Origin of the sequence: Legionella maceachernii (genome assembly GCF_900167045.1) — a bacterium.
Classification (GTDB): Bacteria; Pseudomonadota; Gammaproteobacteria; order Legionellales; family Legionellaceae; genus Tatlockia; species Tatlockia maceachernii.
Genome location: NZ_FUXJ01000010.1, coordinates 57,672 through 115,342, shown reverse-complemented (window position 1 = coordinate 115,342; position 57,671 = coordinate 57,672). Strand labels below are relative to the sequence as shown.

Sequence of the window (57,671 nt, the reverse complement as noted above, 5' to 3'; positions counted from 1 at the left end):
CGATTCGCGAGGCAATAGAGCTCTGGGAACATGACAAAGCTCTGGATTCGGCTACAGCGAATCTTGTGGCTCATTTAAAAAGAGAGTACGGTGAAGAGCCACTCGAGTCCAGAAGTGAACTTTCTCGCGAAGTTAAACAAAAACTCTATCAGCCGTTCCTGGATTATGTGCATTCAAGAACCAGCTGGTTGCAACAATTAATCACTTTTATATTTCGCAATCATGAGCTTTCTGAGCAAAAGCTTGCCTTTGCGCAAACAGTTGCAGAAGATGTCCAAGACTGTAGAGGCAGTTATGGGCAATTAATCGACCAGCTTAAGACTGATCAAGAGGCTCATGCAAAAATGAGCGAACATCATGAGAAAAAACATTATAACCTCAGAGAAAACAGGGGTTATATAGAGCTCCCGCCTCCAAGTACTTCGTCCGAGATGGGACATGAGCCCGATGCTCATTATTACTTTGGCCGTTTTCAAGCCCGCACACTTGATATTAAAGAAGGCGAAGACTCTAATCGCAGCGAGTTGGCAGATGCATTCCACAAGGCCATAGAAATGAGAATGTAATTACACCACCTTGCAAACACTATGAGGAAATTTCCTTTATCATCGCTTATCCTTTTCTTATACCTGCGGCTTATCCATGCGGAACAATAGAATAAGAAAAGAGATAAGTGATTCCATTTTGTTTAAGATAATGGCCTCATTGTGTTCTCTTTCTAAACTTGTGATTTACAAACCAATCGGACTCGAGTAGAGTAAAGCAGGTTTGACTATTTTTTACACGATTATTAAGGTTATCTTAAGTTTATCCCGTTACAATGAAGTTTCGGTAAGTTGAGCCTTGGCTCAACATTTTAATGATCATGTTTGGGCTAAGGCTCAACCTACTCCCTGTACTTAGAGGGACACAGGCAGTACTTGTAACAGCAGAGAAGGAATGCAATGAATTCTAACAAGCACGCATTGACCATTTTTAGCCTAACGATGATTACTGTCGGTTCGGTGGATAGTATTCGCAATTTGCCTGCCACCGCCTTGTTTGGTAGTCAGTTAATTTCCTTCTTCATTTTAGGGGCTTTGTTTTTCTTAATTCCCACCGCATTGGTTTCTGCAGAACTGGCTTCAGGTTGGCCAAAACAAGGTGGCATCTACATTTGGGTTAAAGAAGCCTTTGGTAAACAAACTGGATTTTTAGCCATATGGTTGCAGTGGATTGAAAACGTCATTTGGTACCCAACGATTTTATCTTTTGTCGCGGGAACGGTGGGATATCTTATTAATCCGTCTTTGGCATCTAACCCTTGGTTTCTCTGGGCAGTCATTGTCAGTGCTTTTTGGGGAGCTACCTTGGTCAATTTAAGGGGTATGCGCTCTTCAGCCTTGTTCAGTAATGTTTGCGCCTTGTCAGGTTTATTGTTGCCCATGGCTTTAATCATTGGCTTAGGGACTGCGTGGGTGCTCGGTGGTAATCCTTTACAGGTGCAATTTGACTCGCAAAGTATTAGTCCGCATTGGCAAGATAAATCACTCTGGGTTTCTCTTACCGCAATCATGATGTCTTTTTGTGGAATTGAAATTGCTACCGTACATGCCAATGATGTGGATAACCCGCAGCACGCTTTTCCCCGCGCGCTGGTCTATTCGGTGTTCATTATATTAAGCACGCTTGTTTTAGGTTCTCTTGCGATTGCAGTGGTATTGCCACAACAAGAAATTAATTTAGTTGCCGGGATTATGCAGGCCTTTGATGCTTTTTTCTCCAAATACCATTTAGTCTGGTTCATGCCAATCGTAGCTGTCATGTTGGTCATGGGAGGGCTCGGAGGCGTAAGTAATTGGATTATTGCCCCCACCAAAGGATTATTAGTGGCTGCTGAAGATGGCAATCTACCCGAATTATTTCAACGGGCTAATCGACATGGTGCACCTGTGGTGATGCTCATTTCGCAGGCCGTTATTGTGACTATTTTGTCGGCTCTTTTTCTGTTCATGCCTACAGTCAACGGTTCTTATTGGTTATTAACGGCTTTGGCTGCTCAGTTGTACATGTTAATGTATCTACTGATGTTTGCTGCTGCTATCAAATTACGTTTGAGCGCTCCTGAACAACCAAGGGCATTTCGTATTCCCGGAGGGTTATTGGGGATGCTGCTGGTTGGCGGTGTGGGGGTTATAGGTGCGTTAACCACGTTAGTTGTAAGCTTTATGCCTCCTGATGGTATTAATGTGGGTAGTATCGGCCGTTATGAAACAACGCTGATAGTGGGGCTTATTTTAATGTGCTTACCTCCTTTTATATGCTCTTGGCATCAAGCTCGAGTCCTGGCTTTGCAGCAGCAACAACAATTAGAAACTGAGCCTGCTTAAATCACAAGTGATGGATAATCAGACTTTATTGCAAGAATTGGCTTCCCGATTACCCGAGCTGGAATGGAAAATAAGCGCTCTCGGTACTGCTCTTTCTATGACCTCCCTGCCCAAAGGATTATTCCGGCCACGCCTAGAAATGACCGCTGCAACGTGTATTAACGAAATTAAAGAAGATATCCAAGCTTTAGCCGAGAAAAGAACCCCATTGAGTGCGTATTATCTGGCCCAGCGAATCCAACAAAAAATTACTGTCCTCGTCACACTGTGTCAATTACAAGCAAATAAACCAAAAGTGGAAGAAAGACCAAATTTCGGTATTAACAGCATAAGCACTCGTCAGCAATGGCTACAGTCTTTGGAGCAAGAGATTCATCGCCTAACAGCGCAGCGAGAAGCCATGGCTAGAACGCTGCAACAGCTGCAAAATAAAGGAAATATCGAAGCCGTCTTGCAACTCAAGGTTGAACTAGGCGAAGTGGAAAAACGCTTAACGTTGGCGCAAGAAACATTTGCCCGTGGGTAGGCTTTTTAATTTTCATGGTCGTATTGCAAATTGCTGCTCAGCAGTTTGGCAAAAGCTTTTGCACTCATGGGTTGTCCATATAAGAAGCCTTGACCCTCGTCGCAATCGCATTGCTTCAGGAAACGTAACTGTTCAACCGTTTCAATTCCCTCCGCAAGAACCTTAAGTTTTAAGCCATGCCCCATTGCAATAATGGCTTCAACCAGGGAAGTATCGCTCGTATCCTGGAGGCAGTTTTGCACAAAAGATTGATCAATTTTAAGTTTAGAAATTGGGAATGCACGTAAGTAATTTAAGCTTGAGTAGCCTGTACCAAAATCATCAATCGCTAAATGAATTCCCATGGCGGTTATCTGCTTAAGAGTGTGCAAATTTTGCTTTTTAGCATCCATGATGGTGCTTTCTGTTAATTCGACTTCCACGTATTGCGGATCAAGTTGTGATTCATCTAAGGCAAGTTCAATTTGGTCAACAAAGTTCTCTCGCGTCAATTGGACTCCTGATACATTAATTGCCACATAAACTGGCTTAAGTCCCATGTTTTGCCAAATCTTATTTTGTAAGCAAGCATTGCGAAAAACCCATTCGCCTAAAGGCACAATAATTCTCGATTCCTCAGCGATGGGAATGAATTGCAGAGGATGTATGACCCCTTTTCTAGGATGTTTCCAACGAATCAACGCCTCGACACCAATAATTTGTCCATTTTTTAAGTCAATTGTTGGTTGGTAAAGAAGGAAAAATTCATTATTGGCTAAGGCATTACGCAGCTCAATTTGCACCGCTAAGCTTTTTTCAGTGTGTCTTTTCATGGACTGATCATACAATTTGAAATTATTGCGACCTTGATTTTTAGCAAGATACATTGCAATGTCTGCATTTTTAAGCAAAGTAGCGGCGTCAGTACCATCTTTGGGATAAAGGCTTACACCAATGCTAGCAGTCACTACGATTTCCTGATGAGAAAGTTGCATTGGTGTTGTCACAGTAGCCAGCATTTTTTGGGTTAACTTAATGACATCGCTGTATTTATTCGTGATAAATAAAACGATGAATTCATCGCCACCAAAGCGAGCTACAGTATCGCTTTCACGGGTATTTTTGGTTAACCGTTTGGCGATCTCTTTTAGCAAAATATCCCCTATATTGTGGCCAAGATTATCATTGATTAATTTAAAATTATCGATATCAAGGAATAGCAAAAATAATTTGGTTTGGTATCGTTTAGCGTAAGCAATACCCTGATTGATACGATCGTAGAGTAAGGTTCTATTGGGTAATCCTGTCAAGAGGTCATGGTTGGCTTGAAAAGACAGTTGTTGTTCCATTTGTTTTCTTAACGTAATGTCCCGAAAACTCCAGGTTCTACCCACAATTAAATTGCGCATCCAATGGGGTTTGGCATACCATTCAAACACTCGACTTTCGTCAATAACAATTTCGTCAAAACTCTCATGTGACGGATGACTGGTATTTTCTTCTAATATCTTTAGGAATTCATTAGGATTGCTAATTTGTTTTAAGGCTTCATTAATAAATAATTGTAAATTGGGATTTGTAGTAAATAGATGAGGTATTTGCCACATGTCCAAAAATTTTTGATTGTAATATTCCACATGGCCTTTGAGATCAACGACTAAAATACCGTCTGCTGTGGATTCCAGGGTTGACTTGGTAATCGCGAGAGCTCTTTCTAATTCATTCGCACGTTTAGTAACGCGCTCCTCGAGCAATTGATTAAGCGTGTCCAAATTAATGTTTTTATAGCGCAGGGCTAGTGTATTAATTAAAAATTTATTCACATAGTAACAACAGGCAAAAATAGTGGGTACATAGATAAGTCCACACAACCCTAAAAGAATATATACCTCTCCTTGCATAAATAACCAAATAATAAAAGGGAGGATGGCTGGAAAAAGAAAAAGGGCATAAATGAGTGTAATTGGAGAAAAAAAAGGAATCGAACCCGCCGTTATTGCAAAGAGAATAATCAGCACAAAAGTTTGATGCAGAAGGTTGTTGACAGGAATCAGCACGGAACCGCTAATTCCCCATCCTATGCCCGCAAAAAATGCAAAAAATGCAAGAAGTAAGAACCAAGTGTACTTTGTCACTAAATTTTGATTCTGACGATAATAGTAAGTGGTTATATACCAAGCGGTATAGATAACAAACATATAAAATAACCAGGACAGAACAAGACGATGAGAAGTCACATTCCATAATGAAATGGCGAGAAAAATTGCTGCCAAAAAATGAATGATTATGCCAAAAGAGTTTTGCGTATAGAACAAACGAATTTGGTCCGCAAGAATCTTAGTAGTTAAAAGAGAGTTTCCATTTTTATGTTGAAAAAAGAAGGCTACTTTCTTTGGAGAATTTAGGTCCATTAATTCATTTGCCTCCAGATTAAAAATAGCGTTCTTTTACATACTACTAATTAGTATAGTCAAACCCTAAGTGCATAGTGAGAAATGTCAATCGCATCCTTGCTATAACAGAAGACGCCTTCTCCTCAATTAGACGAACAGACTCGAGAGCTATTTTATGGTCATCAAGGCTGCCAAAACATCAGGTTACACCAATGCAGGTACGGTTGAATTTATAGTGGATGAGGCTAGGCAGATTTATTTTTTAAATAAGAATAAAAAAAAGGACCTATAACAACTCATAGTTATCAATTAACCGAATGTCGCCGATTCGCACTGCAGCGAAGCGTCTTCCTTCATATTCTTCGACATACTCAACCGTGATATTGTGACTTTTCAGTTCTTCGATAAGGTGTTCGCAGGATTTTTTTTGATGAAAAATCTTAGCAAATTGTTCTGCTTCAACGCGTTGTGCAGTAGAAAGCCGATTGTTTCGAGAGCTGTAAGCAAGGCCACTTGCTTCACGGATAGTAGGGCAGGCTTTGATTTCAGTGTTCATAAAAAAAGCGGCTACCATGTCACGAATGAGGAGGTATTGTTGGTAATCTTTCTCGCCAAAATAAGCGCGATGTGGCCTAGCAAGATTAAGTAATTTCATGACGACAGTCAGAACGCCATTAAAATGGCCGGGCCTTTGCTTTCCTTCCATTCGTTGGCAAAGTTGGGTCTCTTGTAACTGATAGCGATAGCTGTCTGCGTACATGGCTTGTTCACTCGGTAAGATACAAAAATCCACGCCTGCCTGCTCAAGCAATTCTAGGTCGGCAGCTAGAGTCCGAGGGTAGTTGGTAAAGTCCTCTGGCTGATTAAATTGAGTTGGATTGATGAAGATACTGGCAATAGTATAATCATTTTCTTGCTTGGAAAAAGTCACTAATGAACGATGTCCCGCATGTAAATTACCCATGGTGGGAACAAAACCAATAGACATATGGGGTGATAAATCTTCGCGAACGCTTATCCATTCGTGAAGATCATGAAAAACTTGCATAAAAACTCCTGGTTGATCTCGAAAATTGAGCCAATTCATTGAAAAAGCTGCGTTCCAGGTGCAGGGGTACTCTAATTCACGGCAGAGAGGCTGTGCCTGCACCGGGCTCCTCACTTAAAAGGCTTGCTCTTCCGTTGGGAATTCTGCTTTATGCACCTCTTGTGCATAAGCATTGATCGCCGTCAGCACCATTTCTTTTGCTTGCGAATACTGCTTTACAAATTTTAGTTTGAACTCGGTTTGTAATCCTAAGAGATCATGCCAAACCAAAACTTGGCCATCCGTGTGGACTCCTGCACCAATACCAATGGTGGGAATAGCTAAAGAATCGGTGATTGTTTTTGCCAATTGCTGTGGTACGCATTCAATGACTAATGCAAAACACCCTGCAGCCTCCAAATTTCTGGCTTGTTGCAGCAAAAGCGCTGCTTGATCTTGCTCTCTCCCCTGCACTTTGTAGCCGCCCAATTGATGGATGGATTGAGGGGTTAAACCAATGTGTCCAATGATAGGAATACCCGCAGCAACAAGGTAAGCAATGGTTTGGCAAGTATCTGGATCACCGCCTTCGATTTTTACTGCCTGCGCTCCGGCTTGTAGAAGGCGTTTTACATTAGCAATCGTTTCAGCCAGTGATGCGCGGTGACCTAGGAAAGGGAGGTCAGAAATTAAAAAATGAGTGGTCAATCCGCGTGCGACTGCTTGCGTATGAAGCTCCATCATATCGATAGTGGCCATAATGGTTGTTGGATGACCGTGCACTGCCATAGCGACTGAATCGCCCACTAGAACGCAATCGATATTTGATTCAGCGATAATGCGAGCCGAAGGATAATCATAACAAGTCAACATACTGATTTTACTTTGCAGTTGCTTTTTTCTTTTAAAATCATGAAGTTTCATGCTGTCCTCCTCAAACTAGAAAATGACAGATGAAAGAGTGGAAGGTGTAAAAAAATAGGTACCTGTCTCATGGGATCAAGTCCTCCAAAAAGTAATTATTTAAAAGGTCACCGCTTATAAATAAGTCGATGCGCTACAATAACCAAATAAGCCGGCCATTGTTGATTGTGATCATAAAGGACGCGCATGAAAATGCAAGATGAGTTATGATTTCTGTTTTTTGAAAATGAGGCATTTTATGATCCTTATTGATAAATTACACACGCCAGGAGAGCATTCTTTCTTGTTTACGGGTTTAATTGGCCAGTTAGAAGCAGTATTAACCATGCCACCCAATGCAACGACCTACTGTATTGCCCTGCTTGGACATCCTCATTCATTACAGGGTGGCACGATGAATAATAAAGTGGTCACGACCATGGCGCGTGCTTGTAAAGAGTTAGCGATTCCCAGTTTGCGATTTAATTTTCGCGGGGTTGGTCAATCAGAGGGTGTATATGATGCAGGGGAAGGAGAAAGTGAAGACATGTTGGCCCTAATGCGTCTTTGCCAGGAAGAAATACCTACAGCACAATTTATCTTTGCTGGTTTTTCATTTGGCTCCTATGTGGCGTATCGCGCTGCAGCTCGTGCTGAGTCTAAATTATTAATTACCATTGCACCTCCGGTACACCACTACGACTATCGTGAATTGGCTACCCCTCACCCCTGGTTGATTTTGCAGGGAGATGAGGATGAAGTGGTGCCTTTATCCCTCGTGCTTGAGTTCGCAACCGCATTTTCTCCTCCCTTAGCTGTGCATCGTTTTGCAGAAACAAGCCATTTTTTTCATGGCAAGTTGATTGAACTTAAGGAGCAACTTGTTAAATCCATTTCAGCACAGGTTGCCCTACCATGATCTTAATAGAGCACTATGAAGCGGCCATCGCTCGTGGGGATATTGCTGATGATCCTGCACAGCGGCAGATCTTATTTTCCATGCAGCGGCTCGTAGATGAGTTAGCCAAACCTAAACCCTGGTTTCCTTGGCGAAAAGAAAAGATAAAAGGCATTTATTTACACGGCCCTGTCGGTGTAGGAAAAACCTATCTAATGGATTTATTTTACCAGTACGCCTGTGAACAACAGAAAGCCCGTTTTCATTTTCATCATTTCATGCAACAAATTGATGCGCAATTACGATTGCGGCAAGGGCAAAAAGATCCTTTGCGCCATATTGCAGCAGATATTGCCAAAAGTATTCGTTTGCTTTGTTTTGATGAGTTTCTTGTTCATGATGTGGCTTATGCGATGATTTTGGCCGAATTTTTACAGGCTTTATTGACGAACGGGGTTATTTTGGTGGTGACTGCGAATACCCGCCCTGAAGATTTATACCTTAACGGAGTTCAGCGTAAGCGGTTTTTACCCGCTATCAAGTTAATCCAAACGCGATGTGAAGTAATTAGTCTAAGTCATCCACGGGATTATCGTCTTGGTAGAGAGCCATTAATTGAAACCTATCTGTGCCCGTTAAACGACAATACTGATGCTGTTTTAGTAGCACAATTTGACCGATTAGCGCGCATGGTGCAAGAGAATGGCGTGTTGCAAATTCAAAATCGGGATATCCCTTTTATCAAATGTGGCCAACAAGAAATATGGTTCGACTTTAAAGTGATTTGCAATTTGCCGCGCAGTAACCTCGATTATTTAGAAATTGCCGAACGTTTTGATACGGTGTTTGTGAGCGGTATTCCCCAGCTGGGTGAAAAAGATACGGTGTTTGCTCTTTTATTAATTCATCTTGTTGATGTCCTTTACGATCGGGGAATACGATTAATTATTTCAGCAGCTGTCCCTTTAGAAAATTTATATGCTGAAGGTGAAGTAAAAGAGGAGTTTAAACGCACTTTAAGCCGATTACAGGAAATGCAAGCAGCCGATTATTTGCAGCGTCATCCTTGGCGACATGAGCACGATTTATCCGAGGTCCTCGCTTAGAGCCAAGATTATTGTAAATTTACCAAATAATGATAAGCTTAACTGTTCCTATGTTTCTATTACTTCACTGCATGGATTGCTATGTGGCTTGTTTGGGTTGCATTATCTAGACCGTACACGTTCATCGTGATGGCCTTAATGCTGTTAATTATTGGGCCATTAGCGATATTACGAACTCCAACTGATATTTTTCCTAATATTAATATCCCAGTTGTCAGTGTCTTGTGGACTTTTACTGGAATGCCCCCCCAAGATATGGCTGATCGATTAACAAGTGTTTTCGAACGGGCAGTGACAACAACCGTCAACGATATTGAGCATATTGAGTCCTCATCACTGCTGGGGGTTAGCGTAACAAAACTGTTTTTTCATCCTGGTGTAAAGATTGCTAACGCGCTTAGTGAGGTCACTGCAATTGGTCAGACGTTGCTAAAACAGATGCCCCCAGGCACCACGCCACCACAAATTTTAAGCTATAACGCTTCCTCTGTCCCTGTTTTGCAATTGGTGTTATCCAGTGACACCTTACCTGAGCAAGATTTAAATGATCTAGGAAATAATTTTATTCGTACTCAACTTGCCACGGTGCAGGGGGCTGCATTGCCTTTCCCCTATGGAGGTAAACTAAGGCAGGTGCAAGTGGATTTAAATCTTAAAAAAATGCAAACCTATGGCGTTTCTGCGCAAGAGGTTAATAATGCGATTAATACGCAAAACCTGATTCTGCCCGCAGGGACCGAAAAAATAGGATTGTACGAATATTACGTGACTTTGAACGCTAGCCCAAAATCAGTGGACGAGATGAATAATTTTCCGGTTAAAGCTATCCCGGGTGGCGTGCTCTATGTCCGTGATGTGGCACATGTCCGAGACGGTTTTCCGCCGCAAACGAATGTCGTGACGGTAAATGGGCAGCGTGCAGTCATGATGTCAGTGATTAAAACGGGTGAGGCATCCACTTTGGATATTGTGAATCGCGTCAAAGCACTCATTCCTTTGTTGCGTGACATGATGCCCCCTGCCTTAAAATTATCCGTACTCGGGGATCAATCTATTTTCGTCACTGCGGCTATTAAAGGTGTAATTAGAGAGGGTGTGATTGCAGCTTGCTTGACTGGTCTAATGATTCTCATCTTCCTTGGCAGTTGGCGCAGTACTTTTATTATTACCTTGTCTATTCCGTTATCCATTCTTGCTTCGCTTGCAGTCTTATCTGCGCTGGGTGAGACGATTAATATCATGACTCTTGGCGGATTGGCCCTTGCAGTCGGTATTTTGGTTGACGATGCTACAGTTGCGATTGAAAATATCAATTGGAATTTAGAGCAAGGCAAAGATGTGGATACCGCAATAATGGATGGAGCGAAACAAATCGCAATCCCTGCCTTGGTTTCCACTATCTCCATTTGTATTGTTTTTGTGCCGATGTTTTACCTCGGGGGCGTAGCCCAGTATTTATTCGCCCCCCTGGCAGAAGCAGTGATTTTCGCAATGCTTGCTTCATATGTTTTGTCACGCACTCTCGTTGCCACTTTAGCAAAATATTTGTTAAAACGTCATGAACCTGAAGCAACCCAAGGTAAAAATCGTAATCTCTTCGTACGTTTTCATGCGTCCTTTGAAGAACGGTTTGATCGCTTCCGTGAGGATTATCACAATCTGTTGAAAAAAGCTTTAGGCAACAGCAAGTTATTTGTATTGGCTTTTCTCGCGTTCATTTTAATATCCATTGCCCTTTTGGCACCCTGGCTTGGGTCTAATTTTTTTCCTGATGTGGATGCAGGGCAAATTAAGTTACACATGCAATCACCTACAGGTACACGTGTAGAAGAAGCTGCGCGTTTAACCGGAGAAATTGATGCATTAGTTCGTGAAGTCATTCCCCAAAATGAGTTAAGCAGTATTGTGGCAAACATAGGCTTGCCAACCAGTGGCATTAACTTGTCTTATAGTAATTCAGCCACCAATGCGGCAGGGGACGCTGATATTTTAATTTCGCTTAACGACAATCATAAACCCGTGGCCGATTATATTCGCGAACTGAGACCACGTTTACAGGAAAAATTTCCAGGCGTGGTTTTCTCTTTTTTGCCGGCTGATATCGTGAATCAAATTCTAAATTTTGGTTTACCTTCGGTCATCGACATTCAAGTCATCGGATGGAAGGAAAAAGAAAACCGCAAGCATGCAAGGATGTTATTGGATAAAGTGAAACATATTCCAGGTATTGTTGACGCCCATTTCCGTCAAGCATTCAATTATCCTAATATTTTAGTGGAGGCTAACCGAAGTCGAGCGCGTGAGTTGGGTTTTGATCAGTTTGATATTGCCAACAACTTGCTAATTACTCTCTCCGGCAGTTTCCAAACGACGCCTAATTTTTGGGTCAATCCCAAAAATCATGTTTCTTATCCGATTGCTACGCAGGCCCCCCAATATTATTTGGATTCTCTTCAAGCATTGAAAAATATCCCCATCACAAATCCGGTGACACGAGCGCCGTCCCAGATTTTAGGCGCTCTTAGCAAAAACGAACGCTTGGCGGCACCGGTTGTTGTCTCTCATTATAACGTGCAGCCTGTGATTGATATTTTTGCTTCTGTGCAAGGTACTGATTTGGGATCAGTGGCTAAAGCCATTAATAAAATTATTGATGAGACAAAGAAAGATGTTCCTCTTGGATCTTCTGTGGTTGTTCGAGGGCAAATCGACACGAAAGAACAAGCATTTACTGGATTATACATTGGGCTTATTTTTTCCATTGTTTTAGTTTATTTGCTAATAGTGATTAATTTTCAATCCTGGCTTGATCCGTTTATTATCATTACTGCCTTGCCTGCTGCACTTGCTGGTATCGTATGGATGTTATTTCTCACTCACACCACGCTAAGTGTGCCCGCCTTAACAGGAGCAATCATGTGCATGGGTGTGGCAACATCAAATAGTATTCTAGTCATTAGTTTTGCTAGGCAACACATGAGAGAGGGTAATGATCCTCTTAGCTCTGCACTTGAAGCAGGCAGAACACGCTTACGACCTGTGTTAATGACCGCTTTGGCAATGATTATCGGTATGTTGCCTATGGCGCTAGGCATGGGCGAAGGGGGCGAGCAAAATGCGCCTTTAGGACGAGCTGTGATAGGCGGTTTGTCGTTTGCCACCTTAGCGACTTTGTTTTTTGTTCCGACTATTTTTTACATTATTCATAATTACCTGCATAAAAAAGAGCGGAGGGAAAAGCATGACTGATGAAAATCACTTGCCAAAGAAATCGGGACTCTTGCGCAATATTCTCATCATCATTGGTTTAGCTTTATTATTGGCTTTATTTATTATTTTTTTTCGCATACAAGCGAATGCAAAATTACGGGTGGATACCAATCGCCAAGCGACATTGGTGGTGGCAACCCTGGTTACAAAACCTGGTCCTGCTTCTGAAAAAATCATTTTGCCAGCCACAGTCCAAGCTTGGCATGATGCAACCATCTATGCACGTACAAACGGCTACATAAAAAAATGGTACGTTGATATCGGTAGTCGGGTTAAAGAAGGGGATTTGCTTGCTGAGATAGAGGCGCCTGAAGTCAATGCCCAATTGCATCAGGCAGAAGCGGATTTAAATACGGCAATCGCGAATGAAAATATAGCAGCCATCACTGCGAAACGCTGGGTTAACTTACTGAAAACGGCCTCTGTATCCAAACAAGAAACCGATGAAAAAGTAAGTAGCCAACAAGCGACCGCTGCGTTGAAAATCGCTGCCCAAGCTAATCGAGATCGCTTACGAGATTTAGTCAGTTACGAACGAGTTATCGCGCCTTTTGATGGAGTAATCAGCCAACGTAACATCGATATTGGTTCATTGATTAATGCAGGAAGTGGAACAAACGTATTTCCCTTATTCCACATTGTTCAATCCCATCGTTTGCGTGCTTATGTGCAAATTCCACAAACTTATGTTGCGAATATCAAACCTGATATGGAGGTGTCTTTGCATTTCTCTGAGCACCCTGGAAAAAGCTTCCCTGCAAAGCTTTATAAAACAGCGGATGCAATAAATCCTGCCTCGCTTACGCTGCTCGCGCAGTTTTGGGCAGACAATCCCGACGGGGAACTATTGCCAGGCGGTTATACCGAAATGCATTTTAAGATGCCACTGTCGCAACAATTGATTCGTATTCCTGTCAATGCACTGCTTTTTCGATCGGACAATTTGCAAGTTGCTGTGGTTGATGGCAATAATACCGTAAAACTGCGCTCAATCACCGTCAGCCGGGATTTTGGTAATGAGGTGGAGGTAAACACGGGGCTTAAAGCCGGAGAGCGTATTGTGTTAAATCCACCGGATTCCCTTCTTGATGGCCAGAAAGTAAGGTTAGCGCCTGAGAATAATGAGGGACTCAAAGAACCAACGGCAAAATGAATAAAAAAAGCATTATAAAATGGATTCTCATCAGTTGTGTCGTCAATTTACTGGGTTGTTCGTTCGCCCCTAAGTATCAGCGCCCCCCTATGCCAATGCCTGTGCAATATAAGGAAACCAAAGACTGGAAACCGGGAATAGGATTGGCAGCGCTCAATAAAGTAGAGCATTGGTGGCAAGTTTTTGATGATCCGGTCTTAAATGAGCTGGAAAATAAAGTAACTTTTGCCAATCAAGATTTAAAGGTTGCTTTTGCCCGATTCCAAGAGGCTCGCGCAGCAGTTCAAGTGGCCCGCTCTGCCTTTGTGCCTAGTTTAACTGGATTTGCGAATGCCAACACCCAACAAACCTCCAAGCATGTCGCTAACCCTAATAAACATAGGCGCTACAGTGACCTATTAGTAGGGGGGGATTTAAGTTATGAACTGGATGTTTGGGGCCGGGTGCGCAACACCGTCGCTGCTAGTGAGCATACCGCAGAAGCAAGTGCTTCTGATCTTGCTGCAGTCACACTGAGTATGCATGCTGAATTGGCGATGGATTATTTTAAATTGAGGGGTGATGAGGCAGCACAGCGTGTTCTCGATGACACCGTAGTAGCTTATGAAAAAGCATTGTATTTAACACGAAAACGCTATTCGGGAGGAGCCGCTCCCATTGCCGATGTTGACGAAGCGCAAGCTCAACTTGAAAATGCTAAGACTTTAGCGAGCGACATGCGTTTAACTCGGGCCCAGCTCGAGCATGCGATTGCTGTTTTAGTGGGAGAAGTCCCTGCTAATTTCACCATGCCTCCAGCAGTCACGAAGATGAAGTTAGTTTCAGTGGATCCAGAGTTGCCGTCAACGCTTTTAGAGCGCAGACCCGATATCGCTGCAGCGGAACAGCGAGTGCAAGCAGCGAATGCTGAAATTGGTGTGGCTTGTGCAGCTTTCTTTCCTAGAATCATGTTGAATGCTGTGGGTGGTTTTGAAAGTCGTTCACTGGGTAATTTATTGAGTAAACCCAGTATATTTTGGTCTCTTGGCCCTCCAAACGCGCTATTCTCACAACCCCTTGCGGAAGTTTTGCTCTATGATGGCGGCTATTTACAAGGATTATTGAAATCGGCAAAAGCAAGTTACCATGAAACAGTGGCTCAATATCGGCAAACGGTACTTACCGCGTTTCAAGAAGTGGAAGATGGATTGGCAGCCATTCGTTGGCTTGATCAGGAGGAGCAAAGTCAAATCGCTGCTACGGCTGCTGCAAGTCGCTCCTTAACACAGGCAAAAGATCGCTATGTGGGAGGGATTACCAATTACCTTGATGTCATTGTGTATGAAAACATCGCGTTACAAGCGGAACTTGCTCTGGTGGATATCCGCACCCGTCGCCAGCTTGCGAGTGTACAGCTGATCAAGGCGTTGGGCGGTGGTTGGGATTGTCCTACAAAATGTGCAGTAAGTTGCCCGGTAAGAAAAGGTTGTGCTGCTTAATTTGCTTTTATTGCGGAAATTATTATTTAAGGAAAAATATAATGGCTAAAATACTCTGTGTTCTCTACGATGATCCAGTCGATGGCTATCCTAATGCTTATGCACGCGATGATTTACCCAAAATAGAACGTTATCCGGATGGCCAAACCCTTCCTACGCCTAAGACCATTGACTTTGAGCCGGGTACATTGTTAGGCAGCGTATCGGGCGAGCTGGGATTGCGTAAGTTTCTTGAGGAGAGAGGCCATTTTTTTGTCGTTACTTCAGACAAAGATGGGCCTAATTCCGTATTTGAAAAAGAATTGGTTGATGCTGATGTGGTAATTTCACAGCCTTTTTGGCCAGCTTATTTAACGGCTGAGCGTCTTGCAAAAGCGAAGAAATTAAAATTAGTTATTACTGCAGGAATTGGTTCAGATCATGTTGATCTACAAGCTGCTATGGATAAAACCATTACCGTTGCCGAGATCACTTATTCCAATAGTATCAGCGTTGCTGAACATGTGGTCATGATGATTTTAGCTTTAGTGAGAAATTATCTCCCTTCGTATCAATGGGTGGTTGATAAAGGATGGAATATTGCTGATTGTGTGAGTCGCTCTTACGATCTTGAAGGGATGACAGTGGGTACAGTTGCAGGGGGCCGAATTGCTTTGGCCGTATTAAGGCGCTTAAAACCCTTTGATGTCAAATTACATTACACGGATAAACATCGGTTATCTGAAGCGATTGAAAAGGAATTAGGCCTTATTTTCCATGACAATGTAGAATCTTTGGTGCGGGTTTGTGATGTGATCTCGATCCATTGCCCCCTTACTCCTGAAACCGACAATCTATTTGATCAGCAATTGATTAGCAAGATGAAACGCGGTGCCTATCTTATTAACACAGCACGTGGCAAAATCTGTAATCGTGAAGCAGTTGCCAAAGCGTGTGAAACCGGTCAGCTTGCAGGTTATGCAGGGGATGTTTGGTTTCCGCAGCCCGCTCCCAAAGATCACCCCTGGCGGACAATGCCACACCATGGGATGACTCCGCACATTTCAGGCACTTCACTGTCAGCCCAGGCTCGTTATGCAGCAGGCACGCGTGAAATATTGGAGTGTTGGCTTGATGAACGGCCGATTCGCGATGTTTACTTGATTGTTAATCAAGGAAAGCTTGCAGGAACTGGTGCTCATTCTTATACCGCAGGGAATACCACAGCGGGTTCAGAAGAGGCGATTAAATTTAAGGAAAAACGCTAAGATCAGTCTTTGTCATTTCGAGAGTACTGAGGAAAACTCTACGTAAGCGCAAAAAACCGCGGTACGTAGAGCAATTTAAAGCGGTAGGTAGAGAGATTAAATAATGCCATAATTGGCTTTATTACGTGACAAAAGATGCCCATATTTTTTCTAAATTGAGAATGATTATCGATATCATTTGTGTTAAACTTACTCTATCTGTATCTTGCGATGGGACATCATGCGAATTACTGAACTAGTTAAGGGTGATCGTGTACGATTAATTGATTTTGGTCAAACTGATTTACTCTACCGAAGACGATTATTATCCCTGGGGATTACACGCGGTGTGGAACTCTCAGTGGTAAGAGTAGCGCCTTTAGGTTGTCCTGTTCAAGTAGAAGTACGTGGCACTTCGTTGACGTTACGGAAAGAAGAGGCCAACTCTATCGAGTGGGAGAGGATATGACGCAGCTTTTATTAGTGGGTAATCCCAACTGCGGCAAAACCACTTTATTCAATGCACTTACTGGTTCAAACCAGCGGATAGGAAACTGGCCTGGAGTCACTGTTGAAAAGAAAACAGGCAGTTTTATTTTAGAGGGGCAAACAATACAGGTCACCGATCTTCCTGGCATTTATTCGCTAGCCTCTTCGGGAGGTACTTCAAGCCTTGATGAGCAAATCGCGGCTAAGGCAATTATTAGCCTCGAGGCCGATGTCATTATCAATGTGATTGACGCTTGTCATATCGAGCGGCACTTGTATTTGACAAGTCAACTTCTTGAATTAGGGAAGCCCATGATTGTTCTGCTGAATATGATGGATATTGCAGAGCAGCGTGGTATTAGGATTGATATTAAAGGCCTATCAGCCCAGTTAAATACTCCTGTCCTTGCGATCCAAGCTCACAAACAGGTTGGGTTTGTAGAGTTACGGCAAAAAATAATGAATCCTGCTCCAGGCGCGAAATCGCTTAATTTTAATCTTCCTGAATCAATCAAATCCTCCTTATCATCCTTGGAACAGCAACTCCTCATTCAAAATGTCGATCCGCACTATATTAGTTATTATGCACGACGTATCTTAGAGGGTGATGAGGCGTTACTCGCTAATCTTTTAGGTGAGGATTATGAAAGTGAAGCTACCGATCCTGATCTGGATGTTATTCTTGCGGATGCGCGATATCAAAAAATACATCAAATTGTAAGAAGTGTGCAGCAAAAGCAGAGCGATGCGAGTGAGCATTTTACGGCAAAATTGGATCGGATCGTTTTACATCGCTTTTGGGCCTTCCCCATCTTTTTTGCCATGATGTACCTCATGTTTTTGTTCGCCATTAATATTGGTGGTGCTTTTCAGGATTTTTTTGACCTCAGTACCGATGCTATTTTTGTTCAAGGAAGTGCTAAACTATTAGCTTATGTTCATACTCCTGATTGGCTTATTGCATTAATTGCTAATGGCGTCGGTAAAGGAATTAATACGACCTTAACGTTCATTCCAGTGATTGCGGCAATGTTTTTCTTCTTATCGTTACTTGAAGCCTCAGGGTATATGGCGCGAGCTGCTTTTGTAGTTGACAAAGCCATGCGTGCAATGGGATTACCCGGAAAATCGTTTGTGCCCATGATTGTGGGTTTCGGTTGCAATGTGCCTGCGATTATGGCCGCGCGTACACTCGATTCTGAAAGAGAGCGATTACTGACTGTATTAATGAGCCCTTTTATGTCTTGCAGTGCTCGATTGGCCATTTATGCGGTATTTGTGTCTGCTTTTTTTCCGACAGGGGGCCAGAATATTGTTTTTTCGCTTTATCTAATTGGTATTCTCATGGCGGTATTGACGGGATTTGTTTTACGTAAGACCAGTTTACGCGGTCAAGCTTCACCGCTCATTTTAGAATTGCCCGCTTACCACAAACCAGCATTCAAACGATTAATTAAAGAAACTGCTCTGCGGTTACGTCATTTTGTTTTTCGTGCCGGGCGTTTGATTATTCCGATCTGTGTTATTCTTGGTGGTTTAAATGCATTAACCATTGAGGGTGGTGTAAGTGCAACTGAAGCCAACTCCCACTCTATTCTATCTTTGCTTGGCCAGTGGTTAACACCTCTCTTTGCACCCATGGGCCTGCATCAGGATAATTGGCCAGCTACGGTTGGTCTACTCACTGGCATGTTGGCCAAAGAGGTCGTTGTCGGTTCGCTAAACTCCCTTTATGCACAAATTGGGCACGTGGGACAAAGTGCCGTGACTCATTTTGATTTTTGGGGATCTTTACAAGCTGCTCTATGGTCAGTCCCACAAAACCTAGCACAACTAGGCGAGGCATTAATCAATCCAATTATCGCGAGCGCTCCGAGTGATGAACTCTCTCAATCGGTTTATGGCATGATGGTGAAGCGTTTTGATGGAAAGGCAGGGGCTTATGCTTATCTGCTCTTTGTTTTACTCTATATTCCTTGTGTTTCCACAATGGCGGTTATTCGCCAAGAAGCGAATCGCAAACTCATGTGGTTTTCTATCATTTGGTCACTTATTATTGCTTATGCTACAGCGGTTTTATTTTATCAATTCGCGACTTTTTCTGTTCACCCGCAGCAATCAATCATTTGGATATTGGGGATGCTATTTTCAGCTGGTATTGCTATTGGCGCGGTGCGCAGTAAGAGATTTGATTTGGGAGGAGCGCATGCTGCTACAAATTCGTGATTACTTGCGCCGCCATCGTGTGGCAAGTAATCAGCAAATTGCTAGGGAGTTTCAAATTGAGCTACAAGCATTGCAGCCCATGCTGGATCTTTGGCTTCGCAAAGGGGTAATTGCATGCTGTCAGGAAAAATCGGATTGTCAAAGCAGCTGCTTTAAATGCAAAACGCAACCTCCGGTTTATTACCAAACCTTAGAAGCATTTTGATATAAATGCCTATCTAATTTCAAAGTTGGGATAAATTTAACCAATTTTACAGTTTCTTAATGCTTTAAGGTCGTGCTCACCTACTTAATTTGCGCTAAGATAGTATAAAAGCTGATCGTAGGTATTGATATGGCAAATGTTGTAAACGAAATTCCTGAAGGCCGTTTAGAAGTTAGTATTGATGACGATCCCGTTGCATTAGTTGAACGAGTTTATCAATTATGGTGGCATTGGGCTAACTTTGAGTTGTATGTAGTCAGCCCTTCTATCCCTCCAGTGTTTCCACCCATTATCATTGAACCTGAAGTGATATCTGGTTCTAATGAAAAAGAGTTTGTGTACAATATTCATGACCATGGATTTAAATTAACCACCTCCAAAGGTGAGGACATGTACACCTGTGGAATGTCCATGTGTAAGCTGTTTAATACCATTGAGAAAATGATCCATTTACTCATCGAACGATTAAAATCCGGTGGAATTGACGAAGAAACGGAAGTACAAGTTGCTTTTGGCGGGCATATGATTGCCCAACGCAAAGCCTTCGAATCGGTTATTAACTTAACTTATAATGTGGTTGTTACTAATTTTGATCCGGGCGAATGGGGTGAAAATTATCTACGAATAGTGAAGCGATTGGCTGATAAAGGGTATGGTTACCCTCCCCCAGCCCCGCGAGAAACTCGTCTCATTCCCACGACGCCTGGTTTATCTCGCTAGCATCCATAGATAGGGCCCTAACAAGTTGCTATGTCCTAAGGACAAGTATTCTCATATTATTCAAATGTTTCTGCACTGATTTTATCATGATTTTCCTTGCTACTCGTTTGCCAGCGTTTAACAATTGGATGGTGAATATCAAATAAATCTAGTGCTCGTCCTATGGTATGATTAATTATATCGTCTATAGTTTCTGGATGATTATAAAAAGCAGGAACAGGAGGTGCGATAATCGCGCCAAGTTGAGTGACCTTGCACATGTTTTCTAGATGAATGAGGTGTAGAGGGCTTTCACGAGTGAGTAACACTAGACGTTTTCGTTCTTTTAAAATTACATCGGCAGCGCGAGTTAATAAGTTTTGGGTAATGCCATTTGCAATTTCGGCCAGAGTATTCATCGAACAAGGCGCGATAATCATACCGTCAGTACGAAAAGAACCGCTAGCAATGTTTGCTCCTAAATCGCAAATCGAGTAATGATAATCAGCTAAATCGTATAAGGCTTCTTTGGTTAATGTGGTTTCATAATGACGGGTTAGTTGCGCTGCCTGTGAGACTACTAAGTGGGTTTCTAGGGTAGCAAATTTACTGAGCATCTCAAGCAAGCGAATACCATAGATGATGCCCGAAGCACCGCTTATACCGATAATTAATTTTTTTTTTCTCGTCTTTTCTTGCATCATTTTGCGGTTTCCAAAGTCAAGGTAATTAATAGTTTAAAACGGGTAATCCTGCGATAAATTAAGTGTTCTCTGCTCAAATAGGGTTGTAAGTTTTCTTTCACAATCCTTGTTCTGGTAGTGAACTTCTATGCTAAGTTTTCTTATATGTTTCTTTAAATAAATGGCTATCAGGATGTAACACCTTTCTGATATCAATAATGTTTTCTCCTAATGTTTTAGATACAAAAAAACGATCTTTATCACCAAGATAGGCGGTTGCATCTAACCCCATTTTAGAGGATAGACCACGTATTTCAGCTGAAGGGTCAAGTTTTGACCCTAAGGCACGGTTAATTACCACCAAATCCCGATCAGCTTGGAAACGAGTTGCAACTGCCCATTCAATTTGATCGGGCGAATCAATATCAATATCCTCATCTACGACAATAACTAATTTGATATCGTAGTGCATACCAAAAGCGCAAGCGATAACATTTTTTGCTTGGCCATACTGATCTTTTTTCATTTTAATTACTAAGTGGTAGCGGCCTTGTCCACCTGGAGTTAGACGTAGATCAGTGACATTTGGAAAGTTATATCGCATGCGTTCCAAAATACTCGCTTCGCGTGGAACGCCACCTAAAACGATATTTTCAGCACCTGCAGGGTTATTGGTCTGATAGATTGGTGACTTGCGATGAGTAATACAATCAATTTGTACAATGGGTAGCATACTATAGCCAGTATAATATTTAGGAAATTCGCCAAAAGGCCCTTCTAAGCATCGTACATTGGGCAAAATGTGTCCTTCGATAGAAAATTCAGCTGTTGCTGGAATCATGATATCGTTAGTATACGATTTCACTACTGGCAGTGGTTTACCCCTTAATGCACCTGCGATTTCAAGTTCACATAAGTCAAGTGGTGCCATAGCTTGTGAGGCAAGTTGTACAATTGGATCATGGCCAATGGTAATGGTAACTGGCAGGGGTATATTCTGCTCCTCTGCATAACTAAAATAAGCGAATAAATCTTGTGGTAAAATGAGTATACTTAATTTATCGGGCGCTTGAACTTGCATACGGTGAATATCGAAATTCTGCTTTTTGGTGACTAGATTTTTAGCGTTCACGCATCCAGATGTAATAAAGGCAGCCGCATCTTTTTCATGATGGGTGACAATTGGTAATATTTTTTTGATATCAATGTCTTTTTTAATAACAACTTCATGGACGGGTGCCTTATCCTGTGGCACTTCTTTCCATGCTATAGGATGACTTACCGCATGTTGAAAGCGCGATAATAACTTTCCTGGATGAATCCCTAATGCTGCTGCAATCCAACTTCGTTGTTGTAAAATCCCCGTGACAACAGGGACGGTGTGGCCACAAAGCTTAGGAAAAAAACACGCTTTTTTACCCTCAAATTTATTCGCAATGTGCATTAAGTCATGCTTTAAATCCACGTCATCGCGAATAATACTAAGTAAGTCGTTATCATCTAAATAATGCAACCAATCACGAAGATCCTTCATTGTGATTCCTTAAAAATTATGACAGTCTAAAAAATCATAGTTCTGTTTGTTTTGCTCATCGTTCGGTTTTGTTGGTGCTGGAGAGGGGGGAGGCGTTGCTTTGAAAGTGATTAATATAACGACATTATAACCCTTGTGATATTCGGCACTCACTTTTTCAATGTTGTCCATAGCAACACCTCGTTCACTTAATATTTTTTCCGGATTAGCGAGCAAAGATGTTAAAAATTCACTATTTTTTTCAGCGCGTTTTTTTATTTTATGTATTTTATCGGCTAAATCCCTTAAAGTATCATCCATGTATATGCACCCTCTTATTGGTGGTAATTAGCAGCATAGCAGTAATTCTTAGCTAGGACTACTCCAATACCTATAATAATAAATATTGCCAGCGATACAGGAAATAACCAGCAATGTGATAAAAATTCAGAAAATCCAACTCAGGATTTGGTAAGGTATAACCTATGCACCGTTAGGTTTTATCTGCATGCAATAGATAAATCAAAGATAAACAAAAAAACGGTCACTGCTAAACATTAACAGGGATTTAATCTTTGGAGTTACAATTGCCATAAGGTGCTATGCCGACTCGGAAAGGGGCAAAGCTATCTATAGTGTTCTGCAAGTTATGGGCTAATACTTTTCAAGAATGAGTGGTTCTACTAAATTTCATGCGAATGGCTATTATTCCAGTAAATGCTGATTTTTCTTTTTACATGCAGTAAGCTCTTTCAAAGAGCTACTGTTAAGATCAGGAAAATTATGGTTACAAAGCATTTAACGGATTTAAGAGCCTATATTGAAGCATTAAAAGAAATTGGTGAGATCCAGGAAATAGAGCAAACCGTCGATTGGAATCTTGAAATTGGTGGTATTATCCGGCGGTCTTATGATTTGCGTGCGCCGGCTCCTTTATTTAATACTATTAAAGGCATTGAAAAAGGGTTTCGTGTTCTGGGTGCCCCTGCTGGGGCAAGTAGGCAACCTAAGTTGTTTTTATCCCGAGTAGCAATCTCATTAGGGCTGCCTCCTACAGCAAATGTCAATGAGATTTTAAATGTGCTTATTAATGCATATACAGTTAAACCTATTAAACCTACCATAGTTCAAACTGGCTTTTGTAAAGAAAATATTTTAAAAGACAATGACGTTAATTTGGAACGTTTCCCTGTTCCCTATATTCATGATGGGGACGGCGGGCGCTATTTTAATACCTGGGGTACTATTGTAGTTAAAACTCCCGATGGAAGTTGGACAAACTGGGGTTTGTCACGTTTCATGCTACTTAATGATAAGTGTTTAATATCTGGGGTGGTTCCTAAACAACATACCGATATAATTTATTCTATGTGGAAAGAGAAAAAGCAACCCATGCCATTTGCTATTTTCCAAGGTGGTGCGCCCATTATCCCTTTTATTTCAGGCTTGGCGATTCCGGAAGGAGTGAATGAAGTAGATGTGATTGGCGGCATTATAGGACAACCGTTAGAGCTGGTTAAATGTGAAACAGTAGAGCTCTTTGTTCCTGCTAATGCTGAAATAGTCGTTGAAGGAACAATGAGTTATGACGAATTAGTCAGTGAAGGTCCTATGGGTGAGTTTTCGGGTAATTTATGCACAGCAAGTGAAAATACTAAGCCCGTTATGCACATAAGTGCAATCACTTATCGTAATTCTCCTATTTTACCTGTTGTGGCTGCTGGTTATCCTATCGAAGAGAACCATACTTGTTGGGCACTGGGTATGTCTGCTAAGATTTTGGCTGATTTACGAGCAGCCAATTTTCCTGTAACAAGTTGTTTTATCCCATTTGAAACTGCGGTGCATTGGCTAGTTATTACCGTAAGTAGAGACTATATTTGGAGCCAAAAAAATGCTGGCCATTATTTTGTTGACGCACTGATCACAAAAGTAAAGGAAGTGTGTTTCAATATTAAACCGGCTATTTTTATTGCCAAAATAATCTTAGTGGCTGACGACATTGATCCAAGTGATATTAATCAAGTATGTTGGGCGTTTGCTACTCGTTGTCGCCCTAAAGATCATCTAATTTCAGAAAATGAACCTTTACCTATGCCTCTTTTAGGTTTTCTAACGAGTCGTGAAAAAGCTAGCTTAAAATCCGATAAAATTATCTATAATTGCTTGCGTCCTGAAGAATGGACACGTCAGGAAATTCCCATACCTGCAACCTTTGAGAGATCCTGGCCTGAAGAAATAAAGAATAAAATTCTTAGCAATTGGGAAAGCTATGGATATAAAATTAAATAGCTAATAAAGGGTGTTAACCTTAATTAAACATTTTTTATCAATAGGTTATCTGTGCCAGCATATCCCATAGCGCATCTGAATTTTGCACGTTCTATAGACTCGTTCTTAAGAAGTGGCTAATTTTTTGGATAAATAACGCTAACCCATCGAGCTTTGATTCAGCAGGCAATCTTTTCTCTCTTATATTGTTCTTTTGATGCAGGGTTTTAAGGTGACGTTGATGCTTCAGTTTTGTGTTATCTTCAATAACAATATATCTGTATTTAGTTCAATAAAGGCAGTATTCATTTTATTAAGGCCTTGACTATAGGCGTTTGAAGTAAAATGTACTGGTATATGCTCATTTAAAACTCAGCATGCTAAATAAGCATAAAGGGTATTCACTTAATTTTTCCGTAGCTAATTTTTTGCTAATCTTTTTTTCCTACACTTTCAGTAATTCTAAGTTTGACAATGTGTGTCATCTTTACCACACAACTTTAATTTGCTTAGTGGACTTAAAAACATGCCTAATCACTTTGAATTCATGAGAGACCTTTATAAAGGAGAAAGAGAAGGAAAAGCAATACAACGTTTTATTCTGGGCGACAACCTTTTGCATATTGCTGCGAGCTTGGCTACTCTTGACGAATTGGAAGCGACGATAAAATGGTTGGGTAATGAAGCCAATTTATTAAGTAAGCTGTACAATTCTGATAATAGATTGCCCTTGGATATTGCAGCAAATTCTAATGGGCCTCAAAAAAACGAAATTTGTCGTTTAATTGATGAAATTATGATCGATAAATCATTTACTCCTTTAAAACCCTCACGTACGTTTGAGCAAATTAGAGCAGATAACACACATTTTATAGAAAAAAATCCTCTTCTTTTGAAATTATTACAATATGGCTATATGGCCTACTCCCTATCCCAAAATATGATTAAATGCTGTCTCATAAGTTCGGAAAGTAATGAATTAGACCTAGAAGCATACAAAAAAAAGTGTAATGATTTTTTTGCCATGCGTGATGAATATAATGATGAAATTGAGAATGAAGAGGAGGAATCTGAGCAAGAAAAATATCAAATTGATCTCGAGGAACTAGAGCCTATTAATGATGAGATGTTCGAAGAGAAGGTTGGCCAATTAAGTAAAGACGAAAGGACTTATAATCATTTAAACATTATCATAAAACATATTTTTCAACGACAGATTGGTAGTTGTTTTGAATATGCTTGTGTTAATCTTTATCATTTGCTGTATCTAAACATTGAAGAGTTATCAACTCACAATCTCTCCATTGAACTATTTAGAATTCAAAATAACTATTCATCTTTTGCTTCGTGTAATCATGTGGTTTCAGTTATTGGACGTCGTTTAAATAGTAATCCTAGCGATTATAAAACCTGGGGCAATGCAGTAATAGTTGATGCTCATGATGTTTATGTAAAAGATTTAATGCCTCAAAAGCTACGTTTGTTTTTTGACATTCCTAATCAAAAAAATGCAGGTATTGTTAGTATTCCTTTTAATCCAAATGCCCATGAGACAGTTCTTGTGCCTGATATGAATTTCTCGACAAAATATGTGCAAAACTTTACCTCGGATCTTCTAAAAATCAGAGCATTAAAAAAGAATTCTTTTTTTTCTAACCATACTACAGAATCGCTTAATGAGGAACCAAAGAATTATAGGTTAAGAAATAACTATCCAGCTTAAGGTACAAAATTCGGATAAAAAGAAAAGAGAATCTTATAATAGTATTTCAAATTCAGGATATTGTATTGTTGTAAATAATGCGTTGACTGATAACCCACCTAACATAACAATTACCATTTCTTTTAAGCGGTCTTAATTGCTCTTTTATGACTTTAGGCAATGCATTGAAATAAGGGGAAGCGTTAATATTTCAAGACAAACTTTTTAGCATTATATTGGGCAAGATGGTAACTCTCGCAAGTATGGCAAGCAAGCAATTTTAGAAAGTGGTGGACGTATCAAACGTCAATTTCTGTTCAAAGCTCCCGTAGTCCAACCTCTTTTTAATTTGGCCCCAGGCTAAAAAGACTTACTTGCTCCTCAAGAGAATTGAAATTGGTCATTGTGTTGAATTTGGCATTGATGAGGCTCGTTGCTTCGCTTGTTTTTTTTGTTTTAAATAGATAAGATAAAATACGATCTTCGAGTTCCCGCGGAAGTTGATATAATTGGGCCAGTTGTCTCATTGGTACACATGCACTAGCAATATCATCTTCTTGATCACCGTGTAAATCAAGCAAATTACACCATGGCGTTAAGGCCTTAAATAATTTGACCCGTTCATCGATTGTTTTCTCTTCAAAGAGGCTATTGTATTGCAATTTTATTCGTCTCACTGTTTTGGGAATTGATGATAAAAAAGAGCACAATTGTTCAATATCTAGGGTATAGAATGCGGGGCTTCCACTGAAATCAAGGGTTGTAATAGTAGGCGGCAATCTATGTAAAATTTTTAATCTTTCTCTGGGCCAGCACTCAATAAAGTTGCCACTAAGCTTTAACTTTCTGACAGAAGGCTTTAATCCAGAAAAAAGATGGGCTAATAGCTCCTCACCATCGTTTTGACGGCCAAAATCGTTATAGCTTAAATCGAATGACTCCACTGAGTCGGAAAAAATATTAAAAAGAGATTTTAAATTTTCCTTTTGTAAGTACAGGTGATTATTACATAGTTTTATCGATTTGCATTTTTTATTTGCAAGAGCCTCAAAGCATGTCATTAACTCCCAACTTGGCTTTTTGCCCAAATTATTAAGACTCAGATTAATCTTAATAATTGAATCAGATAAAGACTCGAAAATATTCGCCAATTCTTGACCTTTCTTTAATCCGAGAGAGCTGCGAGAAAAGTCCATTTCTGTAACTGTTTCTGGTAAATAAGGTAATGCGCATTCTATTTTTATAGTTTTTAATTCAAAAAGACGGCTACTATTGAAACTTACCCGCGTAATAGAGCGAGATAACTGTGAAAATAATTCTTTAAAATCTCGATTAGATAATAAAATAGAATTATTGAGCAAAAAATTACCCTGGCATATAAATTTAATTGAGTTTGCGTTGAGTGAAAGAGGAAAAATTTTTTGTTTCAAGGTGGTTAGGGTATCAAATTTAGTAATGTGTAAGAGAAACGTCTTTTCGTTTTTCATTCTCTTCGCTCCCTTTAATAAAAAGAAGTTGTTGGTATGACCGGATGCGAAGAGACCATGACATAATTAAACTCCGCACGGCTCTATAATAGATAGATAAAAATTACACAACGATTAAGCAAAAGAGAAAATTAGAGATAGAAGTTATTTCTAGATGGAATGCATGGGTTATTTGGCAAATCTCTATACGTTTCATAATGAAAATGATTGGAAAATAGGCCTCTCTTTTTTTGAAAAGCGCGTTCACCCTCTGCTTGATTTATTCAAATTATTTTGTACTAACGGGGAAATGCATGCAGAAATTTAAAATAATTCTCTAATTAAAGAAATTTGATACACCCCCAACGTGTTATCTAAGTTATAAAAAATGACACTTATATAGAAGCTAGCTAAATCATGAGATAATAGTGTTATTGAAAGCTTCTTTAGAAGTTTAAAACAAGAACGAGTTCAATGGCGAAATTATCAAACTCGATGGGAAACTCAACAGGACATTTTGAATTACATCACCATGTTCTACCAGATTGCATTCTTATTTAGGATATTTAAGCCCTAATCAATTTGAAAAACAGAGCGATTGTTTAATGAAAGTTGCTTAATTCGGGTGTTACATATTGGTTGACCACATCACTCGGGCCATACACGTAAAGCGAAGAACTTTCCTCGCGGCAAACAACCGATTTAAGCTCCTTGCCGCATTTCCAAATCCATAAAGCAAAGTTAAGGCGGAGGATTAAAGCTAATCTCAGTCGTGCTTGTTAAGCCATCAACTCCTTGTGTAACCGCTATTTTCATATGAGTTGGTTTAAGGAGAGTGTGTCTATTAGACGCTTTCGATTTCCCACTATGGCCTGAGTGGATAGTAGGGCTTGTGGGTTCGGTTTTGTGAGACGCCCGATACTGACTTTCAGGAGTAAGTGTTGATTTTTTATACTGATCCTCAGGAGTTAGAGGAAGCCTGGAAGTGGGCCTATGAGATGATTGCTCAGGGGATCGTGGAGGGCTTAAATTGGGCCTAGAAGTGTTATTATGAGGAGCTTGTAGAGTTCCATAAAGAGAGAATTCGTATGTCGTCGTTTGAGTATTTTGATGATCTAATACAGTTTGTATTTTTTCAGCAAGCTGTTTGTTTGTTTTTCCATACAGGCATTTATACAAAAAACCATAACCAAAAATAGATAAAATTAAACCACTACCTAGGCCCCCCAATCTATTTAACCATTTACTTTGGTCACTTTTATTTTCCTCAATATACTGTAATAAAACATTGCGTGGAAGAACGCTTAGATTGATCTTTGGGCTAGGTGGATTTTCCTCTATCCTCAATCGTTCACCGTAGAAATCCAGGAAATCACTGGCAAATTTTTTATCTACTAATTTATCTTCTAGTCTTTTGTTAATGTCTGTTGTAGCGTTTTTAGCTGCAACAGGAGGGGGCATACTAGAAAAAATAAACACAAATAATAATTGCCGGAAATCATCTGCGAGCGCATCAATGTAATCTTTGCTGTCCGTAGTCTTGCTTAAAGGAAAATAGTAAATAAGCTCAATTAATTCTGTTGTTTTAAGAGCACTTAAAACCCCTTTATTTTTTATTAATTTCTCAAGTATGGCGCGATATGGAGCCTGTTCTTCAAGCAGCATTTCCGCCATGACTACCAAAAAATTGTTCTCTTTGCTCAATCTTTGCTCCTTTGTGTTTAGATCATAAGCAACTTATTTGCTTCTTCTTCGTCGAAAGTCTTTTGTTCTTTATTTAGCGCGTAGAAGTATTCTGTTAGGGGATGTCCCGTTTTTAAGAACGCAGAAGTGAAGAAATATCCGTATCTACCTATTTGTTTATCCATTGTATTATTTGGCTTGTTGTGGAGCGGAAAAGTATCCGACATCTCTGTGGTTGGAGAATATTCAGCAACCTTACGCATTTTGTTTACCAATCGTTGTAAATCTTTTTTAACGGCGACTTCGGCTAAAACGTGTAAAGGATTTTGCTGTATTTGGGTTAATAAATTTTGCTGGGTTCCTTGACTTAAGCCATTTTTGATCAAGTGCCTCTCTTTCTCTTCCCATTTTTTTTCATGCGGAAAAAACAAATAAATTGCTGCATTAATAATTAGTCGCTTTAGTTTTTCATGATCAATCTTCTTCCGTTCTAATTGATAGTCTTCTTTATGCTTTGCGCTGACTTCTAGTGACTGTAATATTTTTGCTAGGTAACCGAATAAATTGCAGGCTACCTGAACACGGAAGGGAGTCATCCCATTCCAGGCGATTGCTTTTGCTCCTTCGTAAGCGTTCGCTCTAACTGCATCAGGATCATCTACTCTAAAATTAGAATCTGGCTGATATTTCTCTTTGAGTTTAAAAGAAGGCGCCCTTTCTTCCTCAATCAAGGGCAGGGCTGTGGTCTGTGCCTCTGGTCTAGACTTAAAAACAAACTCGAGGCTTACCCCTGCATTAGGTAAACACGAAAGAGTAGCTTTTTCTACTTGTTGTGGAAATTGACTTTTGAGCTTAGGATCCATGCCCTCTAAAATCTTCATTAGGTACTTTACCGATTCCTCTTGCCGCGCTAAGTTCTCCTGCAGCGCTAACTGCTCTTTCTCGAGTTCACCACAATAGATGTCTACCTGATGTTTTGTTTGTCTATCCCGATGAGCCTGAAGTATATCTGTTAATTCATCAGTCAGGTCTCTCACTGTTTTTATTACAGGATGATCGTTGAGGGGTTGAAATTTTCTCGTGGTTAAATACAAAGCACTAGCTACATTTAAGTCAACAATCATGCCGTTGAGTTTTTTAATGAGATCACGGCTTTGTAGTGCAAAATTCTTTTCTGCCCTGAAGTTAGCTTCTTCGATTTCCTCCGCTGCTTCAGATTTCTCTTTTTGCGCTGCCGATACTATAATGAGTTCCTTAGAGGTGTCAGCTGCTTCATTGCCTATAGTGGCAGCCTTTTTATTCTTCGCTGAAGATTCAGAAATGAGCTGTTCAATAGAGGTAATAATGCCCTCAAGTTTTTCTATTGCTAAATCATTTAAATGTATAAAATGCTCCAAGGCTACTGGATTTTTTTCCAATCGAAGACGAAGATTTTTATAATTCTCTGATTTATTTTCAACCAAATAATGATATGCTTTTTGCAAACAAATGTGGGCATCCATTAAAAACTGCTTCATACTCATACAAACATTTCTCCACCTGATTAAAAAAGCTGATTGGCCTTGTGTAAGTCTGATGTGTTTATGACAATTTACTTCCTTTTTTTCATAAAACAGTGGTTATCAGAGTCTGAAATCATTTTATTATACTGTTTGCCTGATTCCTATATCAGCTAACAATCTTTTGGGCAAATGTGGCTGTACTACTCATGTCGTTTTGATGCTTTGCGCCAAAAAAGCAGAGTGCTATACTCACTGCTATTTTTGAAAAATGATTGATATTTAAGTGGTCAATGACTCGCATTTTTCAAAAATACTTGGCAAAATTGGCTTTGTCTAAAAAAAACCGCCTTGTCAGTCTGGAAAGGCATACTATTTTCTTTTTAAGGAAGATTTTGACAGTGAATCAAAAAAGACCAGTTAATCTTGATCTGGGGACTATCCGGTTTCCCGTCATGGCTATTGCCTCGATCTTGCATCGTATATCAGGACTAATCCTATTCTTATTAATGCCTTTTATACTTTACCTACTCAGTAAATCGCTTAGCAGTGCGATCTCATTTATGCAAATGCAAGTTCTCCTGCAAAGTCCATTTCATAAGCTGCTGTTATGGGCATTCAGTGCGGCACTTGTTTACCATTTACTGGCTGGTATTCGTCACATGATTATGGATTTAGGTTACGGTGAAGAGGTTAAAGCAGGGCGTCAGACAGCCATATGGGTTATCGCTTTAGCTGTGATTCTGACAATTTTTCTAGGAATTTGGATATGGTAACTAACGTCACAAGTTTAACGGGTAATGGCCTGAAGGATTGGCTAATCCAGCGGTTTACTGCAGTGTACTTCATGGTTTACTCAATCTGCATGCTCGTTTATTTACTGTTCAGCCCACCAGCAAATTACATGCAATGGTATGTTTTATTTCATAATGCTTGGTTTCAAATAGCGACCGTAGTCGCTTTGTTGGCGTTGAGCTTACACACTTGGGTTGGAATTTGGACTGTAACGACTGACTATTTAAAGTGTACTGTTATTAGGCTTGCTGTGCAGTATCTGGTTATTCTGTGGCTGCTAGGGCAATTTATTTGGGGCATAATGATCGTGTGGGGACGATGAGCATGGCAATTGCACGTAACAAATTTGACGCAGTAATTATTGGTGCAGGTGGTGCGGGAATGAGAGCCGCTCTACAAATGGCCAACTCCGGTTTAAAAGTCGCTTTATTATCAAAGGTATTTCCTACTCGTTCCCATACTGTTTCTGCGCAAGGCGGAATTACTGCAGCACTGGGTAATGCAGATGAAGATGATTGGCGCTGGCACATGTACGATACCGTTAAAGGAGCCGATTATATTGGTGATCAAGATTGTATCGAGTACTTGTGTAAAACAGGCCCTGAAGCGGTCTATGAGCTAGAGCATATGGGTTTGCCTTTTTCTCGTATGGACAATGGTAAAATTTATCAGCGCCAGTTTGGGGGGCAATCCAAAAATTTCGGGGGCGCGCAAGCCGCAAGAACTTGTGCGGCAGCTGATCGAACTGGACATGCATTACTGCATACGCTTTATCAACAAAACTTAAAAGCTAAAACGCATGTATTTAGCGAATGGTATGCACTGGATTTGGTCAAAGATGCCCAAGGCCGTATAGCGGGGGTAACCGCAATGTGCATTGAAACGGGCGACATTGTCTTTTATCAATCTCGAGTCTGTATATTAGCAACCGGTGGTGCGGGTCGTATTTATCAATCAACGACGAACGCGCTTATTAATACAGGTGATGGTTTTGGAATGGCTCTCCGTGCCGGCATCCCTCTACAAGATATGGAAATGTGGCAATTTCATCCCACGGGCATTGCTGGCGCAGGGGTGTTAGTAACCGAAGGTTGTCGGGGCGAAGGCGGGTACCTTATCAACAAAGACGGCGAGCGATTTATGGAGCGATATGCACCTCGCGTTAAAGATTTGGCGTCTCGTGACGTAGTAGCACGCGCAATGGCTTTAGAAATTCGGTCAGGAAAAGGATTTGATCCTAATGGGGTTGATCATGTTAAGTTAAAACTTGACCATTTGGGTGCCGACCTGATTAAGTCACGCTTACCGGGTATTCGTGAGTTATCGATTAAATTTGCTGGCGTTGATCCTATTGTTGAGCCTATCCCTGTAGTTCCAACTTGCCATTACAGTATGGGGGGTATTCCCACCAACATGCATGGGCAGGTGGTAACCCATAAAAAGGGCCAAGATCATATTGTCGAAGGGCTTTATGCTGTAGGTGAATGCGCTTGCGTTTCCGTCCATGGGGCCAACCGTTTGGGAGGTAATTCGCTCTTAGACCTAGTTGTTTTTGGAAGGGCTGCTGGTTTGCACGTTGAAGAGTTATGGCAATCCGATCAAATGCCTGAAATGCCTTACATTGCTGATGATGATATTGAACCTGCACTGGCACGTTATCAGCGATGGATAAATTCAAAAGAGGGCGAAAACCCAGCTGTCATTCATAATGAGATGCAGCGTGTGATGCAAGAGGATTTTGGTGTATTTAGGACAGGTGACGTAATGGCTTCCGGTTTGCACCGGTTAGAAGCATTGCGCCAGCGCTTACCAAATGCTTATTTGCAGGATAAATCAAAAGTATTCAATACAGCATTAGTAGAAGCTTTGGAGTTGGAGAACCTAATGGCAACAGCGTATGCCACTGCCCATTCAGCTATCGCTCGCACTGAAAGTCGCGGAGCCCATAGCCGAGAAGATTATCCTAAGCGCGATGATGCGAATTGGATTAAGCACACGCTGTATTTTGAGCAGGGTGATACCATAGATTACCGGCCTGTGAATACATCACCTAAACACATCGCACCGTTTGAACCAAAAGAACGCGTTTATTAGAGAGGATATGCCGTGGCTGATACTAGAACTCTGAGCCTGTCAATTTACCGTTATAATCCTGCAGTGAATGACAAACCCTTTATGCAGAATTATGAAATTGAAATTCCGGCTAAAAGTGACCCAATGTTGCTTCCGGTGCTTGAGCGTTTGAAAGCCGAGCAAGACTCCACTATTACTTACAGACGCTCCTGTCGTGAAGGTGTATGTGGGTCTGATGGGATGAATATAAATGGGACCAACGGATTAGCTTGTATTACAAAAATTTCTCAACTGAAAAGCGATAAAATTGTCTTGCGTCCTCTACCAGGCTTTCCAGTAATCCGTGATCTTGTCGTTGATATGAGTCAATTTTATCAACAATACGAGCGCATCGAACCTTATTTACAGAATGATACACCAGCCCCTGCACGGGAACGTTTGCAATCACCTGAAGAGCGTGCGCAGTTGGATGGTTTGTATGAATGTATCTTATGTGCATGCTGTACAAGTTCGTGTCCCTCATACTGGTGGAATCCAGATAAGTTTGTCGGACCGGCAGGGTTGTTACAAGCCCGGCGTTTCTTGGCTGATAGCCGTGATACAGCGAAAAAACACCGTCTGGATAAATTACAAGATCCTTTCAGTGTGTTTCGTTGTCGCACAATTATGAATTGTGCTGATGTTTGCCCGAAGGGACTCAATCCGACGAAAGCGATTGCTGAAATACGAAAGCAAATGTTAACTGAGGAAACTTGATAGCGATTTTCTTATGGTTCCGATGCAAAAATCGGAACGTATCCCTTTGGAGAGAATAACAATGAGCGGTACTGACCTGCAAAAAGAATGGGCTTCTTCCTATTTATCAGGTGGAAGCATGGCTTATGTCGATGGTTTATACGAAGATTACTTGGCGGATCCCAGTTCGGTTCCCGCAGACTGGCGAGCTGCTTTTGATGCTTTACCTAAAGTTGATGGAGTTGCAAAAGAAGTTTCTCATCGAGCAATCCGTGAGCATTTTTTGCATAGCGCCGATAGAAAGCATATCCCAGTGGTTGCCAGTGCAGACAGTAAACAATTTCAAGTCGCCCATCTAATCAATGCTTATCGGTCACAAGGTCATCATGCCGCCAAGCTTGATCCTCTGGATATGGCCGAGCGCATCCAGACTCCAAGCCTCGAATTGGCCTATCATCAGCTTTCTGAAGAGGACATGGATCGCCCTTTTTACGCAGGAAAATATTTTAACGGTGCAGAGATGCCTTTGAGAGAAATACTCCAAGCGCTTCGAGACACTTACTGCGGTAGCATCGGTATCGAATACATGCATATCTCTGACAATTCGGAAACTGAATGGCTACGGCAAAAAATGGAAACTGCGCGAGGCCGTCCTCAATTCGATAGCAAAAAAAAATTAGAAATTCTCAAGGACTTGATCGCAGCAGATGGTCTTGAGCGCTATTTAGGTACGCGCTATGTGGGACAAAAGCGATTTTCTCTTGAAGGAGGAGATGCTTTTATCCCAATGATGAAAGAAATTATCCGTATGGGTGGCCGAGACGATGTAAAAGAAATTGTTATCGGCATGGCTCATCGTGGTCGTTTAAACGTTCTGGTAAATGTATTAGGCAAAGAGCCTGATGAGTTATTCCAAGAGTTTGAAGGCAAAGTGAAATCCGATCGCACAGGCGACGTGAAATATCACATGGGCTTTTCTTCCGATCTACGCACGGAGAATGGAGAAATTGTCCATCTCGCTTTAGCGTTTAACCCTTCTCATTTAGAAATCATTGGCCCGGTAGTAGAAGGTTCGGCCCGTTCTCGCCTTAGACGTCAGCATGATTTAGAGAAAAAAAATAAGGTTGTGCCAGTAGTCGTTCATGGCGATGCCGCTTTTGCGGGTCAAGGGGTTGTTATGGAGACCTTTAATTTTTCCCAAGCGAGAGGTTATTCCACAGGTGGTACCCTTCATATCGTTATTAACAACCAAATTGGGTTTACAACTTCTAATCCGCTTGATGCGCGATCCACCCTTTATTGTACAGATGTTGCTAAAATGGTACAGGCACCGGTACTGCACGTGAATGGCGATGATCCTGAAGCGGTTGTTTTTGCGACTCAAATTGCGTTTGAATTTAGAATGAAATTTAAGCGTGATATCGTAATCGATTTAGTCTGCTATCGTCGTCATGGCCATAATGAGGCTGATGAGCCCGCAGTGACGCAGCCAACGATGTATCAAAAAATTAAGTCAATGCCTACCCTGCGAGAAATTTATGCAGCCCAATTAATCGAAAAAGGGATTATTAATACTAATGAAGTGGAAAAGCTTATTGAAAGCTACCGTGAAAAATTAGATAAAGGCCAAGCGGTCGTTGACGTAGTCCATGGAGGATACGAAGGTAAAATTTCTGTTGATTGGACACCCTATGTTAATGCGAAATGGACAGATAAAGTAGATACGTCGATCAGCAAAAACACGCTACAAATGTTGTCTAAGAAACTGAGTACTTTTCCCGAAAAATTCGAGCCGCATCCGGTTGTTAAGCGTGTTCTTGCTGAACGTGAAAAGATGTCAACAGGCGAAATCCCTATGAACTGGGGATATGCAGAAATCATGGCTTATGCCAGCTTACTCAATGAAGGCTATGGGGTACGTTTATCGGGCCAGGACTCTGGCCGCGGTACATTCGCGCACCGTCATGCAGTTTTACACGATTACAATACCGGAGAGACCTATGTGCCTCTCGAGCAAACAGCATCTGATCCTTATAAACCGTTCGTAGTGATCGATTCTGTTCTTTCTGAAGAAGCAGTGCTTGCTTTTGAATACGGCTATGCAGCTTCAGAGCCTACTTCTTTGGTATTATGGGAAGCGCAGTTCGGTGATTTTGCTAATGGCGCGCAAGTGGTTATTGACCAATTCATTAGCTCAGGTGAGCAAAAGTGGGGACGCTTGTGCGGATTGGTAATGCTTCTTCCACATGGCTACGAAGGTCAAGGTCCAGAACATTCTTCGGCAAGACTAGAGCGTTATATGCAGTTGTGTGCACAACATAATATTCAGGTATGCACACCCACAACGCCGGCACAAATGTTCCACATGCTGCGCCGACAAATGTTACGTAAGTTCCGCAAGCCATTGATTGTGATGACTCCCAAAAGTTTACTGCGGCATAAATTAGCTGTGTCACCTATCGAAGCCCTCACCAAAGGGAAATTTCACACTGTTCTGCCAGAAGCAGATAAACTTGATGCAGATAAAGTCACAAAAATAGTATTATGTTGTGGCAAAGTCTACTATGATCTCTTGCAAAGACGGCGTGATGATGAAAACCTGAATCATGTCGCCATTATACGAATAGAGCAACTGTATCCTTTCCCAATAAAAATGTTGACTCAAGAGCTTGCGAAGTATCCACGCGCTAAAAAGATCGTCTGGTGCCAAGAAGAACCACAAAATCAAGGCGTTTGGTTCTCTTCACAGCATAATATCCTTGAATGTTTAAATGAAGATCAGACACTAAGTTATGCTGGAAGAGAATTTGCCGCGGCCCCCGCAGTAGGAAGCCCAATCCTTCATGCGCAACAACAGCAAGCATTAGTCGAGCAGGCTTTATTGGATTAACGATTAAATCATATAACAAAAGAAGGTATAACTATGTCTATTGAAGTTAAAGTACCTGTCCTACCGGAATCAGTAGCGGATGCTACAATAGCCAGCTGGCACAAGAAAGTTGGTGATAAGGTAACACGTGACGAGAATCTTTTAGATTTAGAAACGGATAAAGTGGTTCTTGAGGTTCCTGCTCCAGCGGATGGTATCTTGAAGGAAATTTTATTTAAAGAAGGGGATACCGTTAAGGCCAGCCAGGTACTTGCTCGAATAGAAGAAGGGGCCGTGGCTAAAGAAGAAAAGCCAGCAGCCAAAGAAGAAAAACCAGCAGAAGCTAAAACTGAGGAACGTGAAAGCGAAGAAAAAGCAACAGGACCTGCTGTTAGACGAATGCTGGCAGAAAATAATCTGCAGGCGAGTCAGATTTCTGGTTCTGGTAAAGACGGGCGTATCACTAAAGAAGATGTGATTTCTTTCATTGAATCTGGCCGAGAAAAAACCTCAAAACCTGCTCTTAAACAAGAGCCAGTTGCTTTTGGTGCTCGCGAAGAACGTCGTGTACCGATGTCGAGGTTACGTGCCAAAATTGCGGAACGTCTTGTTCAAGCCCAACACAATGCCGCTATGCTGACGACATTTAACGAAGTGAATTTAAAAGCGGTTATGGATTTACGAACCCAATACAAAGATGCTTTCGAAAAAAAGCATGGTGTGAAGCTAGGCTTTATGTCTTTTTTCACTAAGGCAGTTGTTGAGTCCTTGAAGCGATTTCCTGCTGTTAATGCGTCTATTGATGGCCAGGACATTGTCTATCATGGTTATTACGATATTGGAATTGCTGTATCCACTGAGCGTGGCTTAGTTGTACCGGTCGTAAGGGATGCGAATGAACTGAGTTTAGCGGATATTGAGAAAGCCATTCAAGATACGGCAACCCGCGCAAGGCAAGGTAAATTAGCCATGGAAGAAATGCAAGGGGGCACCTTTACCATTACTAATGGAGGTGTATTTGGCTCCTTGTTAGCAACGCCGATTATTAATCCGCCGCAAACAGGTATCCTTGGAATGCATAAAATCGAGGACAGGCCAGTTGTTGAGAAAGGCCAAATTGTTATCCGTCCTATGATGTACGTGGCATTATCTTATGATCACCGTTTAATCGATGGTAAAGAATCGGTACAATTTCTGGTAAGTGTTAAAGAGTTACTTGAAGACCCTGCACGCTTATTACTAAACGTTTAGCATTACGATTAACCGCAAGACTCACTCTCGGGTAATAACCCACATGGTTTTTTGCCCGTCGGTGGTTTTGCTTTTATAAAGGGTAACATAATGAATTTACATGAATATCAAGCCAAGGAGTTATTTGCTAGCTATGGCCTGCCAATTCCTCGTGGCCAAGTCGCACAAAACGTTGAAGATGCCTTGCAAGTTGCTTCGCAACTGAATACTTCTAGATGGGTAGTGAAAGCGCAAGTTCACGCAGGTGGTCGGGGTAAAGCAGGAGGCGTCAAGCTTGTCTCAACGAAAGATGAGTTAGCCACCACGGTTAAATCGTTATTAGGTACACGCTTAGTGACTTATCAAACTGATGCGAAAGGCCAACCCATTAATGCAGTATTAATCGAAGAGACCTGCGACATAGGCCGCGAATTGTACCTTGGTGCTGTAGTTGATCGTTCAAGCCGACGCGTTGTCATCATGGCCTCCACTGAAGGGGGTGTTGAAATTGAAAAGGTTGCTCATGAAACACCAGAGAAAATTTTTCAAGTGGTGGTTGATCCATTAGTCGGGGTTATGCCGTACCAATGCCGGGAAGTGGGCTTCAAACTTGATCTTAGCGAAGATCAGGTTAAACAATTTACCCATTTGATGATGGCATTAGGAAAGATGTTCGTCGAGTGTGATTTAAGCTTGCTGGAAATTAATCCGCTTGTGGTCACTAAAAAAGGCCAGTTGCTTTGTCTTGATGGCAAGGTAAACATTGATGGCAATGCGCTTTATAGGCAGTCTAAACTGAAAGTTTTACGTGATACATCGCAAGAAGATGAGCGTGAAAATCGCGCTACGGATTGGGAGCTAAACTATATTCCTCTCGATGGTTCTATTGGTTGTTTAGTGAATGGTGCTGGCCTTGCTATGGCAACGATGGACGTGATCAAGTTACACGGTGGCGAGCCTGCGAATTTCTTAGACGTCGGTGGCGGAGCAACAAAAGAGCGCGTCACGGAAGCATTTAAAATCATTCTCTCTGATGAAAAGGTGAGAGGGATTTTAGTCAACATTTTTGGTGGAATTGTACGCTGCGATTTGATCGCTGATGGAATTCTTGCTGCAGTAAGGGAAGTGGACGTGACGGTACCTGTGGTAGTACGTCTCGAAGGCAACAATGCAAAATTAGGTGCAGATATTTTAAATAAGAGTGGATTAAACGTGATCGCCGCAGATAGTTTAACGGATGCAGCGAAAAAAATCGTGGCGGCTGTCGCCTAAGCTCCAATTATTACGATCGAGCTATCCAGCGGATCTAAGCGGATAGCCAGAACTTCATTTTCGAGGCTAGCAATGAGCGTATTAGTAAATAAAGACACAAAGGTTATTTGCCAGGGTTTCACTGGTAAACAAGGTACTTTTCATTCCGAACAGGCAATTGCTTATGGCACCCGCATGGTAGGCGGTGTTACGCCTGGAAAAGGGGGACAACAGCATTTAAGTTTGCCCGTATTCAACACCGTGCGTGAAGCGGTGGAAGAGACTGGGGCTCAAGCCTCTGTGATTTATGTCCCCGCGCCTTTTTGCATGGATTCCATACTGGAAGCGGCTGATGCTGGTATTGAATTGATTGTCTGCATTACTGAAGGTGTACCTGTGCTTGATATGCTGAAGGTAAAAGTCTATTTAGAAAACAATACCCAGGCACGGCTAATTGGACCTAATTGTCCAGGAATTATTACTCCAGGCGAGTGCAAAATTGGTATTATGCCGGGTTCTATTCATATGCCTGGGAAAGTTGGCATTGTTTCTCGCTCAGGTACCCTAACGTATGAAGCGGTTAAACAAACCACTGATAAAGGTTTTGGCCAAAGCACTTGTATAGGTATTGGCGGTGATCCAATTCCTGGAACCAGTTTTATCGATGCGCTCGAGCTGTTTGAAAAAGACGAACAAACTCAAGCAATCATTATGGTTGGTGAAATTGGTGGCTCTGCAGAAGAAGAAGCAGCGGAATACATCAAATTCAATGTCAGCAAACCTGTTGTTTCCTATATCGCCGGGGTCACAGCGCCTCCAGGCAAGCGTATGGGGCATGCCGGTGCAATTATTTCTGGAGGCAAAGGTACTGCGGCTGAGAAATTTGCTGCATTAGAAGCGGCTGGAGTGAAAACCGTTCGTTCGCCAGCCGATTTAGGTGACGCAATTGCTGAAGCTGCAGGTTGGTAATTCTCTGATTGTTTGTGTTGAAATCAAGTTGAAAACGCCGCAAACCGTCATCGAAATAGGATGACGGTCTCACACTCTTAGGGCATTAGATCGATTGCCTTTTTTTCCATGAAGAATGCGCCATTCACCAAAAGTCTTTGTTGATAGATGAAAGGGGGCATTAGCAAAGCAACCGAATTGCTGGCGGATAGCCCGAGTTCCAGCAAAGAGGCTTTAGAGATCGAAAAATGAGAGGATTATTCAGAGCTACGCCTAATCCGAGCTACATGCTTTTTATTTCTACGTCCTGACAAGTCGCTGGATCTAGCGGAGGGATCTGTTACTTAGGTTGAGCCCAACTCCTTTTTGGACAAATAAGCGATAAAACGATCTAACATTCTTACGCTAAGGATGCGTTTAAGCACGACAAACAAATGAGCGGGAAAAGTAACTGGGTACTTGGTTTTAGGTTTTTGAGCTTCGATGGCATGAACTAATTTTGCAATGACAGCGTCGGTGCCGCGCGTAAAGAGGGATTCCTCTTTCTGTTCACGGTACCCGTTAAGCATCTTTTGGTATTGTTGCTTAAAAAAGCTATTTTCCTTATCAATTTTTTTCAATGAATGATCAACCGCATTATCGCGGAAGCGGCTAGCGATAGGGCCTGGCTCGATACAAATCACTTCGATGCCCGAAGAGCGAAGTTCTAGACGCAAGGTATCACTAAGTCCTTCGACTGCATGTTTCGAAGCATTATAAGCACCACGAAAAGGCATGGAAATGATACCTAAAATGGAGCTGATGTTAATGATACGTCCCTGTCCTTGTTTGCGCATCACCGGAATGGCAAGACGCGTGAGATCCATCAGACCGAAGACGTTAGTTTCAAATTGATCGCGCAGGGTTTGTCGCGATATGTCTTCTAAAGCACCGGCCTGGCCATAGCCTGCATTATTAATAAGCACATCAAGATGCCCGGATGTTTTTGCCAACACATCGGTAAAAGCGGAAGCAATGGATTGTTCATCATCCATGTCCATTTGAATTGTTTCGAGACCTAAGTCGATAAGTTTTTTGACATCTGCTTCTTTACGACAAGTAGCAATCACCCGATGACCTCGACGCGATAAACTCAGGGCTGCATCATGGCCTATACCAGTAGAACAGCCTGTAATTAAGATCGTTTTTTGTTGCATGGAAGACCTATTAAATAAAAGCTCAGTTTAGCATTAGGGCCAGAGTACATTCTACTCTTGGCATTTAGGTCAGGGCAAACGGTCTAATTTTTGAATATACCCGTGATCCTTCAAAATGCTATGTTTTGGGCAACTTGATTTTTTTGGCTGGGATTATTTTAAAAACGAGTAATAGCAAGCCCTATTGCGAGGTTTTAAAATAATCCCAGGCGGAAAAAGCAATAGACCAAAAATAGCGTTTTGAAGGATCACGGGTATATAAATACCTATATAGATGCGTTTATCCTGATTTAAGATATTTTTTATGAAGGATTTCCGATAATCATTCCTTTGATTTTATTTGTTTTTCCTTCATTAAGTTATCAAAAATGATACGTTGCTGAGGAGTAAATTCTTTACGACGCAAGGCCATCATTTCTTCCATACTACCTTGAATGCAATCGGGAGTAAGTCGGTCTATAATCAAAGTCCCATTGATATGATCGATTTCATGTTGCAAAACGCGAGCATAAAATCCCTTTTCAATTCTGCTGTGTTTTTTACCTTGTTCATCATTAAAATGAAGCATTATTTGATTATAACGGGATACTTTTCCCATTTTATTTGAGACAGAATAGCAGGCTTCGAAATCAGAGTTTATGCCCGCAGACTCTATTCCTTCATAGGAAGGATTAATCAGGATATGCATAGGGTAAGCTTTCGCATAATGGCGCAGCATGGCTGACTCTTCAGGGATAAAGATTGCAATGATTTGCTTGGAGCGATTCACTTGTGGCGCAGCTAGACCAACTCCTTTTAAAGCGTAAAGCTTTTGCTTCATCACATCAATCAGTTCAACATCGGCTTTGCTTAAAGGAAAATGGACTTTCTCTGCAGGCACATGCAAGAGTTTGGCATGCTGTGGATCATCGGTTGTGATAATTTTTAAGGCGTGAACCGGTTGTGTTGTCATCATAAGTCCCGAAAAAAATAGAATGAGCAGAGGCTTCATAGCAAATTGAGAGAGTTACAATCGAGGCAATCTTACTGCATACGTTATTAATTAACCAGGGGTGGCAACAAGGTTTTCTACAGAAGTGGATTCATCAGGGAGCACAGGTTGGGGCAATTCATAGCGGCGATTAGGAGAAACAATATTAAATATTCGATAACGGTTTAATCGGTGTTGATCAGGAGGATTGACAATTCTATCATTCAATTGGTCATAGAGGTCATAGCAAGCTGGCGTTGGTGCTAAACCAAAAAACTGTAAGAAAGAACGCACGAGTTGGGCAATCCAAGCAAAAGTAAAAGGATGGGGTTTGGCATGATCGAGCATCAGTTCCTCAAAAGTATATTGCTTTCGGCCAATCTGATAATGACTCGTTACAATGGTGCACATTTTCTCTATTCTCGCCTCAGTAGATAAGTAAGGATTTAAAGCGATATTTTTTAAGCGAGTAACGAGCTGCTGCTTTCGTTGTAAACTGGCTGAAGTTTCGAAAGAGGTATGGGGATTTCTTAATCCTGCATGCGCTTCTTCAAAGTACTGTTCAAATTGTTTAATCCCAATCATTATCTCTTCAAGGTGAGCGTACTTTTTGTAGAACTCTCGATCGAAAGTTTTCACTTGTTCTTCAACGGTTTCTTTGACGAATTTTTCAATATCCGGTGTCTCGTGCCCAATTCGTGAGATAGTAGGTTTCCAGTTTCTTGATAAGTAATGGTTAAGATTCTTGTTATACTCCTCTTTTACATGGCACAGATTGATTTTTCTACCAAGCGCAGATTCGACCTGTTTTTTAAAGGTTTTGTTGACATAATCAGTGGTGATTTTTTCTTTCAGAAGTTTTTGTTGCTTTTGAAGAGTGATTAAATAAACTTCCTTTTCTTGCGCAGTCTTTTCTTTTATTTCGCAAGTCTTAATTCGGCCTTTGTAATAACTATAAATGAGTCGGCATTGAGCGGCGATGTTGCTTCTCTTTTTTTCTTCGGCAGTCTTTTGTTTTGTAGGTGATTTAACCAAATCGTGGTAATAGTCATAGACAAGCTGGCACTGGGCTGTTATATGAGTTTTATCCATAATTTGCACAGGGGCTGTGACATTAGAGTCCTTTTGGGGCAATTCTTTAATGGTATGAGAACTCAATATTGCATCAATTTTAGGGCTGGGTTCAACTTCACCGGAAAGCGATTCTAGGAGTGCCTTATGTTGGATAAAGATAGGAACCGCTTCATTAAAAGCGTCGATAACTCCTTCTTTAGCTATCTCAAGAATAAAAGGGGATGATGGGGGACCAAAGCCAGATGCGAGTAAGCGAGTGTAGCTTTGAATCTTGTTCATCAGATTTTTTAATTTCTCGTAGTGTTCTAAGTTTGCCGTCGTGGCTTCCAGTTGTTGTTCTCTCTGTGGCTTAGGTTGGAGAGCGAAAGGGTCAACAGGAATGAAGGGACTTAATATTCCATCAATTTCCCGATTGGGTTTAATGTCGTCGTCCAAAGCACTAATAAGCGCGTGCTCTTTTTGAAGAAGAGGTAATGCCTTATTAAATGCGTCAATTAACTCTTGTTTGGCAAACTCAATGAAATCGGCTGATTGCGGAGGACCAAGACCTGGCTTTGTAAAGTTCTCATAATGCTTAAGGCTTTGGACGAGTCTCTTTAATAGAAGATACTCTGGCATTTGGGTTTCTTTTTCAGCCTTAGCTTCCAATCTTCTTTTTGTTATTGCCTCAATCCGTTGAGTGATAGGACTGTCGTTAGTGAGTAGAGCGATGTGTTTTTGAGAAATACAGCCCAATGGTTCAAGCAAACCCTTATAAAGCTCGTCAAGCATGCTTTTCATTGGTCCGGATAGTTGGCCAGGTTTTAAACCAAGATTGTCTTCCCATTGATCGGTTTCGAGTAAAATACGGGCAAACAGGTCGGTATTAATTTCTTCTAAATGACCCATGACGGAGTCATGAGTAAGCGCACTGAATTGTTTAAGCTTGTGTTTTAACTCCTTAAACAGACGATACATCAGCGGAGTTTTAAGGAATAGCTTGAAATAAGAATCTGAGCTTTCAATGACCGATTCAATATTCAGAACAACTTGCTTGGTGTGTGAAGAAATACTTGCTACTTCTTTCTCAGATAAAGACGTTTGTTTTAAAAGTGCCGCAACGTGCGCGGGAATTAACATAAAAGCATTGAGACTATACCAGATGGAGCCGTATTGAATCTCTTTATCCTGATGAGGAATAGCGACAGTGGTCGGCTCTTTTCTATAAGGCTCACTGCCAATGATTAATGTATGATAAACTTTTTTTGCTTGGTTTACTAAATCGACAGCCAGCAACTTAAAATGAGGGTCTTGAGATAATGCCGTTGCTAATTCGATAAGATCACTGACATGATTGTAAGCTCTGACCAAATGATAAACATAAATACTTTGGGAGCTTTTTTCATTTAATTTCTCTAGTTCTTCGCATGTTTTTTCCAGATGATATAAACAATTTAAAAGGCGTTTAATCCCTAGCACTTGTTGAGGCTGCTCAAGCGTTTGATTGCGATTTTTTAAAACGGGGAAAGGTGCTCCAGGCTCAAAAAAGCCAATTAAATCAAAAGAGATTTCCAGCTCTTTTCGGATTGCGTCATTAAACAAGCCAGTGAGTTTAAATAGGGACTCTTTAAATTCACTTATGGCTGTTGAGTATTGTCTATGCTTAATTAAATGATCTGCTCTTTCTGTCGTTGTGAAGTCGGGGATTAAAGAGGAAGACTCTGTTTCTTGCTTAAGTTTTTTGTTGGCTAGTGCTTGCAGTACTTTTGCCCGTTGCTGCCAAGAAGAAAGTGTAAAAGTAAAAAAGGAAAGCAGATAGCGGTTACTACGTCTAAAGTAACCGGTTGAAATGCGTGAGGCTTCCTCGGAAGGGGCTTCATTGGTCAAAGCTTCAATGATTTCTGTATCACGATTAGCTAGACCGAGACTTGCAGAGAGAGAATCAACGATATAAGCATGAAATGAACTGTATAACTGAGCGAGCTGTTTTTTAATTTCATCATCAATCTCAACGAGTGGATTAGGATGGTGTAGGCAGATAATGGTATAGAATTTATCATAGGCTTTTTGCGCTTTTTTTAACTTAGCAATCTTTTCAGAATAATATTCATGTAAAACAAACAATTGATGAGAATCTAATTTTTCAACATTAATTAATTGGTGATTATTAAAATTATCGACACCGAAATGAAACCCGTCCCCTACGTCGGAGTGAGCGTTTAGTTCTTCGAATTCATTAGCCGAAAATTGGTTCGTTTCACTGACATAAGGAATCAAACTGCACTCTGCTTGTTCATAGACGGATTGGATAAGGTCTTCGTTGAGCTTGAGATGAAGTTGCTGTGTGGCTTGATCTCCACTAAGCAGTGTTTTTAATTTCTCTTTCAGTTCTAATGCTTTTGCAACTTTTATTTTTTCGTGTGAATGCGGCAACCAGGAACGCGGATTAAATGAACTAAGCCATTTACTTTCTTCAGTGAGGGCACGAATAATGTCGTTATTCAAATTTTTATCGAGTTGTTTAACGTAGGGCTGCAAGTGTTTATAGTGTTTTATAAGTGCATTTTTAGTGATTGGAGGTAAACCGATGAGTGCATGTGCTGCATATTGAGGTTTTTCTAAAATGATAAAAAAAAACTTAAACGCCTCTTGCGCTTGCTCAAGTTCAACCAAATGGCGTTGCGCTTTATGAATGCGTTGTCGGGTTTGTTCGAGGCGTAACTCGATGAATTTGTCATCTTCGATGGTGACAAGCTCTCTTCCCTTTTCGGAAAACTTCACCACATTTGAAGTATAATGAATGAGCAATTGATACAGTGGCTTTAATTGCGCCATGAGAGGTTTAGAAAGAGTACCTGGTGCAAGCAAAGCCTCATCTTCAATGCAATCCACTAGGCCGAATAAAGGTACTAACCACTTATATTTTAATTCAGCTAAATTATTGCGAATGACCTCTTGCGAAGATTCATCTAAATTCTTCATTTGCTCTAAGGTGCTTTGCGAAAGGTAAATCACATGCCGTAGAATATCGACGTAGTAAACGATTTTGGCAGGCAGGAAAAAGTCGTTCTCATTCTGCAAACTTTCTAAAGAAGAAAGTAACTGGATGCTCTTTTTACGCAGGCTCTCTAATTTTCTTTTATCCAGAGTGGGTTTTACGGAAGTTAATCCTGGCGAATATTGTTGAATATAATTTGCCATTTGCTGAATATACCCTGGTAAATCAGCGCCGACTTGAGTTAAAAAGTGATAATCGATTTTACCACTGCCGGCTTTCATTTGATCGACCGCAATTCCGGCTAATAAACCTGTATTATAGCTTAAAGGGTACTCTTTAATTTTGGCTGCAAAAGCAACAGCATCACCGACATGTTCGTTTGAAAATTCAGAAAAAAGACGAAGTAAGCCGAGGGCGTGGTTAATCTCTTTAGTAAAAATATTGGTTAAATCAATCCCTAAATGGGTTAAAAGATAGCTAGCATGATACCCATGAGTGATGGTATGGAACCAAAGTTTTTTAAAATCCGCTAGCCAATTGACTGAGTTTCTTAAATTAACCGTTTCCAAATCGCGAAATGCCAGTTCGGCATGGTAGATCCCATTGATAACCTCTTTAATTTGAGTAACTTGCTTCGGCTCGCTTGCGAAATCGGTAAAAGGTTCACCAAATTTATTGGTTTTTTTGAAGTAAGTTTGAATTGCAGGATTAAAGTAGGGACTTTGAATTTTGGCGAGAATTTGTTGCCGAATACTACGCAGCAGCTTGGAAGTTTGTCGTTCCTTAAAAGAATCCAACAGCTTTAAATAGTATTCCAACATAGGGACTTTAATTCGCCATAGAAATGGCGATAGGATACATGATTATTATTAAGGCAATATTAAGCATCGTAAAATAATTTAATTTATTTGATCAAACTAGGGATCTTACTCGGATTAGTTTTATAATCAATCGCCATAACTCTTCAAAATAAAAAATTATGAACGACTGGAGAACTATAGCCGATATTCGTCGTGAGTACGGTGATTTGAATTTAAATGAAGAAGCGATAAACGAATGTCCCATCGCCCAATTTAAGCTTTGGTTTGAACAAGGTTTAACTACCGAAAAAAGTGACCCTACTGCAATGGTTCTCTCAACGGTGGATGAGAAAGGACGGCCTGATTCGCGTGTGGTTCTGCTTAAAGAGTTAGATGAGGGTGCTTTTGTTTTTTATACGAATTACAATAGTATAAAATCTTTACAAATCCAGCATACCCCTTATGTCGCATTAAATTTTTATTGGCCACAATTAGTGCGACAGGTACGAATACGTGGACGCGTTAAGCGAGTATCCAGAAAACAATCCGATGTTTATTTTGCTTCAAGACCTCTTTCAAGTCAGCTTTCCGCAATTGCTTCCCCTCAAAGCCAAAAAATTATAGATCGAAGTGCATTGGAGCAGGTATTAAATGAATTAATTGCTCAGCATGGACAAGAAGCCATTATGCGGCCAAAGTATTGGGGAGGATACAAGGTAATCCCTGATGAAATCGAATTTTGGCAAGGTCGTGACAATCGGTTGCACGATCGAATTCTTTATTACAAAAAAAGGGGAAAATGGGACCATTGCCGCTTAGCACCCTAACAAGCCACTCCCTCTGCCGGAAGCCAATTTTTGCCTTCTCTTTTTGCCTTTTTTAAAAAAAAATTTAATTAAGGCCTCTTATAATTATTGTCAATAAAATTAAGAAGTTAACTACAACGCCACATGATTAAAAAGAAACAAAAAGAGCTTCTTTTGTCAAGAAAGAGTAAAAAAAAATCGGCGCAAGGCATAATTGCCCTTATGGTCGTAGAATGAGGATAAATGAAGTGTTTATTAGGAAAGTTAAATAATTTATTTTTTGGCAGGATAAATGCTTCGTTAGAAGTAACTCAGATTAAGGACGCTAACAAGAGGGCATTGAAATGAATGACACAACAACATTATTACCACACATTAAGTTACGTTTTAATATCGAACATCCAAGTTTAGAAGAATGCTATTCCTTCGGTTATGAGTGTGCGGTAGCAGAATTAGGAGAGGAAGAAAACCCTTTCCATGAAAATAGTAAAGAATACGAACAATGGCAAGAAGGATGGTGGGCAGGATTTTATGGGGAAAAACCTTTGTTTGAACCTACGGAAAAAGCGGAGGCTTTACCCTCGGTAAATGATGAGGCGGCCAATGAGCACATTTATCCATTCATCACTAGTTTAGTCAACAGCAATTTACTGGCGAACGTGCTTAAAATAACAGGTGCAATTGCAGCAACTGCTGTTGTAGGTTACCAGGTCATCGAACTGGTTGCTTAACCAAAACAAGGAGTGCATTTTGATTTGTTTAGTTTACCAAAAGTGGGTTAAATATTTTGACAAGAATAAATTAACCCACTTGCCTTTTAAGTACTTTCTATTTAAATAGTTTCAGTACCATGGATTTCATTCTTGCTAATTCCGATGGATTAAATTCTTTATAAATTTCCGAGCCAATATTAAGACAAACTTTGACGTTTTCCCCTATTCCTTTTAGCAAATCGACACCCGATAATTTGAGTAATAAAATTTGATCGGCAATTTCTTTAGCCCAATTATCAAAATACTCCATACGAGTAAATACAGGTAAATAATATTCCTCGTTCTCCTCCAAATAAAGCACTTCGGGCTTATCTGTTGATGAATTTTTCTCAATGGGAATGATAAAATTCGCTTTAATAAACTCCAGATAAGCTTTGTTCGCTTCTTTATTATTTCCTGCAGAATCTAAGGCATTTTTTACCGCTAATTCAAGACTATTCATCGAGGTTCTACCTATAAAATTGAGGATTATAGCTGACTGAGCCCTTTAAAAGGTAGATGCTCTTTTTAAATGAATTTAAGTTTTGCATTGCTCCATAAAGCCTTATGCCCAAATATCCCATACAAAATACTGAAATTCCCTTATAAGGGTATACATAAGTTGATAAAGCTGTTAAGTTTTAGATCGCTCACGTGTTGAAATTATCACCGCTGGCAGTATAATGTAGTTTGCTTTGTTGATTTATTGAACAAAGTCTTGTTTGGACTAAAATGCTGAAGGGTGTTCAGCTCAATTAGGATGACAAATAGGGGGGTATTTACGTTTCGTTAGCTTGAGCCCAAAGGCCTGATTTTCAAGCACCGAAGCGTAGCATACACACAGTATGTGAGCATCGGAGCACAGCATCAGGACAGTTTGGCCAGGATAGTAAAGGTAAATAGGCCTCTGGTAACTGAGTAGTGAATTTATGAATATGATAGCAATGTCTCAGAGTGAAAAAACTGGTCGTATGAGTCGTATAGGCTTTGCGTGGATTGTTTGGGGATTAGCCGCAGCATTTTATTTCTCCGATTACCTTGCTCGAGTGGCTCCAGGAGTCATGCATCGAAGCTTACAAATTGATTTCGGCATCAATGAAGCAGAATTCGGTATTCTTACCGCCTCTTTTTATTTTCCCTATATTTTAATGCAGATTCCAGTGGGTCTTACCGTCGACCGTCTAAGTATTCGCGCTATATTAACGGTAATGTCTTTGATCACCGCTTTAGGATGCTGTGTTTTTGGTTTGGCAGATGGTTTAATGATGGCATCCGTAGGACGAATGCTGATAGGTTTTAGTGCTGCTTTTGCCTTTGTAAGTTCATTACGACTAGCCACTTCTTGGTTCCCTCCCGCGATGCTCGGCTTATTATCTGGCTTAACGCAGGCCTTGGGAATGTTGGGTGCCGCTGCTGGGGAGGCACCGGTGTCTTTTTTAGTCGCCAATGTCGGCTGGCGGCATAGCATGCTCATCATTGCTTTTCTATTCATTGCTCTTGCGGGGTTGCTATACCAATTTGTACAAGATACTCCGGGAGCGAAGCGACGGGAAATTAAATTTGAGAAAACGTTAAGCATTCTTACGAGCTTACGCACTATCTTATCTCACCGCCAGACTTGGCTGAATGCGCTTTATGCAGGGTTCCTTTTTGGTCCCACAGCAGTAATTGGTGAAGCGATTGGACCTGCCTATTTGCAATATGGCCGAGGCTTGTCTGCGCACGCTGCTGCTTTTGCAACAGGCTTAATTTTCATTGGGTGGGGTATAAGCGGTCCTTTGTCAGGTTGGATATCCGATAAAATGGGACGACGCAAACCCTTAATGATCTTTTCGGCTGTATGTGGCGTTATTTTAACTTCGATTTATGTGTTTTACCCTGGCCTTGATAAAACAAGCGCTTATATTCTGTTTTTTGTATTCGGATTGACGAACACGGGTGTGGCGATCGCTTACGCAGTTTCCACGGAAATACATGAAAGTAATGTCATTGGTACCTCAATAGCATTTACCAATATGATTTCTATTTTCGTAGGTGCCTTAATGCAACCGCTGGTTGGTTTCCTAGTGGATTCTGTCTCTGGGGCCCGAGCTTACAATGTTGAAACATTATCGCTTCCCGATTTCCAAGCAGGATTGCAAATTTTACCGCTTTGTTCGTTAGTTGCCTTGATCCTAGCATTTACTGTAAAAGAGACTTACTGTAAGCCTATTCGCAAGACCTAAGCAATGTTTTCAGAGGTAATGTTTCGTAGTAAGTGGCTGTCAGTTAACATTTTTTACGTACAATCTCTTTGCTAGTTAGTGGAACTCGTGCTTTAATTACTGCTGGACCTCTGCACAGAAAAAAATTTAATGCAGAGGTCGATACTAACTCGGAGATAATAATGAAAAAATTCACAGGATTAGTGATTATTCTAGCTGCTCTAGTCCTCTTCTCATATTATGGTATGGGGTATCTCACCGAACGAACAGTGAGACATGACCTCAGTATGGTAAACCAGTCTAACGGTCTTTCTGCAAACATTGAATCTTACAAGCGTGGTTGGTTTACTTCCAAAGCAGTACTGAATTGGGGCTTACATGTGCCCGAACATGTGGTTTCTTCAACAGATGGTCAATCAGAAACGGTACCCGCGCAAGACTATAGCCTGAAAATGCCACTCACTATTCACCATGGTCCAGTCATATTTGCTAATAAAAGTGTCAGATTTGGCTTGGGTTATGCGCATACCGAGTTAACACTGCCGCAAAAATTTGCTGAGCAATTGAGCAATGCGTTTTCTGCAGAATCCACTCAGCCAAAGCTGGATTTAAGTTTATTCGTTAGCTACTTAAATAACACTGGTATTGATGTTTCTGTTCCCGCGTTTAAGCTCATTGCCAAAGAAGGGAATGGCCAAATAGATTGGCTAGGGATGACCTCATCTACGAGTCTTTCCTCCAACATGGATAAGGTGGATGGTAATTTGACTGTGGATGGTTTACGCATCACTAAAGAGCAGATAAAAACAATCCTGTCATCGATTACTAGTGAATACAATATGCATCGAACAGACATAGGATTGTACACGGGTGACGCAAGCTTATCTTTTCCTTCGCTTGTTGTTACAAACAGTGAGAAGAAGATTTTTGAGCTTTCCCAATTCGATGTGCATTCAGATACAAACATTGAAGACGGTTTATTTCACTCCCATTTTAAATCTTCGGTAGACAAAATAGTCGCTAATGATAAAACGTATGGTCCAGGTCATTTAGAAATAGCGATTAGAAACCTCGATGCTGTTGCACTTGCTAAAATCAATCAGCAAGCAAATCAAATTCAACAAGGATCAGATGCGCAACGCCAACAAGCGTTGTTAGCCATCTTACCCGAATTGCCACAGTTACTCAGTAAAGGCGCTGAATTTGAAGTGACAGAAATGAACTTTGTAATGCCCCAAGGAACCGTTGAAGGTAATTTGCTGGTTTCTCTACCCAAGTCAGAAGCAGCTAATCCTTTTGAGCTAATCCAGAAGATTCAAGGAAATGGCAAAATAAAAGTTCCTGCCACCGTGGTTAAAAACCTCCTTACGGAGTCAATTCGGCAGAGAATGATGTCATCGCCCCAGCCATCACAAACTATTCAGCAAGGTATCGTGCAGCAAATGCAACAACAGCAAGCAGCTCAACCAATGAACTCTGGAAATGCGGCCAGCTCAGCACCTGCTACTTCTGCGCCGACTGTTCCACCTACTGATCCCGCTGTTATTGCGCAGCAGGCTGCAACCGCTGCCGATAATCAACTGGCGTCAATGGTTCAATCAGGTGTTCTTGCAGTGCAGGGGGATGACTATGTTGTTGAGATAAATCTTAACCAAGGTCAATTAACAGTTAATGGTAAACCCTTTAATTCTGCAATGTTGAAATTCCAATGAAAATGGTGGGGTAGTTTCTCGTTAATATTTAACTGAACGACCAAATGGAAGTGCGGAACTCTACGGTTGTTCTCTGGTAAGGAACTGAGCACATACAAAATGAACTCGATTAGAGTGAGTTGAGCATGCTTAATTCGCTCGATAATTCCTGAGTTTAAGTCAAATTTTCCAAAGTAGACTTGTCAGGAATTGTTCTATTAGGTAAGATGCTGATTTTTAAAGGAGGAGTGAATAATAATGACAACAATCAGTAGTGAAGCCGGGGATTCAACTGCGTCACTGGCCGCGAGTGTCACTCAATCAGTGCAGAAGTATTTCGCCGAGCTGAAGGGAACTGATCCTGTTGACCTGTACCAGTTTGTTCTTGAGGAAATTGAGACGCCTCTATTTCGCGCTGTAATGGAACATTGCAAGTATAACCAATCACGTGCAGCGATTATGCTAGGCATAAGCAGAGGCACACTAAGGACTAAGCTACGCAAATATTTTGACGATAAATACGTGGGTACGCGAGACTAAAGTTCTGCGCTACTCTGATGTAAAAAGGAAGCTTTAAGCTTCCTTTTGATTAACGCTAAACAATGATCACTATTCCGGGCTTGAGGCGAGATTAATTACTCTGTAAACATTGAGCTTACCGATTCTTCAACATTCACTCGCTTAATTGCTTGGGCAAGCATATCAGCTAAACTGACTACCCTAATTTTCTCACAGCGCTTTGCTGCTTCACTAAGAGGTATAGTGTCGGTGACAACGACCTCGTCTAAAGAAGAGTGCTTAATATTTTCTACTGCAGGTCCTGATAAAACGGGATGAGTAATGTATGCTCTTACGCTGGTAGCGCCATTCCCCTTTAATTGATAAGCGGCTGAGCATAATGTTCCTGCTGTATCCACAATATCGTCAATAATGAGGCAATGTCTCCCAGCCGGTTCTCCGATAATATGCATCACCTCGGATTTGTTTGGACCACTACGGCGCTTGTCGATAATGGATAATTCTGCGTCATTGAGTAATTTTGCCATGGCACGTGCACGAACTACCCCTCCTACATCCGGAGAAACAACCATAATATTAGGCAGATTTTGCTGCTTAATGTCTTCAAGCAACACGGGGGTGGAGTAAACGTTATCCACAGGCATGTAGAAAAAACCCTGAATTTGGTCAGCATGCAAATCCACAGTGAGAACTCGACAGATACCAACCGATGCCATCATGTCTGCCACCACCTTCGCCGTAATTGGAACACGTGCTGAGCGAACGCGGCGGTCTTGGCGAGCATAGCCAAAATAGGGAACAACCGCAGTAATTCGACCTGCAGAAGAGCGCCGCAAGGCATCCGCCATGATTAACAATTCCATCAAATTGTCGTTAGCTGGAGCACAAGTCGATTGCACGACAAAGACATCGCGGCCACGAACATTCTCAAGTATTTCAACCATGGTTTCGCCATCACTGAAGGTGCCTACAGTCGCTTGACCGATAGGAATCTGCAAATGGGAAGCTATTTTAAGTGCCAGCTCTGGGTTAGCATTGCCGGTGAAGATCATCATTGTCGACATGTGTAAAAAGCCTTCGATGAGTTTAGCCAGGTTATCTTAAACACATAGCAGAAGACAGCCAGAAAGATATAGTTATTATTTGAGCGATCCGGATGAACGCATCCTTCCCGGGTATCTTCTGCCGTCTGTTTACTTGAATCAACAAGATTGTGGCTGGGGTGCTAGGATTCGAACCTAGGAATGCAGGGATCAAAACCCTGTGCCTTACCACTTGGCGACACCCCAAAAAGTTTTGTAGATTCTCATTAGAGCCTGTTTACATTCTACTATCTCAGACAAAATGTAGACTAGGCTTATTCATTCCATGAATAGTGTGCACGAATGCAACGTGCTGCGTATTTTGCAAAGTATTTGAGGTCTTGTCAACGGGATGAATGTTTATTTTTACATTTCCCAAGCTCTAAGCAGTTAACACCAGTAGCCACCAACTTTATTTTTTCCGCTTGAAAATTGATGGCCCTCTAAAAAGCTAACTGGTTATACTCTCCAGTTTTTAATAATGAATTTAATGAAAATACCATTACCCTGAAGTTTTACATTTGTAGGAAGAAGGGTGCCTGCAGTAGAAGTATATTGCAAGTATTGAATAGTATAACCTCCCTGCTTTAGTAGAGTTAAATGACCAGCAGGATCACGTTTTTCTCCTTGAACTGCACCAGGGGCAGGAATGCCTCTTATCCAATAATATAAGTTTGTCACAGGAAGTCGAATGCCAGTTTGCTGTTTCAGCAGGGACTCCGCATTTGCCGATGTGACGGTTTTCGGGCCGTCACGGAGGGTCACAGCACCGCCACTTCGGCTAATCATAACCGTTCCGCTTCCTAAAGGACCTGACAGACGAATTTGGTATTGGCTAGCCCCTCGTTGCACCCAATTAACAGAAGCGCTCCAGCCTTTATTTTTACTTCGTGCAGCCAGTGCGCCAGAAATATCCCATGAAGAGACTCTGGAAGCTGCTGAGGATGATTTCGTTCCTTTTTTCTCTTTTTCAGGAGAAGCAGCAATTTCTTTGGTCGTTTTTTTATTTTCACCGAGTACTTTGCCATCAGCAGGAACCGTTTCTTTCTCATCAAGCGCTGGTTTAGTCCGAGTTCGAGCGTCTGTCTGAGTAATGGATTGATCCTTACTGACGGATGTTTCTGTTTCCGCAGTCACTTCGGGAACTCGAGAAAGTTCAGGATTAAGAGGGGCTTCAATCGGTGCGTGGTGTGCGCAGGCTGAGAGTAGTAAGAAAGAAATAATACAAACACTGCGAATGGCAATCATTTGCAATCCTCCGTTTCATCCTTGTTAAGGCAATAGTTTTTCTTATCACAATACGCTAGACTGCCAAAACTTGCAATTAAAGCTTGTTATCATGAAACACAAAGCAATTTATCCAGGGACTTTTGATCCAGTGACTAATGGTCATGTCGATATTATTACGCGTGCCTCTAAGCTTTTTCCAGAACTTGTGGTCGGTGTCGCAAGTAATAGTGCAAAGCGGCCTTATCTTTCCTTAGCAACGCGAATTGAGTTAATACAAGATGCTGTAGGCGCTTTACCTGGCGTCTCAGTGATAGGTTTTAATAGTTTATTGATTGATTTTGTCCATGAACAAAAAGCAAATATCATTTTACGAGGGCTTCGTGCTGTCAATGATTTTGAATATGAATTTCAGTTGGCGGGTATGAACCGCAAATTATCAAAGGAAATAGAAACCCTATTCTTAACCCCATCTGAACACTTGATGTTTATTTCATCAACTCTAGTGCGAGAAATTTCATCTTTAGGTGGCGACGTTTCTCAATTTGTACCCTCTTCTGTCGTTAGAGCCCTGGAGCAACGGAGAAAGCAAAATCCATGAAGGCATCGCAAGCTATAGCATTACTTATCGCCCTATTAGGCATTCATTCGTTTGGTAGAGCAGAGTTTCCCTCCACTCCTCCAGCCTATGCTGTTGCTTCAGCCCATCCATTGGCAACCAATGCTGGATTAGAAATACTTGCGGGCGGTGGCAATGCGTTCGATGCCGCTGTGGCGGTTGCCGCAACACTTGCTGTAGTAGCACCTTATCATTCTGGATTAGGAGGTGGAGGTTTTTGGCTATTGCATATTGAAAAAGATAAAAAAAATGTCTTTATTGATGGGCGTGAAATTGCCCCGCTGGCCGCCCATAAGGATATGTTTTTGGATAAAGAAGGTAATCCTGTGCCTGGATTGTCACTGAATGGGGGACTAGCTGCCGCAATACCCGGTGAGCCTGCTACACTCGTTTATGTTGCCGAACATTATGGGCGTCTTCCTTTAGCGAAATCTTTAGCACCTGCAATTCGTCTTGCCGAACAGGGGTTTGCTGCCGATCACCAATTTAATTATTTTCTGACATTGCAAGATCGCCTGCAAATGCTCAAGCGTTATCCAGATAGTGCTGCTGTTTTTTTGCACAACGGGCTGCCTTATCGAATTGGTGAGCAACTTAAGCAACCGGACCTAGCTAAGACCTTAAAAACATTAGCTGAGAAAGGTCATGATGGTTTTTATCGCGGAGAAATTGCTAACCGATTGGTAAAGGGAGTAAGGGCTGCTGGAGGAATCTGGTCTTTGGAGGACCTGGCGCGTTATCAAATTAAAGTGCGTGAACCATTGCAAAGTGCATTTCATAACATGTTGATTATTACTGCACCTCCACCTTCCGCGGGAGGAGTAGGGCTGATTACAATGTTAAATATATTGGCTGATTATCCGTTGCAGTCTCTAACCAAAGTGCAATGGGTGCATTATATTGTCGAAGCGATGCGACTCGCTTTTTGGCAACGGGCTAGATTTTTAGCCGATCCTGATTTTGTGAACATCCCATTAGACATGCTGTTGTCTGCTGAGAATGCAAAACAGTTACGACAATTAATTCCTGCAAATAAGGCTTTACCCAGCGACGTGTTACAAGGCGCAAAGTCCGATAAGGAGAGTCAAA

At 41.3% G+C, this 57,671-nt stretch carries 46 protein-coding genes, 1 tRNA gene and 1 pseudogene (2 of these 48 cut by a window edge); 32 read left to right on the top strand and 16 right to left on the bottom strand.

Translation table 11 applies throughout. The features are described from left to right. From B5D33_RS10035 to B5D33_RS10025, 3 genes are all read left to right on the top strand, one after another. On the top strand, positions 1-566 hold the 3' portion of the coding sequence (locus B5D33_RS10035; RefSeq protein ID WP_058451913.1) for a hypothetical protein. It extends 433 nt beyond the left edge of the window; the window shows 566 of its 999 coding nt (coding positions 434-999); its start codon lies beyond the left edge, outside the window; it ends in the stop codon at positions 564-566. Between the two features lie 378 nt (positions 567-944). Then, positions 945-2,369, top strand: a complete 1,425-nt coding sequence (locus tag B5D33_RS10030; RefSeq protein WP_058451912.1) for an APC family permease — start codon at positions 945-947, stop codon at positions 2,367-2,369. A 10-nt stretch (positions 2,370-2,379) separates the two neighbouring features. Continuing rightward, positions 2,380-2,895, top strand: coding sequence for a hypothetical protein (locus tag B5D33_RS10025; protein WP_058451911.1), 516 nt, complete (start codon positions 2,380-2,382; stop codon positions 2,893-2,895). Between the two features lie 5 nt (positions 2,896-2,900). On the opposite strand, the gene B5D33_RS10020 is transcribed toward B5D33_RS10025, so the two are convergent. The 3 genes from B5D33_RS10020 to panB form a co-directional block, all read right to left on the bottom strand. Beyond that, on the bottom strand, positions 2,901-5,285 hold the full coding sequence (locus B5D33_RS10020; protein ID WP_065239988.1) for a putative bifunctional diguanylate cyclase/phosphodiesterase: 2,385 nt from the start codon (positions 5,283-5,285) through the stop codon (positions 2,901-2,903). A gap of 268 nt (positions 5,286-5,553) precedes the next feature. Continuing rightward, on the bottom strand, positions 5,554-6,315 hold the full coding sequence (gene panC / locus B5D33_RS10015) for a pantoate--beta-alanine ligase (protein ID WP_058451962.1): 762 nt from the start codon (positions 6,313-6,315) through the stop codon (positions 5,554-5,556). 114 nt (positions 6,316-6,429) lie between these two features. Further along, positions 6,430-7,218: a 3-methyl-2-oxobutanoate hydroxymethyltransferase gene (gene panB, locus B5D33_RS10010; protein ID WP_058451910.1), complete on the bottom strand. Its 789-nt coding sequence runs from the start codon at positions 7,216-7,218 to the stop codon at positions 6,430-6,432. A 238-nt stretch (positions 7,219-7,456) separates the two neighbouring features. Here panB and B5D33_RS10005 point away from each other — a divergent pair, with 238 nt between their 5' ends. From B5D33_RS10005 to B5D33_RS09960, 10 genes are all read left to right on the top strand, one after another. After that, entirely contained in the window at positions 7,457-8,116 is a 660-nt protein-coding gene (locus tag B5D33_RS10005) for an alpha/beta hydrolase (RefSeq protein WP_058451909.1), read from the top strand. Further along, entirely contained in the window at positions 8,113-9,201 is a 1,089-nt protein-coding gene (gene zapE, locus B5D33_RS10000; protein ID WP_058451908.1) for a cell division protein ZapE, read from the top strand. Before B5D33_RS10005 ends, zapE begins: the two co-directional genes overlap by 4 nt. Positions 9,202-9,282: 81 nt before the next feature. Beyond that, positions 9,283-12,450 carry an efflux RND transporter permease subunit gene (locus B5D33_RS09995; protein ID WP_058451907.1) on the top strand — a complete coding sequence of 1,056 codons (3,168 nt, stop codon included), beginning with the start codon at positions 9,283-9,285 and terminating at the stop codon, positions 12,448-12,450. Then, complete coding sequence (locus B5D33_RS09990; RefSeq protein ID WP_058451906.1) at positions 12,443-13,624, top strand: efflux RND transporter periplasmic adaptor subunit; 1,182 nt, start codon at positions 12,443-12,445, stop codon at positions 13,622-13,624. The genes B5D33_RS09995 and B5D33_RS09990 overlap by 8 nt, the downstream gene beginning before the upstream one ends. Then, complete coding sequence (locus B5D33_RS09985) at positions 13,621-15,102, top strand: efflux transporter outer membrane subunit (RefSeq protein WP_058451905.1); 1,482 nt, start codon at positions 13,621-13,623, stop codon at positions 15,100-15,102. The genes B5D33_RS09990 and B5D33_RS09985 overlap by 4 nt, the downstream gene beginning before the upstream one ends. 41 nt (positions 15,103-15,143) lie before the next feature. Then, a complete protein-coding gene (locus B5D33_RS09980; protein ID WP_058451904.1) occupies positions 15,144-16,349 on the top strand; it encodes an NAD-dependent formate dehydrogenase in 1,206 nt (401 codons plus the stop codon). Positions 16,350-16,569: 220 nt separating this feature from the next. Further along, entirely contained in the window at positions 16,570-16,797 is a 228-nt protein-coding gene (locus B5D33_RS09975) for a FeoA family protein (RefSeq protein WP_065239987.1), read from the top strand. After that, entirely contained in the window at positions 16,794-19,043 is a 2,250-nt protein-coding gene (feoB, locus tag B5D33_RS09970; protein WP_058451903.1) for a Fe(2+) transporter permease subunit FeoB, read from the top strand. Before B5D33_RS09975 ends, feoB begins: the two co-directional genes overlap by 4 nt. Continuing rightward, the gene (locus B5D33_RS09965) at positions 19,024-19,248 is read left to right on the top strand and encodes a FeoC-like transcriptional regulator (protein WP_058451902.1); all 225 of its coding nucleotides are present in this window, start codon (positions 19,024-19,026) and stop codon (positions 19,246-19,248) included. Before feoB ends, B5D33_RS09965 begins: the two co-directional genes overlap by 20 nt. A gap of 129 nt (positions 19,249-19,377) precedes the next feature. Beyond that, positions 19,378-19,968, top strand: coding sequence for a hypothetical protein (locus B5D33_RS09960; RefSeq protein ID WP_058451901.1), 591 nt, complete (start codon positions 19,378-19,380; stop codon positions 19,966-19,968). A 56-nt stretch (positions 19,969-20,024) separates the two neighbouring features. On the opposite strand, the gene B5D33_RS09955 is transcribed toward B5D33_RS09960, so the two are convergent. The 3 genes from B5D33_RS09955 to B5D33_RS09945 all read right to left on the bottom strand — a co-directional run bounded on the left by B5D33_RS09955 (position 20,025) and on the right by B5D33_RS09945 (position 22,464). After that, a complete protein-coding gene (locus B5D33_RS09955) occupies positions 20,025-20,651 on the bottom strand; it encodes a UbiX family flavin prenyltransferase (protein ID WP_115304845.1) in 627 nt (208 codons plus the stop codon). A gap of 130 nt (positions 20,652-20,781) precedes the next feature. Then, complete coding sequence (locus B5D33_RS09950; protein WP_058451900.1) at positions 20,782-22,164, bottom strand: UbiD family decarboxylase; 1,383 nt, start codon at positions 22,162-22,164, stop codon at positions 20,782-20,784. Between the two features lie 9 nt (positions 22,165-22,173). After that, positions 22,174-22,464 carry a hypothetical protein gene (locus tag B5D33_RS09945; protein ID WP_058451899.1) on the bottom strand — a complete coding sequence of 97 codons (291 nt, stop codon included), beginning with the start codon at positions 22,462-22,464 and terminating at the stop codon, positions 22,174-22,176. Between the two features lie 462 nt (positions 22,465-22,926). On the opposite strand from B5D33_RS09945, the gene B5D33_RS09940 reads away from it, so the two are divergent. Beyond that, entirely contained in the window at positions 22,927-24,435 is a 1,509-nt protein-coding gene (locus B5D33_RS09940; protein WP_058451898.1) for a UbiD family decarboxylase, read from the top strand. 505 nt (positions 24,436-24,940) lie between these two features. Beyond that, complete coding sequence (locus B5D33_RS09935) at positions 24,941-26,137, top strand: hypothetical protein (RefSeq protein ID WP_058451897.1); 1,197 nt, start codon at positions 24,941-24,943, stop codon at positions 26,135-26,137. A 323-nt stretch (positions 26,138-26,460) separates the two neighbouring features. Here the strand turns inward: B5D33_RS09935 and B5D33_RS09930 are convergent, their stop codons facing one another. Then, positions 26,461-27,603, bottom strand: a complete 1,143-nt coding sequence (locus tag B5D33_RS09930; RefSeq protein WP_058451896.1) for a leucine-rich repeat domain-containing protein — start codon at positions 27,601-27,603, stop codon at positions 26,461-26,463. A gap of 163 nt (positions 27,604-27,766) precedes the next feature. On the opposite strand from B5D33_RS09930, the gene B5D33_RS16740 reads away from it, so the two are divergent. Together B5D33_RS16740 and B5D33_RS09925 are read left to right on the top strand one after the other, a co-directional pair. Beyond that, positions 27,767-27,910 carry a hypothetical protein gene (locus B5D33_RS16740; RefSeq protein ID WP_160158643.1) on the top strand — a complete coding sequence of 48 codons (144 nt, stop codon included), beginning with the start codon at positions 27,767-27,769 and terminating at the stop codon, positions 27,908-27,910. A gap of 93 nt (positions 27,911-28,003) precedes the next feature. Then, positions 28,004-28,202 (top strand): annotated as a pseudogene (locus tag B5D33_RS09925) (IS3 family transposase); the annotation flags it as partial. Between the two features lie 121 nt (positions 28,203-28,323). On the opposite strand, the gene B5D33_RS09920 reads toward B5D33_RS09925, so the two are convergent. Both B5D33_RS09920 and B5D33_RS09915 read right to left on the bottom strand, forming a co-directional pair. Further along, entirely contained in the window at positions 28,324-29,286 is a 963-nt protein-coding gene (locus B5D33_RS09920) for a hypothetical protein (RefSeq protein WP_058451895.1), read from the bottom strand. Positions 29,287-29,303: 17 nt separating this feature from the next. Then, entirely contained in the window at positions 29,304-30,788 is a 1,485-nt protein-coding gene (locus tag B5D33_RS09915; protein ID WP_058451894.1) for a hypothetical protein, read from the bottom strand. A gap of 377 nt (positions 30,789-31,165) precedes the next feature. Between B5D33_RS09915 and sdhC the strand changes: the two genes are divergently transcribed. The 8 genes from sdhC (at position 31,166) to sucD (ending at position 40,686) form a co-directional block, all read left to right on the top strand. Continuing rightward, the gene (sdhC, locus tag B5D33_RS09910; protein WP_058451959.1) at positions 31,166-31,540 is read left to right on the top strand and encodes a succinate dehydrogenase, cytochrome b556 subunit; all 375 of its coding nucleotides are present in this window, start codon (positions 31,166-31,168) and stop codon (positions 31,538-31,540) included. After that, a complete protein-coding gene (gene sdhD, locus B5D33_RS09905; RefSeq protein ID WP_058451893.1) occupies positions 31,534-31,881 on the top strand; it encodes a succinate dehydrogenase, hydrophobic membrane anchor protein in 348 nt (115 codons plus the stop codon). Before sdhC ends, sdhD begins: the two co-directional genes overlap by 7 nt. Positions 31,882-31,883: 2 nt before the next feature. Then, positions 31,884-33,653, top strand: a complete 1,770-nt coding sequence (gene sdhA, locus B5D33_RS09900) for a succinate dehydrogenase flavoprotein subunit (RefSeq protein WP_058451892.1) — start codon at positions 31,884-31,886, stop codon at positions 33,651-33,653. A 12-nt stretch (positions 33,654-33,665) separates the two neighbouring features. Continuing rightward, positions 33,666-34,388, top strand: a complete 723-nt coding sequence (locus B5D33_RS09895) for a succinate dehydrogenase iron-sulfur subunit (protein ID WP_078767408.1) — start codon at positions 33,666-33,668, stop codon at positions 34,386-34,388. A 61-nt stretch (positions 34,389-34,449) separates the two neighbouring features. Beyond that, on the top strand, positions 34,450-37,257 hold the full coding sequence (locus B5D33_RS09890; protein ID WP_058451891.1) for a 2-oxoglutarate dehydrogenase E1 component: 2,808 nt from the start codon (positions 34,450-34,452) through the stop codon (positions 37,255-37,257). Between the two features lie 33 nt (positions 37,258-37,290). Further along, positions 37,291-38,487: a 2-oxoglutarate dehydrogenase complex dihydrolipoyllysine-residue succinyltransferase gene (gene odhB / locus B5D33_RS09885; RefSeq protein ID WP_058451890.1), complete on the top strand. Its 1,197-nt coding sequence runs from the start codon at positions 37,291-37,293 to the stop codon at positions 38,485-38,487. Between the two features lie 90 nt (positions 38,488-38,577). Next, positions 38,578-39,738: an ADP-forming succinate--CoA ligase subunit beta gene (gene sucC / locus B5D33_RS09880; protein ID WP_058451889.1), complete on the top strand. Its 1,161-nt coding sequence runs from the start codon at positions 38,578-38,580 to the stop codon at positions 39,736-39,738. A gap of 72 nt (positions 39,739-39,810) precedes the next feature. Beyond that, positions 39,811-40,686, top strand: coding sequence for a succinate--CoA ligase subunit alpha (gene sucD, locus B5D33_RS09875; protein ID WP_058451888.1), 876 nt, complete (start codon positions 39,811-39,813; stop codon positions 40,684-40,686). Between the two features lie 323 nt (positions 40,687-41,009). Here the strand turns inward: sucD and B5D33_RS09870 are convergent, their stop codons facing one another. The 3 genes from B5D33_RS09870 to B5D33_RS09860 all read right to left on the bottom strand — a co-directional run bounded on the left by B5D33_RS09870 (position 41,010) and on the right by B5D33_RS09860 (position 47,703). Continuing rightward, complete coding sequence (locus B5D33_RS09870) at positions 41,010-41,861, bottom strand: SDR family NAD(P)-dependent oxidoreductase (protein ID WP_058451887.1); 852 nt, start codon at positions 41,859-41,861, stop codon at positions 41,010-41,012. Positions 41,862-42,183: 322 nt separating this feature from the next. Next, a complete protein-coding gene (locus tag B5D33_RS09865; RefSeq protein WP_234802491.1) occupies positions 42,184-42,816 on the bottom strand; it encodes a peptide deformylase in 633 nt (210 codons plus the stop codon). A gap of 87 nt (positions 42,817-42,903) precedes the next feature. Next, positions 42,904-47,703 carry a hypothetical protein gene (locus B5D33_RS09860; protein ID WP_058451885.1) on the bottom strand — a complete coding sequence of 1,600 codons (4,800 nt, stop codon included), beginning with the start codon at positions 47,701-47,703 and terminating at the stop codon, positions 42,904-42,906. 158 nt (positions 47,704-47,861) lie between these two features. On the opposite strand from B5D33_RS09860, the gene pdxH reads away from it, so the two are divergent. Then, entirely contained in the window at positions 47,862-48,509 is a 648-nt protein-coding gene (pdxH, locus tag B5D33_RS09855; RefSeq protein ID WP_058451884.1) for a pyridoxamine 5'-phosphate oxidase, read from the top strand. A 323-nt stretch (positions 48,510-48,832) separates the two neighbouring features. Then, positions 48,833-49,219, top strand: coding sequence for a hypothetical protein (locus B5D33_RS09850; RefSeq protein WP_058451883.1), 387 nt, complete (start codon positions 48,833-48,835; stop codon positions 49,217-49,219). 97 nt (positions 49,220-49,316) lie between these two features. Here the strand turns inward: B5D33_RS09850 and B5D33_RS09845 are convergent, their stop codons facing one another. Then, positions 49,317-49,703: an SseB family protein gene (locus B5D33_RS09845; protein ID WP_058451882.1), complete on the bottom strand. Its 387-nt coding sequence runs from the start codon at positions 49,701-49,703 to the stop codon at positions 49,317-49,319. A 466-nt stretch (positions 49,704-50,169) separates the two neighbouring features. Here B5D33_RS09845 and B5D33_RS09840 point away from each other — a divergent pair, with 466 nt between their 5' ends. The 3 genes from B5D33_RS09840 to B5D33_RS09830 all read left to right on the top strand — a co-directional run bounded on the left by B5D33_RS09840 (position 50,170) and on the right by B5D33_RS09830 (position 53,675). After that, positions 50,170-51,465, top strand: coding sequence for an MFS transporter (locus tag B5D33_RS09840; protein WP_058451881.1), 1,296 nt, complete (start codon positions 50,170-50,172; stop codon positions 51,463-51,465). Between the two features lie 161 nt (positions 51,466-51,626). Next, positions 51,627-53,156 carry a YdgA family protein gene (locus tag B5D33_RS09835; RefSeq protein ID WP_058451880.1) on the top strand — a complete coding sequence of 510 codons (1,530 nt, stop codon included), beginning with the start codon at positions 51,627-51,629 and terminating at the stop codon, positions 53,154-53,156. A gap of 237 nt (positions 53,157-53,393) precedes the next feature. Further along, a complete protein-coding gene (locus tag B5D33_RS09830) occupies positions 53,394-53,675 on the top strand; it encodes a helix-turn-helix domain-containing protein (protein ID WP_045098212.1) in 282 nt (93 codons plus the stop codon). Between the two features lie 95 nt (positions 53,676-53,770). Here the strand turns inward: B5D33_RS09830 and B5D33_RS09825 are convergent, their stop codons facing one another. The 3 genes from B5D33_RS09825 to lolB form a co-directional block, all read right to left on the bottom strand. Beyond that, on the bottom strand, positions 53,771-54,718 hold the full coding sequence (locus B5D33_RS09825; protein ID WP_058451879.1) for a ribose-phosphate pyrophosphokinase: 948 nt from the start codon (positions 54,716-54,718) through the stop codon (positions 53,771-53,773). A 150-nt stretch (positions 54,719-54,868) separates the two neighbouring features. Beyond that, positions 54,869-54,943 (bottom strand) — tRNA-Gln (locus B5D33_RS09820). Between the two features lie 252 nt (positions 54,944-55,195). After that, positions 55,196-55,984: a lipoprotein insertase outer membrane protein LolB gene (gene lolB, locus B5D33_RS09815; protein WP_078767407.1), complete on the bottom strand. Its 789-nt coding sequence runs from the start codon at positions 55,982-55,984 to the stop codon at positions 55,196-55,198. A gap of 91 nt (positions 55,985-56,075) precedes the next feature. Here lolB and coaD point away from each other — a divergent pair, with 91 nt between their 5' ends. Further along, complete coding sequence (gene coaD / locus B5D33_RS09810; RefSeq protein ID WP_115304850.1) at positions 56,076-56,564, top strand: pantetheine-phosphate adenylyltransferase; 489 nt, start codon at positions 56,076-56,078, stop codon at positions 56,562-56,564. Further along, positions 56,561-57,671 carry the 5' portion of a gamma-glutamyltransferase gene (gene ggt / locus B5D33_RS09805; RefSeq protein ID WP_058451877.1) on the top strand. It continues 614 nt past the right edge of the window, so only the first 1,111 of its 1,725 coding nucleotides appear in the window; the start codon lies at positions 56,561-56,563; its stop codon lies off the right edge, out of view. The genes coaD and ggt overlap by 4 nt, the downstream gene beginning before the upstream one ends.

What these genes read in the sequence shown, in the direction of transcription:
- B5D33_RS10030 (WP_058451912.1), top strand. Translation starts at nt 945, where the DNA reads ATGAATTCTAACAAGCACGCATTGACCATTTTTAGCCTAACGATGATT.
- B5D33_RS10025 (WP_058451911.1), top strand. Translation starts at nt 2,380, where the DNA reads ATGGATAATCAGACTTTATTGCAAGAATTGGCTTCCCGATTACCCGAG.
- B5D33_RS10020 (WP_065239988.1), bottom strand. Translation starts at nt 5,285, where the DNA reads ATGGACCTAAATTCTCCAAAGAAAGTAGCCTTCTTTTTTCAACATAAA.
- panC (WP_058451962.1), bottom strand. Translation starts at nt 6,315, where the DNA reads ATGCAAGTTTTTCATGATCTTCACGAATGGATAAGCGTTCGCGAAGAT.
- panB (WP_058451910.1), bottom strand. Translation starts at nt 7,218, where the DNA reads ATGAAACTTCATGATTTTAAAAGAAAAAAGCAACTGCAAAGTAAAATC.
- B5D33_RS10005 (WP_058451909.1), top strand. Translation starts at nt 7,457, where the DNA reads ATGATCCTTATTGATAAATTACACACGCCAGGAGAGCATTCTTTCTTG.
- zapE (WP_058451908.1), top strand. Translation starts at nt 8,113, where the DNA reads ATGATCTTAATAGAGCACTATGAAGCGGCCATCGCTCGTGGGGATATT.
- B5D33_RS09995 (WP_058451907.1), top strand. Translation starts at nt 9,283, where the DNA reads ATGTGGCTTGTTTGGGTTGCATTATCTAGACCGTACACGTTCATCGTG.
- B5D33_RS09990 (WP_058451906.1), top strand. Translation starts at nt 12,443, where the DNA reads ATGACTGATGAAAATCACTTGCCAAAGAAATCGGGACTCTTGCGCAAT.
- B5D33_RS09985 (WP_058451905.1), top strand. Translation starts at nt 13,621, where the DNA reads ATGAATAAAAAAAGCATTATAAAATGGATTCTCATCAGTTGTGTCGTC.
- B5D33_RS09980 (WP_058451904.1), top strand. Translation starts at nt 15,144, where the DNA reads ATGGCTAAAATACTCTGTGTTCTCTACGATGATCCAGTCGATGGCTAT.
- B5D33_RS09975 (WP_065239987.1), top strand. Translation starts at nt 16,570, where the DNA reads ATGCGAATTACTGAACTAGTTAAGGGTGATCGTGTACGATTAATTGAT.
- feoB (WP_058451903.1), top strand. Translation starts at nt 16,794, where the DNA reads ATGACGCAGCTTTTATTAGTGGGTAATCCCAACTGCGGCAAAACCACT.
- B5D33_RS09965 (WP_058451902.1), top strand. Translation starts at nt 19,024, where the DNA reads ATGCTGCTACAAATTCGTGATTACTTGCGCCGCCATCGTGTGGCAAGT.
- B5D33_RS09960 (WP_058451901.1), top strand. Translation starts at nt 19,378, where the DNA reads ATGGCAAATGTTGTAAACGAAATTCCTGAAGGCCGTTTAGAAGTTAGT.
- B5D33_RS09955 (WP_115304845.1), bottom strand. Translation starts at nt 20,651, where the DNA reads ATGATGCAAGAAAAGACGAGAAAAAAAAAATTAATTATCGGTATAAGC.
- B5D33_RS09950 (WP_058451900.1), bottom strand. Translation starts at nt 22,164, where the DNA reads ATGAAGGATCTTCGTGATTGGTTGCATTATTTAGATGATAACGACTTA.
- B5D33_RS09945 (WP_058451899.1), bottom strand. Translation starts at nt 22,464, where the DNA reads ATGGATGATACTTTAAGGGATTTAGCCGATAAAATACATAAAATAAAA.
- B5D33_RS09940 (WP_058451898.1), top strand. Translation starts at nt 22,927, where the DNA reads ATGGTTACAAAGCATTTAACGGATTTAAGAGCCTATATTGAAGCATTA.
- B5D33_RS09935 (WP_058451897.1), top strand. Translation starts at nt 24,941, where the DNA reads ATGCCTAATCACTTTGAATTCATGAGAGACCTTTATAAAGGAGAAAGA.
- B5D33_RS09930 (WP_058451896.1), bottom strand. Translation starts at nt 27,603, where the DNA reads ATGAAAAACGAAAAGACGTTTCTCTTACACATTACTAAATTTGATACC.
- B5D33_RS16740 (WP_160158643.1), top strand. Translation starts at nt 27,767, where the DNA reads ATGGGTTATTTGGCAAATCTCTATACGTTTCATAATGAAAATGATTGG.
- B5D33_RS09915 (WP_058451894.1), bottom strand. Translation starts at nt 30,788, where the DNA reads ATGAGTATGAAGCAGTTTTTAATGGATGCCCACATTTGTTTGCAAAAA.
- sdhD (WP_058451893.1), top strand. Translation starts at nt 31,534, where the DNA reads ATGGTAACTAACGTCACAAGTTTAACGGGTAATGGCCTGAAGGATTGG.
- sdhA (WP_058451892.1), top strand. Translation starts at nt 31,884, where the DNA reads ATGGCAATTGCACGTAACAAATTTGACGCAGTAATTATTGGTGCAGGT.
- B5D33_RS09890 (WP_058451891.1), top strand. Translation starts at nt 34,450, where the DNA reads ATGAGCGGTACTGACCTGCAAAAAGAATGGGCTTCTTCCTATTTATCA.
- odhB (WP_058451890.1), top strand. Translation starts at nt 37,291, where the DNA reads ATGTCTATTGAAGTTAAAGTACCTGTCCTACCGGAATCAGTAGCGGAT.
- sucC (WP_058451889.1), top strand. Translation starts at nt 38,578, where the DNA reads ATGAATTTACATGAATATCAAGCCAAGGAGTTATTTGCTAGCTATGGC.
- sucD (WP_058451888.1), top strand. Translation starts at nt 39,811, where the DNA reads ATGAGCGTATTAGTAAATAAAGACACAAAGGTTATTTGCCAGGGTTTC.
- B5D33_RS09870 (WP_058451887.1), bottom strand. Translation starts at nt 41,861, where the DNA reads ATGCAACAAAAAACGATCTTAATTACAGGCTGTTCTACTGGTATAGGC.
- B5D33_RS09865 (WP_234802491.1), bottom strand. Translation starts at nt 42,816, where the DNA reads ATGATGACAACACAACCGGTTCACGCCTTAAAAATTATCACAACCGAT.
- B5D33_RS09860 (WP_058451885.1), bottom strand. Translation starts at nt 47,703, where the DNA reads ATGTTGGAATACTATTTAAAGCTGTTGGATTCTTTTAAGGAACGACAA.
- pdxH (WP_058451884.1), top strand. Translation starts at nt 47,862, where the DNA reads ATGAACGACTGGAGAACTATAGCCGATATTCGTCGTGAGTACGGTGAT.
- B5D33_RS09850 (WP_058451883.1), top strand. Translation starts at nt 48,833, where the DNA reads ATGAATGACACAACAACATTATTACCACACATTAAGTTACGTTTTAAT.
- B5D33_RS09845 (WP_058451882.1), bottom strand. Translation starts at nt 49,703, where the DNA reads ATGAATAGTCTTGAATTAGCGGTAAAAAATGCCTTAGATTCTGCAGGA.
- B5D33_RS09840 (WP_058451881.1), top strand. Translation starts at nt 50,170, where the DNA reads ATGAATATGATAGCAATGTCTCAGAGTGAAAAAACTGGTCGTATGAGT.
- B5D33_RS09835 (WP_058451880.1), top strand. Translation starts at nt 51,627, where the DNA reads ATGAAAAAATTCACAGGATTAGTGATTATTCTAGCTGCTCTAGTCCTC.
- B5D33_RS09830 (WP_045098212.1), top strand. Translation starts at nt 53,394, where the DNA reads ATGACAACAATCAGTAGTGAAGCCGGGGATTCAACTGCGTCACTGGCC.
- B5D33_RS09825 (WP_058451879.1), bottom strand. Translation starts at nt 54,718, where the DNA reads ATGTCGACAATGATGATCTTCACCGGCAATGCTAACCCAGAGCTGGCA.
- lolB (WP_078767407.1), bottom strand. Translation starts at nt 55,984, where the DNA reads ATGATTGCCATTCGCAGTGTTTGTATTATTTCTTTCTTACTACTCTCA.
- coaD (WP_115304850.1), top strand. Translation starts at nt 56,076, where the DNA reads ATGAAACACAAAGCAATTTATCCAGGGACTTTTGATCCAGTGACTAAT.